Source organism: Actinomadura latina NBRC 106108 (assembly GCF_001552195.1).
Lineage (GTDB): Bacteria > Actinomycetota > Actinomycetes > Streptosporangiales > Streptosporangiaceae > Spirillospora > Spirillospora latina.
Window position 1 is genome coordinate 621,589 of record NZ_BCQS01000005.1, and the last position, 56,288, is coordinate 677,876.

Sequence of the window (56,288 nt, forward strand, 5' to 3'; positions counted from 1 at the left end):
GTAGATCTCCTCGATGCGCTGCGGGTGGATGCGGCCGTCCAGGACCAGCTTCTCCAGCGTCAGCCGCCCGACCTCCCGCCGCACCGGGTCGAAGCAGCTGAGCAGCACCGCCTCGGGCGTGTCGTCGATGATCAGGTTGACGCCCGTCGTCGTCTCGAACGCCCGGATGTTGCGCCCTTCCCGCCCGATGATGCGGCCCTTCATCTCGTCGCTCGGCAGGTGCAGCACCGACACGACCGACTCGGCCGTCTGCTCGCTCGCGACCCGCTGGATCGCCAGCGTCACGATCTTGCGGGCGCGCTTCTCGCCCTCCGCCCGCGCCGCGTTCTCGATCTCCCGCACGATCGGGATGGACTCCCGCTTGGCCTGGTTCTCGAGCGCCCCGACCAGCTCGCCCTTGGCCTCCTCGGCGGTGAGCCCGGCCGCCCGCTCCAGGACCTTGCGCCGCTCCTCGGCGACGCCGGCCAGCTCCTCCTTGCGGGCGTCGAGGGCCTGCCTGGCCTCGGTGAGCCGCCCCTGCCACTCCTCCAGCCGCCGCATCTCGGCGTCCAGCCGCTGCTCCCGCTCGGCGAGCCGCGCCTCCCGGCGCTCCAGATCCTCCCGGACGGTCCGCAGGTCGTCCCGCAGGACGCGGCCCTCCTCCTCGACCTCGGCGCGCGCCGCCGCCGCGAGCCGCTGCGTCTCCCGCTCGGCCTTCTCCAGGACGTCCTGCGCGTCCTGCTTCGCCTTCGACCGGATCTCGTCGGCCTCGCTCTGCGACCGGGCGATCTCCGCCGCGGCTCTGCCGGGCAGGCCGGGACGCCGCAGGATGGCGATGACGAGAGCGACCAGGGTCACCAGCAGCGCTGCACCCAGCAGGACGCTCTCCATGAGGCAGATCCTTCCTCGCCGCGGGCCCGTCCGGACTCCGGGCCCTGCCTAGCGAGGATTTACTCGCGCGCGGATGCACGACATCGCGGGGCCGCGCACGGCGCACCCCGGTGACTCGGCCGCATCCGGTCGACGAACGTGCCCTGTCTGCCTCTCAGCTGCTGGAACGTGCTCGGTCGTATGGCAATCCGCGAGACGCGGAGTAACTCCTCACTGCCGTAACGGTAAGCGGCATGGAGGTAATGAGCAAGCAAACGAGGGGCATTCCGGACTAACCGTACGCCGACGTGAGTCCTTCCTTACCGCCTCTCCTGACCGTCCGCACCCCCTCCCACCTGCCCGGCGACACCCGGGTCAGAGTCAGGAACCCGCACACCACCGAGTCACCCACTCCGCAACCCCGGCGTGTCGTATTCCGATACGACCCAACTTCCGATACGACCCAACGCCTGCCCACGGCGGATAGGAGCGGGCGGGATCGGTGACGGCGGGTGGCCGGTCAGTCGAAGGGGGCGGGGTCGGGGACGGAGTCCAGGTCGGTGCCCTCTTCGGCCAGGGCCTCCTTGACCAGGCGGTAGGAGAGGCCGGGCGGGTAGCCCTTGCGGGCGAGCATGCCCACCAGGCGGCGCATGCGCTTGGCGGGGTCGGCGCCCCGGGTGGACGGGAGCCTGCGCAGGACCAGGGCTCGGGCGGTCTCCTCCTCCTGGACGGGGTCGAGGGTCTCGACGGCCTCGTTGACGGTGGTGTCGGCCACGCCGCGGCGGCGGAGCTCGGCGGCCAGGGCGCGCTTGGCCAGGCCGCGGCCGGTGTGCCGGGACTGGACCCACGCCTGCGCGAACGCCTCGTCGTCGATGAGGCCGACGTCGGTGAACCTGCCGAGGACGCGTTCGGCGACGTCGGCGGGGATGTGCTTGCGGTGCAGGGCGTCCGCGAGCTGGGCTCGGGTGCGGGGCGACGCGGAGAGCAGGCGCAGGCAGATTTCGCGGGCCCTGGCCTCAGGGTCCGCGCCGCCGCCCTGGCCGCGCGGCGCGGTCATGCGCCCTGCCGGCCGCCGGGGGCCGGGGCTCGGCGGGCCGGCCGGTGCGGGGCACCGGTCGCGGACCTCTCGCGGTGGGCGAGCGGGCTCGTGGGAGCGGCGGCGCCGCCGGGGAAGGTCCGTGCACCGATCGCGCGGTGCCGGGTAAGGCGCCGCCGCCCTGCATACGAGATCATCGCTCACTCTTCGTCAAGAGTCACCTATATCAGGGGATTCCCCGTCAGGAATCGCCCGTCTTGGCGGCCTTCGCCCCCCTCTTCGCGGGGGCGGGCTTGGCGGCGGCGACGACCGGAGCCGGGGCCGGGGGCGCGGGGGCCGCGTCCGGGGCGGCGGGCTCGGCCTCCTTGTCGACCTTGGGGCCGATGCCCAGCTTCTCCTTGATCTTCTTCTCGATGCCGTCCGCCATGTCGGGGTTGGCCTTGAGGAAGTTGCGGGCGTTCTCCTTGCCCTGGCCGAGCTGGTCGCCGTCGTAGGTGTACCAGGCGCCGGACTTGCGGACGAAGCCGTGCTCCACGCCGAGGTCGATCAGGCCGCCCTCGCGGCTGATGCCGTGGCCGTAGAGCAGGTCGAAGTCGGCGACGCGGAACGGCGGGGCCATCTTGTTCTTGACGACCTTGACGCGGACGCGGTTGCCGACGGCCTCGGTGCCGTCCTTCAGGGTCTCGATGCGGCGGACGTCGAGCCGGACGGAGGCGTAGAACTTCAGCGCCCGCCCGCCGGTGGTCGTCTCGGGGCTGTTATGGACCATGACCCCGTCCACGAAGTAGTTGTGCGAGCCATCGACCTCGATGTCGAACTTCTTCATCGAGCGGGCCCGGGGCTTGACATGCACATCAACGACCCGGCTGGGCACGAGCCTGGGCTCCGGCTCGACGAACCGCGGCTCGACGGCGCACCGGCCGCGGAAGCGCGGCAGGAGCTTTCGCTCCATCGCCTCCGGCACATACGGTGCGATGAGCTTCTGGAACTGCGCGGAAGCCGCCGTCGTGAACTGGATGACGCTGATCGCCCGCGCTCCCCGGAGGGTGAGCCTCACGTCAAGGCCGTGCGTGTCGCGAAGATACTCGACCATGCGGTCCCGTGAACCGGGGCTGAAAGCCTCGACACAGATCTCGATGCGACCCGTGCCACCGTCAGTACGTTCCTGGACACCCTTCGAGCGGACGGTGAAGCACCCGTCGTCCATGTACCAGACGGCCAGCGCCAGCGGCGTGAGGGCCTTCAGGTAGTCCCAGGTGAAGTGTTTTTTTCCGTCACCGAAGTAGACGACCCGCCGTACCTCGTCCAGTTCGGGGAGCGGCGTGAAGTCGGCAAAGGCCGCGCCCTTCGCATTGGTGGTACGACTGTGCCCGATATTGCCCAGCAGCGAGATCTTCCAGTCGAGATACGCCGCCTGCTCCGAGCCATGCCCCATACGGAACCGGACACCGTTTCGGCCGCGCCGATTCGGGGACAGGTTCCCGTCCCCCATCGTCGACCCGAGTACCACCTGCCACTGCTGGTCGCTGAGCCGGTGTGTCTCAGTGAGCATGACCCGGTCGCCCGGCATCAGCTCACCGGCCTCCCGGTAGCCCCCGGGAGTGCGCACCAGGTGGTTCTCGGTCGCGGCGAACTGAGCCCTGCCGTTGCCCCCCGACTTCGCGACGGTGAACTGCAGGAAGTGGTCGGCGTTCCCATTGTCGAACCAGTTGACGATGCGCCTGGGGAGGACCTTGTCCTGCTCCGGGTCGTAGGACAGGACCTCGACGTCCATTTTCTGGTTGACGATCTTGCCGATCTTCTCCTGTGTCCCGTCCGCGAGCGTCACCCGGGTGCCATAACTCATGCACCCGAACATCACGCCGACCTTCTCGCGGAGCTGGTTGATGAAGATCGCGGTGGTCTTGGTCTGGTTGATCGCGCCGGTGAGCTTGCGCAGGGCCTGCGACATGAGGCGGGCCTGGAGGCCGACGTGGCTGTCGCCCATCTCGCCCTCGATCTCGGCGCGGGGGACGAGCGCGGCGACGGAGTCGATGACGACGATGTCGATCGCGCCGGAGCGGATCAGCATGTCGGTGATCTCCAGGGCCTGCTCGCCGGTGTCGGGCTGGGAGACCAGGAGGGCGTCGATGTCGACGCCGAGCTTGGCGGCGTACTCGGGGTCGAGCGCGTGCTCGGCGTCGACGAACGCGGCGATGCCGCCCTTCTTCTGGACGCTCGCCACCGCGTGCAGCGCGACGGTGGTCTTGCCGGAGCCCTCGGGGCCGTACACCTCGACGACGCGGCCGCGGGGCAGGCCCCCGATGCCGAGCGCGATGTCGAGGGCGATCGCGCCGGTGGGGATGACCTCGACGGGGACGCGCGCCTCCTCGCCCATCCGCATGACCGACCCCTTGCCGAACTGGCGCTCGATCTGGGCGAGTGCGGTTTCGAGAGCCTTCTCCCGGTCGTTCGCTGCCATTGAGATGTCCTTCTCGTCGTGAACTGTCGGCTCTCGGCCGCTGCTTGCGATGTCAAGGGCGACGTTACGGCGGGCCACCGACACTTTCGAACCACCGGCGCGATTGTGGATGACGCCGGGCGCCGCGGACCAGCTTACCGAACATCCGTTCGATCATCGTCCGGTATGGCGATTTGGGCGGGAATCGCCGTGCGCTTCATGGCCCTGACCCCGTACGCTGGCGCCGTCCACGGAGGGCTCCAATCATGACGCTGACCGTCCTCTTCTGTGTCGATCCGCTCCACCCCCGGCGCGTTGACCCCCACTTCTCCCGCGAGGCCGCGGCAGTGCGGGACCACTACGGCGAGGTGGCCCTGATCGACCACGACTCGCTGCGCCGCGGCGACGTGGAGGACGCGATCGGCGCGGTGCCCGCCGGCCTGGGGCCGGTCTGGTACCGCGGCTGGATGCTGTCGGCGGACGAGTACGCCGCGATGGCCGCCGCCCTGAAGCAGCGCGGGACGATGCTGCTGACGCACCCGGACGACTACAGGCGCGCGCACGAGCTGCCGGGCTGGCACGAGACGTTCGCCGGGCTGACCCCGCACAGCGTGTGGCGGCCCCTCGGCACCGGGCAGGATCCGGGCGACCTCAGTGAGCTGGCCGAGCTGGTCCGGCCGCTGCGGAGCGGGCCCGCGGTGGTCAAGGACTACGTGAAGTCGTGCAAGCACGAGTGGGAGGAGGCGTGCTTCGTCCCCGATGTGAAGAACCTCGCGCAACTGCACGACATCGCTTCCAAGATGGTCGCGCTACGGGACGACCATCTGGCGGGCGGTCTCGTCGTCCGCGAGTTCGAGGATTACGACGGCGACGGCGAGGCGCGCGTGTGGTGGGTGGACGGTGAGCCCGCGCTGGTGGGCCCGCACCCTGACAGTCCCGGTGTGGAACCCGATCCGGAGCTGGACGCCGTGGCCCCGGCCGTCCGCGCCCTGGGCTGCCGGTTCATCACGACCGATCTGGCCCGCCGCACGGACGGCGCCTGGCGCGTCGTGGAGGTCGGCGATGGGCAGGTCAGCGATCTGCCGTCGTCCGTGGACGCGATGGACCTCTACGCGCACCTGCCCGTCCCGGACTGAGCTCCTTCTGCACCGGTCACTGCGCCGGTCCCTGCGCCGGTCACCGCGCCGATCGCCTACTGGAGGGTCGAAGGGACGTCGAAGGTCGCGACGACGGCCTGCCAGACCTTCTTCGCCGGTTCCCCTTCGGCGAGAGCCTGCTCGATGGTGCGGCCGCCCAGTTGGGCCAGGACGTAGTCCTTGGCCACGCTCTGGGCATACCTCTCGCCGAACTGCTGGTTCATCCGATCCCAGAAAACTGTGAGCCGCACGTCCTCCACGCTATCCGACGGAGGGTTCCTCCAAGGACTGCGCGACCTCGTCGGGGACGGCGGGTCCGGTCCCCTGGCGGTACTGGCGGTGCAGGCCCGTCAGGTAGCGCTCGGCGGCTTCGATGACGCGGGCCGTCCGGTAGGAGGGGAAGACGTCGAAGGCGTGCTGGGCGCCCTTCATCTCGGCGTAGATGACGGGCGATCCCGAGACCTCCCGGAGCCGTTCGACGAATCGCCGTGCCTCCGCCACGGGGATGAGCGAGTCGCGGCTGCCGTGGATGACGAAGAACGGCGGCGCGTCCTCGCTGATGTGCGTGACGGGGGACGCCTTGGCGTACACCTCGCGGTTATCGGCGAAGGGCTTCTTGACCACCATCTTCTCCATGAGGCGGGTCGCCCCCATGGGGACCGGCCAAGGCCCCGCTTCGACGAGGTTGTAGACGCCGTAGAACGGGACGGCGCCCTGCACGGTGGTGTCGGCGTCCTCGAAGCCCGGCTGGAACTCTGGGTCGTTGGCGGTCAGCGCTACCAAGGCGGTGAGGTGTCCGCCGGCCGAACCACCGGTCACGCAGAGGAAGCCGGGGTCGGCCCCGTACTCCTCGGCATGCTCCTTGTACCAGGCGACGAAGTGCTTCAGGTCGATCAGATGCTCGGGCCAGGTGGCGCGCGGGCTGAGCCGGTAGTTGACGTTGAAGCCGACCCATCCCTGCAGTGCCATGTGGTTGAGCAGCGGCAGTCCCTGCTCGCGCTTGTCCCCGATGACCCACGCACCACCGTGGATCTGCATGAGCCCAGGACGCAGTTCGCCATCGCCATCGGCGGAACGGAAGACGTCCAGTTTCAGGCGCAGCCGGCCTTCCTCCTGGTAGACGATGTTCCTGTCGACCCGCACGCCCTTGCGCGGAATCAGGCAGAGCTGCGGGACGATCAGGTGCGCCAGGGGGTAGCGGGGAGCGCCCTCCGGGTCCAGGTCGAGGGGCGCGCCGCTGTCCCGCAGGGTGACGACCGTACGGCGGGACGCGACGATGGTGGCCGCGATGCCCGCCATGCCGGCGAGCGCGAGGCCGAGGCCCGTCCAGCCCGCCCAGCCGTCCAGCCCGCCGAACGCGGCGGTGAGCGCGGTGGCGGCGGCCCAGGTCACGAGCACGTGCGGCGCCATCTCGATGGTCAGCCAGCCGAGGAAGAAGCTCGGCGCGAGCAGGACGGCGTTGTGCCGGGGAGCGTGCGCGTTGGCGGCGGCCAGCGCGAACAGGATCCCGAGGACGAGCAGCACGTAGGGCATCGAGACTCCCTTGGGGGTGAGCGCCTCCCCGTAGACCATGCCCGTACAAGCGCTTGCTTACAACGTGACGCACGCCACACCGCCGCGTTCTGTCGGACTCGCGAGGCAGTATGGCGCCATGGGCGGTGACGTGCTCGAACGCTTCTCCCCGGCGACCCGCGACTGGTTCGCCCGGGCCTTCGCCGCGCCCACCCCGGCCCAGGCCGGGGCGTGGGAGTCGGTCGCGGGCGGCGACAACACGCTGGTCGTGGCGCCGACGGGGTCCGGCAAGACGCTCGCGGCGTTCCTGTGGTCACTCGACCGGCTGGCCACCGAGCCCGACCCGGCCGAACCGCTGCGGCGCTGCCGCGTCCTGTACGTGTCGCCGCTGAAGGCCCTCGCCGTCGACGTCGAGCGCAACCTGCGCGCTCCGCTGGCCGGCATCCGGCAGGCGGCGCGGCGGCTCGGCCTGCCCGAACCGGGCGTGCGGGTCGGGATGCGGTCCGGCGACACCCCGGCCGACGAGCGCCGCCGGCTCGCCGTCAAACCGCCGGACATCCTGATCACAACGCCGGAGTCGCTGTTCCTGATCCTCACCTCGCGGGCGCGCGAGTCGCTGCGCGGCGTCGAGACCGTCATCGTGGACGAGGTGCACGCGGTGGCGGGCACCAAGCGCGGCGCGCACCTGGCGCTCTCCCTCGAACGCCTCGACGCCCTCCTCGAACGGCCCGCGCAGCGGATCGGGCTGTCGGCGACCGTCCGCCCCACCGACGAGATGGCGGCGTTCCTCGGCGGGGCCAGGCCCGCGACGGTCGTCCAGCCGCGCTCGGAGAAGGTCTTCGACCTCGACATCGTCGTCCCCGTGGAGGACATGGGCGAGGTCGGCCAGTTCGTGGACGACTCCGGTACGGCCGACCCGCGCCAGCGCAGTATCTGGCCCCATGTCGAAGACCGCCTGCTCGACCTCATCCAGGCGCACCGCTCCACGCTCGTCTTCGCGAACTCGCGGCGGCTGGCCGAACGCCTCTGCGGACGGCTGAACGAACTCGCCCACGAACGCGCCACGGGCGAGGCCCTGCCCGAAGACCACTCCCCCGCCGCCACGATGGCCCAGGCGGGCGCCGCCAGGGGCGCGCCCGCGGAGATCGCCAGAGCGCACCACGGCTCGGTCTCCAAGGAGGAGCGGGCCGGTATCGAGAACGCCCTGAAGGAGGGGCGGCTCCCGGCGGTCGTGGCGACGTCCAGCCTGGAACTGGGCATCGACATGGGCGCGGTGGACCTGGTCGTCCAGGTGGAGTCGCCGCCGTCGGTGGCCAACGGCCTCCAGCGGGTCGGACGCGCGGGCCACCAGGTCGGCGCCGTGTCCAAGGGCGTCATCTTCCCCAAGTACCGGGGCGACCTCGTCCAGACGACCGTGGTGGCCGAGCGCATGCGCGGCGGCGAGATCGAGGAGCTGCGCTACCCGCGCAACCCCCTGGACGTCCTCGCGCAGCAGATCGTCGCGATGGTCTCCATGGACGAGTGGACCGTCGACGACCTCGAATCACTCGTCAGGCAGGCGGCGCCCTACGCGACGCTCCCGCGTTCGGCGCTGGAGGCGACCCTCGACATGCTCGCCGGCCGCTACCCCGGCGACGAGTTCGGCGAGCTCCGGCCCCGCCTCGTCTGGGACCGCGTGACCGGCGTCCTGCGCGACCGCCCCGGCGCGCAGCGCCTCGCCGTGACCAGCGGCGGGACGATCCCGGACCGCGGCCTGTTCGGGGTGTTCCTCGTCGGCGAGACTCCGTCCACCCGGGGGACGACCCCCGGAGCCCCCGGGAGGTCCCGCGTGGGCGAGCTGGACGAGGAGATGGTCTACGAGTCACGCGTCGGCGACGTGTTCGTCCTCGGCGCCAGCTCGTGGCGCATCGAGGACATCACGCCCGACCGGGTGCTCGTCTCGCCCGCGCCCGGCCAGCCCGGCAAGCTGCCGTTCTGGCACGGCGACACCCTCGGCCGTCCCGCCGAACTGGGCCGCGCGCTCGGCTCGTTCACCCGCGAGCTGGCCGGCCTGCCCGCGGCGGAGGCGCGGAGCCGCGTCTCCGCCGCCGGGCTGGACGACTGGGCCGCCGCCAACCTCGTGTCGTATCTGAGCGAGCAGCGCGAAGCCACGGGGCACGTCCCCGACGACCGCACGATGGTCGTCGAACGCTTCCGCGACGAGCTCGGCGACTGGCGGATGGTCGTCCACTCCCCGCTGGGCGCGCGCGTGCACGCGCCCTGGGCGCTCGCCATGGCGGGCCGCCTGCGCGAACGGTACGGCTTCGACGCGCAGGCCATGCACGCCGACGACGGCATCGTCATCCGCATCCCCGACATGGACGAGCCGCCCGGCCTCGACCTCGCCGTCTTCGACGCCGACGACATCGAGCGCATCGTCGTGGACGAACTGGGCGGGTCGGCGCTGTTCGCGGCCAGGTTCCGCGAGTGCGCCGCGCGCTCCCTGCTGCTGCCCCGCCGCCGTCCCGACAAGCGCATGCCGCTCTGGCAGCAGCGCCAGCGCGCCGCGCAGCTCCTCGCCGTCGCGAGCAAGTACCCGTCGTTCCCGATCGTGCTGGAGACGATGCGGGAGTGCCTGCAGGACGTGTTCGACGTCCCCGGCCTCGTGCAGCTCATGCGCGACCTGTCGGGACGCAAGGTCCGCATGGTCGAGGTGGAGACGCCCGAGCCGTCGCCCTATGCCCGATCCCTGCTGTTCCACTACGTCGGCGCGTTCATGTACGAGGGCGACTCCCCCCTCGCCGAACGCCGCGCCCAGGCGCTCGCGCTCGACTCCGCGCTGCTCGCCGAACTCCTCGGCCAGGCCGACCTCCGCGAGCTGCTCGACCCCGACGCGGTCGCCGAGACCGAACGCGAACTCCAGCGCCTGGCCGCCGACCGCCGCGCCCGCGACCTGGAAGGCGTCGCCGACCTCCTCCGCACGCTGGGCCCTTTGACCACCGCGGAGGCCGCCGAACGCACGCTGCTCCCGGCGGCCGAGGCCGACACCGTCGACGTCAGGGCCTACGACGTGCGGGCCTACGACGTCCGGCCCGGCGACCCGTCCCCCGAGGTCGTCGGCGAGAGCGACCGGCCGGGCGCCGATGATGGCGCCTCCTCGGCCGGTGAGGGGCCACCGGTACGGGGCGACGCCGAAGGCGGCCATGGCCAGGCGGCGGCCGGTCCGGATGCCGCCGGGCACGCGGAGAGGCCCGCCCGCGCGGCGGTGGCGCAGGTGGCGCGGTGGCTGGTGGAGCTGGAGGGGGCTCGGCGGGCGATCCGGGTGCGGGTCGGGGGCGAGGAGCGGTGGGCCGCGATCGAGGACGCGGGGCGGCTCCGCGACGCGCTCGGTGCGCCGCTGCCCGTGGGCGTCCCGGAGGCGTTCCTGGAACCGGTGGGCGACCCGCTCGGCGACCTGATCTCCCGGTACGCGCGCACGCACGGGCCGTTCCGGGCGGAGCAGGCCGCCGCGCGGTTCGGGCTCGGCGTCGCCGTGGTCGTGGAGACGCTGCGGCGGCTGGCGGGCGCGGGACGCGTCGCCGAGGGCGAGTTCCTGCCCGTCGAGGCGGTGGCGGGCCCGCTCACGACCGAATGGTGCGACACCGGCGTCCTGCGGATGCTGCGGCGCCGCAGCCTGGCCCGGCTGCGGGCCGAGGTGGAGCCCTCGCCGCCGGAGTCGCTCGGCCGGTTCCTGCCGCTCTGGCACGGCATATCCGGCGGGTCGCGGCTGCGCGGCATCGAGGCGCTCGTCCAGGCGATCGAGCAACTGCAGGGCGCGGCCGTGCCCGCGTCGGCGCTGGAGTCGCTGATCCTGCCGTCGCGGGTGCCCGGCTACACCCCGGCCATGCTGGACGAGCTGACGTCCGCGGGCGAGGTCGTGTGGGCGGGCCAGGGCGGCCTGCCGGGCGGCGACGGCTGGGTGGCGCTCTACCTGGCCGACACCGCGCCGCTCCTCCTGCCGGAACCCGCGGAGATCACTCTCACGCCGGTGCACCAGGCCGTCCTGGACGCGCTGGGCGACGGCGGCGCCCACTTCTTCCGCACGCTGTCCGACCGGGTGAACAGGGACGTCACCGCCGATGACGCCGGCCTGGTCACCGCCGTGTGGGACCTCGTGTGGTCCGGGCGCCTCACCAACGACACGATGGCTCCGCTGCGCGCCGCGCTGGGATCCGGCCGTCCGACGCACCGTTCCCGGACGACGCGCCGCGGCCGTCCCGTCCTGCCGTCGCGGACGGGCCCGCCCACGGTCGCCGGGCGCTGGTGGCCGCTCCCCCAGCGGGAGACCACCGCGACACTGCGCTCCCACGCCCTCGCCGAGGCCCTGCTGGAGCGGTACGGCATCGTCATGCGCGGCGCCGTCGCGGCCGAGCGCACACCCGGCGGGTTCTCCGCCGTCTACCCGGTGCTGCGCGCCTTCGAGGAGACGGGCCGGTGCCGCCGGGGCTACTTCGTCGAGGGCCTGGGGGCCGCCCAGTTCGCCCTGCCGGGCGCCGTCGACCGGCTCCGCGCCCTCCGCCCCGCCGCCGCTCCCCCCGACGACATCTCCGCGCTGTGGGAGACACCCCGCAAAGCCGGCGTCCGCGCGCTCGTCCTGGCCGCCGCCGACCCCGCCAACCCGTACGGGGCGGCGCTGCCCTGGCCGGGACGCGACGACGAGGTCGCCAGCGGCCACAAGCCCGGACGCAAGGCCGGCGCACTGGTCGTCCTGGTCGAGGGCCGCCTCGTCCTCTACGTCGAGCGCGGCGGCCGCACCCTCCTCACCTGGGCCGACGACCCGGACGTCCTGCAACCGGCGGTCGACGCGCTGGCGCTGGCGGTCCGCGAGGGCGCACTGGGCAAGCTGACCGTCGAACGCGCCGACGGCGAGGCGATCAACGACTCCCCGCTGGCCGCCGCCCTGGAGTCGGCGGGCTTCCATCCGACCCCCCGCGGCCTCCGCCTCCGCTCCTGATCGCGGGCCGGGGAGCGGCGGCACGAGCACCGCGGGCCCGGACGGCTCGCGGCCGGTGCATCCGGCGCGCGCCGCCGCCGTCCTCCGTGCCGCCGGCCCGTCCCCGCAGGCTCAGCGGCGGCCCTTGAACATGCTGATGAGGCCGCGGAGGGCGCGTTCGTCCAGGGAGCCGAAGGGGTTGTCGTGGACCAGGTAGGTCCATGTCGCGGAGGGGCGCTTCAGTCCGGCGGAGTCCAGGTCGATGCCGTCCTCGGTGGCGGTCAGGGCCTCGAATACCTCCACCGAGCGTTTCCGGGCGTCACCGAGGAGGCGCTTGCCCGCGGGGACGGCCTCGCGGTTGAACTCGACCAGGGGGTCCAGGCCGCGGCCGAGGGAGCGCAGGTGGATGCCCTCCCGCAGGTCGGCGAGGTAGGCGAGGTGCTCGGCCCAGCAGCGGTCCAGCTGGTAGAGGACGACCTGGCGGGCGGCGGAGGACACCGCGTCCGCGCCGGCGGCCTTGGTGAGCTCGGCGTGCTTCTCCGGCGCCGACGACGCCATGGCCTTGTCAGCGGCGTCACCGTGCAGGACGGCGTCGCGTTCGGTGAGCAGTTCGCGGCGCTGCAGCCCGATCAGGTGGTTGTAGCGCCAGGTGTTGCGGTGCAGTTCGAGGTCGACGCCTTCGGCGACGCGCTGGGCGTGGCCGACGATCCAGTGCGTGCCCTTGTCGGTGATGAGCCCGTCGTCGTCCAAGGGGGCCTTGGTCTTCTCGTCGGGGGCGTAGCGGGTGACGAGGTCGTCCTGGAGGCTGGTGAAGAAGACGGAGGCGCCGGGGTCGCCCTGGCGGCCGGCGCGGCCGCGGAGCTGGTCGTCCAGGCGGCTGCTGTGGTAGCGGCCCGTGCCGATGACCAGCAGGCCGCCGGCCTCGGCCACGCGGTCGTGGTCGGAGCCGGGCGTGTCGGCCGGCGCCGTGCCGGGCGCGGCGGCCGGGCTGCCGCCGAGGCGGATGTCGGTGCCGCGGCCCGCCATCTGGGTGGAGACCGTGATGGCGCCGCGGGCCCCGGCCTCGGCGATGATCGCGGCCTCTTCGGCGTCGTTCTTGGCGTTCAGGACGACCCGGTCGAGCCCCGCGCGGGCGAGGCTGCGGGCCAGCCGCTCGGACTCGGCGACGTCGCCGGTGCCGATCAGCACCGGGCGGCCGGTCGCGTGCGCGGCGGCGACCTCCTCGACGATCGCGACCTCCTTGTCCGCCGCGGTCGCGTAGAGGCGGTCCGGCCGGTCGTCGCGGACGCAGGGCCGGTTGGGCGGGACCACCGCGATCTGCAGCGCGTAGAACTCGGTTAGCTGGCCGGATACGGCCATCGCGGTACCGGTCATCCCGCACCGGGCGGGATAGCGCCCGATCAGCTCCTGGACGGTGATCGAGTCGAGGATCTCGCCGCTCGGGGACGCCTCCAGGGCCTCCTTCGCCTCGACCGCGGCCTGCAGGCCGTCGGGCCAGCGCTGCAGCAGCGCGACCCGGCCGCGCGATTCGCTGATGAGCTTCACGGCGCCGTCCCGGACGATGTAGTCCACGTCGCGGTGCAGCAGGACTTCGGCGTGCAGGGCCACGTTCACGGCGGTGAGGGTGCGCAGGTTCCCGGGCGCGTAGAGGTCGAGGCCGAGGACGCGTTCCACCTCGCGCGTCCCGGCGGGCGTGAGCTGGACGTTCCGCGCCTCGTCGTCGGTCGCGTAGTGCAGGCCGGGCCGCAGCCGCCGGACGAGGTCGGCGTACCGGGGGTCGGCGGCGTCGAGGTCGGCGGCGCCGGCGAGGACGAGCGGCACCATGGCCTCGTCCACCAGCACCGAGTCGGCCTCGTCGATCAGCGCGACGGACGGCTCGGGCAGCACGACGTCGGCGGGGCTGGTCACGAGCCGGTCCCGCAGGAGGTCGAACCCGACCTCGCTGACCGGCGCGTACGTCACGTCGGCCCGGTACGCCGCCCGGCGCTCGTCCGGTGTGGACGACTGCCCGACCCAGCCGGTGGTCACGCCGAGCATCGCGTGCAGCGGCCCCATCCACTCGGCGTCGCGGCGCGCCAGGTAGTCGTTGACCGACATGACGTGGACCCGGCGGCCGCGCAGCGCGTAGCCGGCGGCGGCCAGCGCCCCGGACAGGGTCTTGCCCTCGCCGGTGGCCATCTCGGCGACGTGCCCGGACAGCAGCGCGAGCGTCCCGATCAACTGGACGTCGAACGGCCGCTCCCCCAGCGTCCGGCGGGCGGCCTCCCGGCCGAGGGCGCACAGCTCCGCCAGGTCCCCCTCCTCGCGGACCTCTCTCGCACGCAGGGCGGACGCGGCGGCGGTCAACTCGGCGTCGGACAGTTTCCGTACGCCGGCCTCGCGCTTCCCCGCCTGGTCCACGACGGCCCGGAAGGGCGCCAGGTCGACGCTGCCCGGCTTCTGCACGAGCCGCCGCAGCCGGTCACGCAGCGCCATGGCCCCTCGGTTCTTCGCTCACGGTCCCCCCAACGGCGGATACGGGATGGTCGTTCCCCTCAATGATCCCAGGGGGAACCCGGAAGGCGGCCGGGGCGTCCTACGCTGCTGGTCGGACCTCGATCTCATTCCTCGGACGGATCCCCGGCCCCCTCTCGTTTGAGAGCATGAAGGCATCACGGGGTTTGCGGTGGCCAAGGGGAAAGCGCCACCGCGGAACGGGGTTTCGCCATGACACCTACGGCACGGAAGGCCGCCGCGCTCCGGCGCAAGCGCCAGATCATCAGTCAGACCGTCATCGACCGCGCGCTGAACGACCCGCGGCGCCACCGGGAGGCCGCCGTCGCGGCGGCGCCCGCCAAGTAGCCGCGCTGGGAACGCTCCCGCGCGAGAGAAAGTGCCCCCCGCCGCCGGGCGGGGGGCACTTGCGTTTCTAGGACGCCCCGTCCGCGGAGAAGACGTCGTCGCGGGCCTTCTGCAGCGCTGCGTACAGGGCGCCGCGCAGCACCGGGTTGCCCTCCACCTCGGTCACGGCCACGGTCGGCCGGGTGGGGCTGATGCGGCCGACGATCCGCTCGATGCGGGTCGCGAGGGGCCGTCCTCCGGCCCGGCCGAGGCTGCCCGACAGCACGACGAGCCCCGGGTCCAGGACGATGTTGACCGAGGTCACGCCGTAGGAGATGCGGGTGGCGAGCTCGTCCAGGAACGGCCCGCCGCGGCTTTCGTCGGCGGCGGCCGCGCTGACGCAGTCGAACGCGGTCGCCTCGGCGATCCCGTGCTCGTGGGCGAGGGCCCGGACGGCGTCCGCGCCGACCAGCGCGCCGTAGCCGCCGGCGAGGGTCGGGATGTTCCAGGAGGTCGACTCGATGACGCCCTCGTCCTTCGGGCCGCGCCGGGCGGCGCCGAGCGGCAGCGGCGCGCCGGGCACCGGCAGGTAGCCGATCTCCCCGGCGCCGCCCCACCGGCCGCGGTGCAGCCGGCCGCCGAGCATGACCGACAGGCCCATGCCGCGGTCGAACCACATGAGGGCGAAGTCGTCGGCGTGATGGGCGGCGCCGTAGGCGCGTTCGGCGATGGCGGCGAGGTTGACGTCGTTCTCGATGGTCACGGGCCGGCGCAGGTCGGTCCGCAGCGCGGCGAGGACGCCCTCGTGCCAGGACGGCAGGTCGAAGGCGAACTGGACGTCGCCCGAGCGCGGGTCGACGACGCCGGGCGTCCCGATGACGAAGGCGCTCAGCTTCGACACCGCGACCTTGGCGGAGCGGCACGCCTTGACGACGGCGTTGTGCACGGTCTTCACCGGCTCGTCGGCGCCGTTCGGGTCCACGGTGACCTGGGCGGTGAGGTGCCCGGTGATGTCGGCGACGCCGGCGGTGATCCCGTCCGGCCCGACCTCCAGCCCGGCGACGTAGGCGCTGGACGGCACGACGGCGTACAGGGCGGCGTTGGGGCCCCGCCCCCCGGCCTGCTCGCCGACGACCGAGACGAGCCCGCGGTCCTCCAGTCTCGACAACAGCTGAGAGGCGGTTACCTTCGATAGCCCGGTGTGCTCGCCGATCTGCGCGCGGGTCAGCGGGCCCTGCTCGACGAGCAGGTCCAGCGCCGCGCGGTCGTTGAGCTCACGCAGCAGCCTCGGCGTTCCCGGGCGTCTGGCCATGCCGGCCCCCTCGATGTCTCAATCCGCTAACGAGCAGTTTTGTTTAGGAAAGTTTCTTGTTAGTTTACGCCCAAGCGCCGACCGGTCCGGTACCCCGGGCCGGGGGCGCGCGCAGAGCGCGGACAGGCGAGCAGGGCGCCCGTGAGCGATGCGAAAGCGAGAGGGACATGGCCGAGACCTTAAAGGGTCGGGGCCGTATCCCTGGCACGCGGGCCACAAGGCCGCGCGAGGCGATGCCGGAAAGGATCCCCCAGTGAAGTACATCAAGGTTGCGGCCGCGGCGGCCGCGATCGCCCTGGCCGCCACGGCCTGCGGCGGCGACAGCAAGGACGACGAGGCCGGCGCGGGCAAGGACCCGGCGCAGCTCAAGGTCTGGATGATGGGCGACGGGACGCCCGAGCAGACCAAGTTCCTCGACGACGTCGAGACGGAGTACAAGCAGAAGCACCCGAACACCGACGTCCAGATCAAGTACGTGCCGTGGCCGCAGGTCGCCACCACGTTCCAGAAGGCGGCCGCGGGCGGCGAGGGCCCGGACGTCACCGAACTCGGCAACACCGACGTCCAGTCCCACGTCGAGCAGGGCAGCCTCGCCGACATCACCGGCGAGTTCAAGGGCTGGGCGGACGGCAAGACGCTCAACAAGACCGCGCTCGGCAACGACACCGCCGACGGGAAGACCTACGCGGTGCCGTGGTACGGCGGCGTCCGCGGCATCTGGTACCGCACGGACTGGTTCCAGGAGCTCGGCATCCAGGCGCCCAAGAACTGGACCGAGCTGACCGCCGCGGCGAAGAAGGTGCAGGACGGCAAGAAGGTGCCCGGCATCGGCATCCCGAGCGACCAGACCAACGCCCTGCTCAGCTTCATCTGGGGCAACAACGGCGCGGTCGCCGTCGACGACGGCAGCGGCGGCTGGAAGGGCCAGCTCGACCAGCCCGCGGCCGTCGAGGCCGTGAAGTACTACGCCGGCCTCGTCGGCACGGAGAAGGTCGCGCCCGAGAAGTACATCGGCAAGAACGAACTGGAGGGCCCGCAGCGCGACTTCGCGCTCGGCAAGCTCGGCATGTACATCGACGGCAGCTGGGCGCTGAAGGAGATGAAGAAGGTCTCCGAGAAGAACGCCGGCAAGTGGGGCGTCTTCCCGATCCCGAGCAAGGCCGGCGGCAACGCGCCGGTCATGGCGGGCGGCTCCGACCTCGCCGTCTGGAAGGACAGCAAGGCCAAGGCCGCGGCCTTCGACTACATCACGGTCCTGAACAACGCCAAGAACGCCAAGGCGTGGGCCGACTACAGCGGCTTCTCGTCCATGCGGTCGGACGTGAAGTTCTCCGACCCGAAGCTGGAGATCTTCACCCAGATCGCCACCAACACCAAGTTCCCCCCGATCGGCCCCGGCTGGGCCGAGTTCGAGCAGGCCAAGAAGGTGCTGCCGAACACCGTGAAGGCGATCATGCAGGGCAAGAACGCCGATGAGCAGATGAAGAAGGCGAACGAGCAGGCCAACACCCTGCTGAACCCGTAGTCCCAGCTGATCGGAACGTCCATGCTCGACACCGCACCCGCGGTGCGGAGAGCGCCCGGCCGGAGGTCCTCCGGCCGGGCGCGCCCCCGCCGCCGGCCCCGCCTCGGGCCCTACCTGCTGATCGCGCCGACCGTGCTCGTGATCGCCGTCCTGATGTTCTGGCCGATGATCCAGATCGGGATCATGTCGTTCCAGAAGGTCGGCAACCGCCAGCTGCGCGGCGAGCCCGCCGAGCAGGTGGGGACCGGGAACTTCGACAAGATCCTCAATGACCCGTTCTTCTGGCAGACCCTCAGGCACACCGTCCTGTTCGCCGTCGTCGCGGTGAGCCTGACGCTGGTCATCGGGACGCTGGTCGGCCTGCTGCTCCACAAGCTCGGCAAGAAGATGTCGGGCTTCGTCGCCGGCGGCGTGATGGTCGCCTGGGCGACCCCGCCGGTCACCGCGGCGATCATCTTCAGCTGGCTGTTCGGCACCACCGGCGGCCTCGTCAACTGGTTCCTCGACCTGCTGCCCGACGTCCTCGTCGGCGGCGGCTGGCTCGACTACAACTGGTTCGCCACGCCGCTGTCCACCTACACCGTGCTCACCGTGTGCGTGGTGTGGCAGGCGTGCCCGTTCATCGCCGTGTCCGTCCTGGCCGGGCTGAAGAGCGTCCCCGGCGAGCTGTACGAGGCGGCCCGGGTGGACGGCTCCGGCCCGTGGCGGACGTTCTGGAGCATCACCTACCCGATGCTCAAGCCGATCTTCATGGTGCTGCTGGTCATGTCGATCATCTGGGACTTCAAGGTCTTCACGCAGCTGTTCATCATGTCCGGGCTGGCCAACCGCGACGCGTTCAACCTGTCGCTCTACGCCTACTCCGAGGCGTTCGGCTCGCTCAACCCGAAGCTCGGCATGGGCTCGGCGATCGCGCTCGTGCTCACGTTCATCCTGCTCATCGTCACCGCCCTGTACGTGCGGGTCATGGTCCGACAGGGGGAGACGCGATGAAGTCCTCACTGCCGCGCAGGATGGTGCTGAACGGGACGGGCCTGCTCGTCTTCGTCCTCGCCGTCTTCCCTGTCTTCTGGATGGCGTCCACCGCGTTCAAGCCGAACACCGAGATCTTCAGCACGACCCCGAAACCGCTCCCCGCCCATCCGACGCTGGACCACTTCGACCTGGTGCTGAACGGCGGCATCGCCGAGGTCTCCTTCTGGGAGTACTTCGGGAACAGCGCGATCCTCGCCGTCGTCACCGTCCTCGCGTCCGGCCTGCTCGCGCTGATGGCGGCCACCGCCGTCGCGCGGTTCCGGTTCCGCTTCCGCACCACCTTCCTGGTGATGCTCCTGGTGGTGCAGATGGTGCCGCTGGAGGCGCTCGTCATCCCGCTGTTCCTCGATCTGAAGCAGCTCGACCTGCTGAACAGCCTGGCGGGCCTCTCGCTCGTCTACATCGGCTTCGCGGTCCCGTTCGCGATCTGGATGCTGCGCGGGTTCGTCGCCGCGGTGCCCCGCGAGCTGGAGGAGGCCGCCGCCATCGACGGCGCCGGCCCGGTCCGGACGTTCTTCACCGTCATGCTCCCGCTCGTCGCGCCCGGACTCGTCGCGACCAGCATCTTCTCCTTCATCACCGCCTGGAACGAGTTCATCTTCGCCTACACGTTCCTCGAAGACCAGAACAAGTACACCCTGCCGATCATGCTGCAGTTCTTCTTCGGCCGCAGCGGCAACGCCTGGGGGCCCATCATGGCAGCGTCCACGCTGCTCACCATTCCCGTCATCGCCTTCTTCCTGCTCGTCCAGCGCCGCATGGTGTCCGGCCTCACCGCCGGGGCGGTGAAGGGGTGACGACCGACGACATCGCGACCACGGCGGAGATCGCCCGGCTGGCGCGCGGCACGCTGCTCCCGTCGTTTCCCGGGGCGACCGCGCCGCGCTGGCTGCTGGACGAACTGGAGGCCGGCCTCGGCGGCGTCACGCTCTTCGCCCTCACCGGCAACGTGCCGAGCACGGAGTCGCTCGCCGCGCTGACCGCGCAGATGCGCAAGGCCGGCGACCCGTTCATCACGATCGACGAGGAGGGCGGCGACGTCACCCGGCTCGGCGGGCACGCGACCGGCAGCCCCTACCCGGGCAACGCCGCGCTCGGCGCCGTGGACGACCCGGAGCTGACCCGGCGCATCTACCGCTCCCTGGGCGCCGAGCTGGCCGAGGTCGGCGTCAACTTCAACTTCGCGCCGTCGGTGGACGTCAACACCGCCGACGACAACCCCGTCATCGGGACCCGCTCGTTCGGCTCCGACCCCGAGCTCGTCGCCCGGCACGCCGCCGCGTCCGTCACCGGGACGCAGGAGGCGGGCGTCGCGGCCTGCGCGAAGCACTTCCCCGGCCACGGCGCGACGGTGGACGACTCGCACCTGTCGATCCCGCTCGTCAACGCCGACCTGGAGCTGCTGGACCGCCGCGAGCTGGTGCCGTTCCGGGCCGCGATCGCCGCCGGCACCCGCGCGGTGATGACCGGGCACCTGAACCTGCCCGCGATCACCGGGGGCGTGCCCGCCACCCTGTCGCACGCCGCGATCACCGGGCTGCTCCGCGGGCACCTCGGCTACGAGGGCGTGATCGTCACCGACGCGCTCGACATGGAGGGCGCGAGCGGCGCGATCGGCATCCCGGAGGCGTCCGTGCGTGCCCTCATCGCGGGCGCCGACCTGCTGTGCCTCGGCCCGCGCGAGCACGCCGAGACCGTCGAGGCGACCCTCGCCGCGGTCGACGACGCCGTCCGCACCGGGCGGCTGTCCATGAACCGGCTGCTGGACGCGGCGGAGCGCACCGCGCGGCTCAGGGAGTGGCTCACGGGGAACAGCCCCGCGGCCATGGACCGCGCCGCCGGCCTGGAGGCCGCCCGTCGCGCCGTGCGCGTCACGGGAGCGCTCCCAGGGTGGGCCGGGCCGCCCCTGGTCGTCGAGACCGAGTCGAGCGGCAACATCGCGGTCGGCCCGACCCCGTGGGGACTGCACCCGTGGGCGCCCGACGCCGTCCAGGCCGGCGCCGCGGACGAGGCGGAGGCGGCGGAGCAGATCCTGGACCGCGCGAAGGGCCGCGGCCTGATCGTCGTCCTGCGCGACGCGCACCGGCACGCGGGCCAGCGCGCCCTCGCCACGGCCCTGCTGACCGCCCGGCCCGACACGGTCGTCGTGGAGATGGGCCTTCCCGTCTGGCGCCCCGGATCGGCCGTGTACCTGGCCACCTACGGCGCCGCGGCCGCCAACGCCCAGGCCGCCGCCGAACTGCTCGGCCTGACCGGCCGGAGCTGATCCGGCCGACCGGACCCGTGGCGCGCCCGCCGGACACAGAGCCCGGTTCCGGCGGGCGCGTCACGCCGTACTCGCGGCCGATGCCCGACCGGTCCGGTCGGCAAGGGATAATACGTGTATGCGATTGTCCGCCCGGGTCGACTATGCGTTGCGCGCCTCCGCCGAGCTGGCGGTCGCCGGGAGTCACCCGGTGACCGCGGTGCAGCTCGCCGAGGCGCAGCAGATCCCGCCCAAATTCCTGGAGAACATCCTCGGCCAGCTGCGCCGGTCCGGGCTCATCCGGAGCCAGCGGGGGCCCGAGGGCGGCTACTGGCTGGCGCGGCCGCCCGAGCGGATCTCCCTCGCCGACATCATCCGCGCCATCGACGGGCCGCTGCTCGGCGTCCGGGGCGAGCGCCCCGAGCACGTCGGGTACCAGGGGCCGGCGCGGTCCCTGCAGGAGGTGTGGATCGCGCTGCGCGCCAGCGAGCGCTCCATCCTCGAGCAGGTCACGCTCGCGCACATCGCGGCCGGGAAGCTGCCCGACCCCGTCGCCAAGCTGACCGAGGACCCGTCCGCCTGGGAGAGCCCCTCCCTGATCTGAGCCCCGCCTTCGGAGGAGACACGGCCCATGCCGGAAGGGGACGTCGTCTGGCTGACGGCCCGGCGGCTGCGCGAGGCGCTCGCCGGGCGGGTGCTCGCACGCTCGGACTTCCGCGTCCCCCGGTTCGCCACCGCCGACCTGCGCGGACGGACCGTCCTGGACACCGTCCCGCGCGGCAAGCACCTCCTCACCCGGGTCGAGGACGGGCTCACCGTGCACACGCATCTGCTGATGGAGGGGCGCTGGCAGATCCGCCGCTCCGGGGCGGCACCGCGCGACCACCGGGTCCGCCTCGTGCTGGCGAACGCGGAGTGGCAGGCGGTCGGCTACTCCCTCGGTCTCGTCGAGCTGCTGCCCACCGCCGAGGAGCACCGTGCGGTCGGCCACCTCGGGCCCGACCTGCTCGATCCGTCCTGGGGCCCGGAGATGGCCGCGGAGGCCGCCGCGAGGCTGGGCGAGCAGCCCGCGCGGGCCATCGGCGAGGCCCTCCTCGACCAGACGCGGCTCGCCGGGATCGGCAACGTGTACAAGGCCGAGGTCCTGTTCCTGCGGGGCGTCGACCCGTGGGCGCGGGTAGGGGACGTTTCCGACCTGCCGGCGCTCGTGGAGTTGTCTCACCGTCTCCTGGACGCCAACAAGGAGCGGAACGGCCACATCACCACCGGCGAAAGGGGACGCGGGCGGGAGCACTGGGTGTACGGGCGGGGCGGCCGCCCCTGCCGGCGCTGCGGGACGCGGATCGAGCGAGCGGAGCAGACCGGCGAGCGGGTCACGTTCTGGTGCCCGCGCTGCCAGCCCTCTCCGACATAGCCGGCACCGCCGTAGCCGACCCCGCCGTAGCCGACAGCGGGGCACACGAAGAAGCCCCGGCCCCCCGCCGATCGGGATCGGCGGGGGGCCGGGGCCTTCACCAGGGTGGAGTCCGCGCCTCGATCGCCGCGGCGTCCCCTCGGGTCGTCAGGTTTGGGCCTGGAACATCCAGTGCTGCTTCTCAAGCTCGGCAGTGATCGAGATGAGCAGGTCCTGCGTGACCTGGTCCGGCTCGTCGGTCGCGGCGATGCGCTCCCGGAACCGGCCGATGATCTGCGCCAGTATGTCGGTCACCGCGGCGACGACCTTGTCGTCGTCGAGGTAGCCGGCCTCCAGCTGCGGCAGCTCGGTGCGGTCGGCGACCGTGCGGGCACGGCCGTCGGGGTTCACGCCGATCGCCACGGCGCGCTCGGCCACATCGTCCTGCCCGGTGCGGGCGAGGGCGACGACCTCGTCCAGGTGCTCGTGCACGACCTTGAAGTTGCGCCCGGTCAGGTTCCAGTGCGCCTGCTTGGCCAGGAGGGCCAGGTCGATCAGGTCGACCAGGGCGCCCTGCAGGGCCTGTCCCACCACCTTCACGGCATCGTCCGGGAGCGGGCTCTTGACCGTCGCCATTTTCAGGCTCCTTCCGCATCGTTACGGTTATCCGCTACAACACGGAAAAATCCCCGGAAATGCCGCGTTCATGCGTGAGACCGCGCACACCCGCGGCCCCGGTAAGGGCATGAACGCGCCAAGAACGGGTCAGGCCGCGACCATATCGGCGCGGAACTCCCCGGTGATCTCCTCCGGCGTTTCCGGAATGCTCTCGGTGGTAATGCGCTCGTGCTCCGGCGCGCCCGCCATGACGGGCTCGTGCTGCAGCTCGGCGAGGGCCAGCTGATCCGCGACCTCCCTCAGGACGTGCGACAGCGGGACGCCCAGGGCTTTGCAGATCGAGGACAGCAGCTCCGACGAAGCCTCTTTCTGTCCCCGCTCGACCTCGGAGAGATAGCCGAGTGACACCCGTGCCGCCGCGGACACCTCACGGAGGGTGCGTCCCTGGCGCAGCCGCAGCTGCCGCAGTACGTCACCGAGCAGCTGGCGAAGCAGGACCATCGTCTCGCTCCCTCCCTCAGTTCGGACCATCTGCCGGTTCCACCGTACCCGCCTTGACGGTGACCATGGCAGACCGTTGATTTCGTGTTCGCTGGGAACGTAACGCTGTAATCAGTCCCGGTCTTCCCGATCTGCCTGAGCCTCCTCGCTCTCGTCCTCGGCGTCAAGCCCCATCAGGACGCGTCTCAGCAGCTCAAGGGCGTGCACGACGGTCATCCGCCGGATCACCGCGCGGATCTCCGCGCCGGCGCCGGGCACGGGGAGTTTCGGGCTGACCACAGTGCGCGAATTTCCAGGACCGGCCACGCCGATATAGACCGTTCCCACGGGATGCCCGTCCTGCGTGTCGGGGCCGGCGACCCCGGTGACCGCCAGCCCGTAGGTCGCGCCGACCGCGTCCCGGACGCCCGCGGCCATCGCGGCGGCCACGTCCGGGTGGACGGCGCCGTGCTCGGCGAGCAGGTCCGCCGGGACGCCGAGCAGCCGCCGCTTGGCCTCGGTCGCGTACGTCACCATGCCGCCCGCGTAGGTCGCGGACGAGCCGGGCATCGCGGTCAGCTCCGCGCCGATGAGCCCGCCGGTCAGCGACTCCGCCGCCGCGACGGTCTCCCCGCGGGCCGCGAGCAGCCGGTGGACGACCCGGTCCAGCGAGTCGTCCTCGGCCCCGTACACGGCCGGGCCGAGCAGCGACCGGACGCGCCTCTCGACGCCCTCCAGGCGCCCGGCGGCGTCCGGGCCGGCCACGGTGATCCGGATCTTCACCTCGGCCGGGTCGGGCAGGTAGGCGAGCTTCACGCCGTCCATCGCCTCGACCTCGGCGAGCCGCGTCGCGACGACCGACTCCCACATCCGGGCGGTGCGCAGCGTGCGGCGCGCGACCGCGGGCAGCCCGGCGGCGCGGGCCAGTTCCGGCAGCACCACCTCGTCCATGATCGTGCGCATCTCGAACGGGACGCCGGGCAGCGCGTAGACGATCCCGCCGGGCAGCTCGATGCGCAGGCCGGGCGCCGAGCCGGCGGAGTTCACCAGCGCCCGCGCGCCCTTGGGGACGTCCGCCATGCGCAGCGCCATCGGCTGCAGCTCGCGGCCGGCGCGGGCGACCCGCTCGCGCAGCCGCCGCTCCAGGCCCGGATCGCGGACGAGGGGGACGCCCGCCGCCGCGGCGAGCGCGTCCCGGGTGAGGTCGTCGTAGGTGGGCCCGAGCCCGCCGGTGGTGATCACCGCGTCGGCCCGTTCGAGCGCCGTCGTGACGGCCGCGACGATGACGTCCAGCTCGTCCCCGACGACGACGCTGCGGGTGACCTCGACGCCGTGGTCGGCGAGCCGCCGGCCCAGCCACGCCGCGTTGCCGTTGATCGTGTCGCCGAGGAGCAGCTCGTCCCCGACGGTGAGCAGTTCGACTCGCATGGCGTCCGAATCTACCGGCGGGCCCGCGACGGCGTCGGCGCGCCATCGGTTCACCGGGAGAACCGGCCGGATGAGGACGCCGCCGCCGCGCGCCGTTCGAACCGGTCCAACGGCCCCGCCGCATTTCCGTCGCGGCGCGAAGGAGAGGGCCGCGCTTTGTCCGCCGGGACGGGACCGGATCCGTCACGGCGCGCGGGCAATACGGGCACGCGGACGCACATCGTCGCCGCACGGCATTGACCGGAGGTCCAACAAAACCTGGAAGCCCAGGTCACGTTGTGAGTCAAAACTCATTTGATCGATTCGTCCGCACGAACGCGGACAGGGATAATCGAAATTGCGTGGCGCCCGCGAGACGGGGCCGCGGGACCACGACCGGGGTGGGCGTGGCCTCGCTGCCGCCCGCGGGCGCCACGGCCCGGCCTCAGATACGCGCCAGCCGGCGCAGCACGGCGCCGCAGCGGCGGGCGTAGAGACGCTGGAACAGCGGCACCAGCGGGCCCGCCAGCCGCGCCGCCGCCGTCGCCGGGCGGCTGAACGCGGTGACCGTCAGCCACACGTCGTCCTCCTCGTCCCGGTGCACGACGAACGACTCCTCACCCGACGCCGGATGCCCCGGCAGGGTCCCGTACGCCCATCCGGCGTACCGCTCCTCCTCGCGCGTCCACACGATCCGGCAGGGCGCGTCGAGCCGCAGCGGGCCGACGCCGATCCCGACCACGACGGTCACGCCGGGCGCCGCGTGCGGGGCGGAGGCCGCCACCCGGGCGGGGAGCGCCCGGTGCATCCAAAAGTCCATCAACGCGTCGGCCGCGTCCCGGAAGGCCGCCTCGCCGCGCCCGACCGGCATGCGCTCCCGCAGGTAGCGGTACCCGGCGGGCCGCTCCGCGTCGCGCGTCGCGCCCACCTCGGGGTAGGTGAAGTCCTGTCCGGTCATGTCAGGAAGACCCGGAGGCGCGGCGCATCCGCCACGCCTGGACGACGTAGTCGACGCCCGTGACGACGGTGACGACGAGGGCGGCGGCCATCGTGACCCAGCGGACGTAGTCGAGCGGGCCCGGCAGGATGAAGAAGCCGATGGCGATGACCTGGAGCATCGTCTTCAGCTTCCCGCCCTTGCTGGCCGGAATGACGCCGTGCCGGATGACCACGAACCGCATCACCGTGATGCCGACCTCGCGCACCATGATGGCGGCCGTCACCCACCACCACAGCTCTCCCATCACCGACAGGCTGACCAGCGCGGCGCCGGTGAGCGCCTTGTCGGCGATCGGGTCGGCGATCTTGCCGAAGTCGGTGACGAGGCCGCGGGCCCGCGCGATGTCCCCGTCGATCTTGTCGGTGATCGAGGCGGCAGCGAACACCGCGAACGCGGCGAGCCGCCAGCCGGTCCCGTCCAGGAACAGCAGCCACACGAAGACCGGGACCAGCACGATCCGGGCCATCGTCAGCGCGTTGGCGATGTTCCACACGCCGGCCGGGGGCGGGTCCGGGGTGCCCGCGACCGGATCCGGGGGACCCGCGATCATGCCACCTCCGCGATCAGGTCCGCACCGTCGCTGCCGGTGACGCGCGCCTCCACGATCTCGCCCAGCGCCAGTCCGGCGCCGCGGACGAGGACCGTCCCGTCCACCTCCGGCGCCTGGTGCTCGGCGCGCCCCTCGAAGCCGCCCTCCCCCGCGTTGTCCTCCGGCAGGGCCTTATCCTCCAGCAGGACGCGGACCCGCGTGCCGATCCGGTCCTCGGCCCGCTGGGATGTCAGCTCCTGCGCGATACCGGACAGCTCGTCGACGCGGCGCGCGACCTCGGCCGGATCCAGCTTGCCGTCCAGGTTCGCGGCCTCGGTGCCGTCCTCGTCGGAGTAGCCGAACACGCCGACCGCGTCCAGCCTCGCGGCGGACAGGAACTCCGCCAGCTCCTCGAAGTCGTCCTCGGTCTCGCCGGGGAAGCCGACGATGAAGTTGGACCGCACGCCCGCCTCCGGCGCCAGCGCGCGGATCTGGTCGAGCAGCCCGAGGAACCGCTCCCGGTCGCCGAACCGCCGCATCGAGCGCAGCACCGGGCCGGACGCGTGCTGGAACGACATGTCGAAGTAGGGTGCGACGCCGGGCGTGCCGCAGATCGCCTCGATGAGGCCGGGACGCGTCTCGGCGGGCTGCAGGTAGCTGACCCGGACGCGCTCGATCCCGTCCACGGCGGCGAGGCCGGGCAGCAGCCGCTCCAGCGCGCGCAGGTCGCCGAGGTCCTTGCCGTAGGACGTCGAGTTCTCGCTGACGAGGACCAGCTCGCGGACGCCGTGCCCGGCGAGCCAGCGCGCCTCCTCCAGCACCTCCGCCGGCGGGCGCGACACGTACGCACCGCGGAACGCGGGGATCGCGCAGAACGTGCAGCGCCGGTCGCAGCCGGACGCGAGCTTCAGCGGCGCCACCGGGCCGCCGCCGAGCCGCCGCCGCAGCACCCGGGGGCCGGACGCGGGCGCCACCCCGTCCGGCAGGTCGGCCGGGCCGCCGTGCCCGGGGACCGCCACCTGGGACGCCGACCGCTCCACCGGGCTGATCGGCAGCAGGGTCCGGCGGTCGCGCGGCGTGTGCGCCTCCCGCCTGCGGCCCGCCATGACGTCGTCGAGCCGCTCCCCGATGCCGGCGTAGTCGTCGAAGCCGAGCACCGCGTCGGCCTCCGGCAGCGCCTCCGCCAGCTCCTTGCCGTACCGCTCGGCCATGCAGCCGGCCGCCACGACCTTCGCGCCCGAGTCGTGCGCGGCGAGCAGCGTGTCGATGGAGTCCTTCTTGGCGGCCTCGATGAACCCGCAGGTGTTGACGACCACCACGTCGGCGCCGTCCGCGCCGTCGGCCAGGTCCCAGCCCGCGTCCTCGATGCGCGCGGCGAGCTCCTCGGAATCGACCTCGTTGCGGGCGCAGCCGAGCGTGATGAGCGAGACCTTGCGGCGAGTGGACATGCCCCTAAAGGTAATGGGCCTCGGCGCCAAGGCGTACCAGCGGCCCCTAAGCGAATCGTCACAAAGGCGGATGACCCTTGAGCCCCCGGCTCAGGCGGGTTCGGGGTCGTTGCGGTCGAAGCTCAGCCGCTGCACGCCCTTGCCCTTGCCGGGCGAGCCGATGTCCTTGCCGTTGACGGTCAGGTTGACGCTGCCGCCGACGCCGACCACCAGCTTGACCTTCTTCTTGGCGGTGAAGTCCTTCTCCTCGCCCTTGTGCAGGGTGCCGATGAACAGTGTCTCGCCCTTGTCGCCGATGACGTTCAGCCACGTGGTGCGCTTGGCCTCGACCCGCACCTCGACCTTGGTGCGCGGCGCCTCCGCGACCGGCGCGCCGCTCTTGGGCGGCGCGGACGCGGACGGCGACGGGGAGGGCGGCGCGGGCGTGCCCGCGACCTGCTGCGCGGTGCGCTGCTCGCCGCCGCCGCCGTGGCCGACCACCTGGACGACGCCGTAGATGACGACGAGGGCGAGGGCGAGCACCATCGCGGCGCTCCAGTTCGGCGCCTTGCGCTCCCGGAACGCGACGGGCTGCTCCGGCTCGAACGCCGACAGCACCGAGACGGGCTGCGGGGCGCCGCCGTGCGCGGCGTCGAACTCGGCGACGAGCGGCTCCGGGTCGATGCGGATGACCCGGGAGATGCTGCGGATGTGGCCGCGGGCGTAGAAGTTGCCGCCGCACAGCGAGAAGTCGTCGGCCTCCATGCCGCGAATAACGGTTTCCCGGATCCGCGTCTGGAGACTCACCTGTGTCACCGAGAGACCGGCCCGCTCGCGCTCCTCCGCCAAGGTCTCACCGATGCTCACCTCGGGCCTCCTTCGGGGGCGCTCGTGGCCGATCTTCTGCGACACCAGTCTAGGAACGGGAATGCCCGCTGGGCGACAGCCGACACGTTCGAAACAGGGCAAGATTTCGCATCATTCCGTAATGCTCCGGCCTTACCCCGCCCGGCCGCCGCTCAGGCGCCGCTCGGCCGCCGCTCAGGCGCCGCCGCGCAGTTCCGCGAGCACCCCGGGGAGATCGTCCGGTTTGGCCAGCACGTCCCGCGCCTTGGAGCCCTCGCTCGGCCCGACGATGTCGCGGCTCTCCATCAGGTCCATCAGCCGGCCGGCCTTGGCGAAACCGACGCGGAGCTTGCGCTGCAGCATCGACGTCGACCCGAACTGCGTCGAGACGACCAGCTCGATCGCCTGGACGAGCAGGTCCATGTCGTCGCCGATCTCCTCGTCGATCTCCTTCTTCGGCTTGTTCGACTCGGCGACGTCCTCGCGGTAGTTCGCCTCCATCTGCTTCTTGCAGTGGTCGACGACCCCGTGGATCTCCTTCTCCGACACGTAGGCGTTCTGCAGCCGCATCGGCTTGCTCGCGCCCATCGGCAGGAACAGCGCGTCGCCCTGCCCCACGAGCTTCTCCGCGCCCGGCTGGTCGAGGATGACGCGGCTGTCGGACAGCGACGACGTCGCGAACGCCAGCCGGGACGGCACGTTGGCCTTGATGAGCCCGGTCACGACGTCCACCGACGGCCGCTGCGTGGCCAGCACCAGGTGGATGCCGGCGGCGCGGGCGAGCTGGGTGATGCGGACGACCGAGTCCTCCACGTCGCGCGGCGCGACCATCATCAGGTCGGCCAGCTCGTCCACGATGACCAGCATGTACGGGTACGGCGTGTAGACACGCTCGCTGCCGGGCGGCGGCTTGAGCTTGCCCGCCTTCACCGCCTTGTTGAAGTCGTCGATGTGCCGGTACCCGGACGCGGCCAGGTCGTCGTAGCGGCGGTCCATCTCCCCGACGACCCACTCCAGGGCCTCGGCGGCCTTCTTCGGGCTGGTGATGATCGGCGTGATCAGGTGCGGGATGCCCTGGTACATCGTCAGCTCGACCCGCTTGGGGTCGACCAGGATCATCCGCACCTCGTCCGGCGTGGCGCGCATCAGGATCGAGCAGATGAGCCCGTTGATGCACGTCGACTTGCCGGCGCCGGTGGCGCCCGCGATGAGGATGTGCGGCATCTTCGCCAGGTTCGCCACGACCGTGCGCCCCTCGACGTCCTTGCCGAGCCCCACGATCATCGGGTGGTGCTCGTTGGTCGCGGCCGGCGAGCGGAGCACGTCGCCGAGGCTGACGATGTCCTTGTCGGTGTTGGGGATCTCCACCCCGATCGCGGACTTGCCGGGGATCGGGGAGATGATGCGCACGTCGGCGCTCTTCACCGCGTAGGCGATGTTCTTGGTCAGCGCGATGACCTTCTCGACCTTCACCGCCGGGCCCAGCTCGATCTCGTACCGGGTGATCGTCGGACCGCGGGTGAACCCGGTGACCTGCGCGTCGATGTCGAACTGCTCCAGCACGCCGGTGAGCGCGTTGACCACCGTGTCGTTGGCCTTCGTCCGCGGCTTGGACACGCTCCCGGGCCGCAGCGCCGACGGGTCGGGCAGCACGTAGATCTCGCCGGACGACGACAGCGGCAACTGCTCGGACCGGCGCGGCGCGGGGGTCGGGTCGGGCGCCTCGTGCGGCGCCCCGGCCATGGACTCGCCCGCCACGTGCTCGTCCCCCGGCTCGTGCGGGGGCTCGTCGTCGGCGGGCGGCGCGGGCGGCGGGACGCCGGGGCCGAACGGGTCGGGCTCGAACAGCTCGTCGGCGAGGTCGCGCCTCGGCCGGCCGGCCTTCTCGGGCTCCTCCTCCAGCAGCGGCGTGTCGTACGGCCGGGAGTGCTCGCCGACCTCCAGCTCGTCGCCGCCGTCGTCGGGCTTCTTCTTGCGGCGCCGCTTCTTCGGCGCGTCCTCGCCGTCCGCCTCGCCGGCGGACGGGTGCTCCGCGCGGCTCTGCAGCGTCGCCATCGCCCACAGGTCGGTGACCCGCTCGGGGACCTTCGCGATCGGCGTCGCGGTGACGACCAGCAGCCCGAACCCGGACAGGAGCAGCAGCAGCGGGACGGCCACCCACCCGCTGAGCGCCGCGTCGAGCGGGGCGGACACCAGCCAGCCGATGACGCCGCCGGACTCCCGGACGCCGGCCATGTCCTTCGCCGGGGACGGGACGCCGGCGGAGATGTGCAGGATGCCGAGCACGCCGACGCCGAGCGCGGTGATGCCGATGACGATGCGGCCGGTGTCCTCGTGGTGCTCGGGGTGGCGCAGCGTCCGCCACGCCAGCAGCGCCAGCAGCACGGGCAGCGCCATCGCCATGATGCCGAGCCCGCCGCGCACGACCTTCTCCAGCGCGATCGTGACGACGCCGTCCGGCCGGAACCAGGTGACGGAGGCCAGCACGATCGACGAGCCGAGCAGCGCCAGCCCCAGGCCGTCGCGCCGGTGCTCGGGGTCGAGGTTGCGGGCGCCGTGCCCGTAGGCGCGGAAGACGGACCCGACCGCGACGGCCGCGAGCAGGTACAGCCTGAACAGGAGCTTGAAGAACCCGAGGACGGCCTGGGAGATCGGGTCGGGCTTCTGCGGGGGACGCCCCCGCCCCGAGCCGCGGCCCTTGGAGGTGCCGCTCGGTCGCTTCCGGGGGGAGGAACCTGCGGGCTTGCGAGCCCCACTGCCCCCCGCACGCGAAGAGGTTTTCGCACCCCCGGACGCACGTGTGGCCATGGTTATGAGAGTAACCAAGGACCCAGGCGGTTCCAGGGATGGCGAGAGGGCGTGTTGGGGAGTCCGGACGGCCGCGCGGCCGTCCGGACTCCCCCTCGCTCAGTCCTCCACGCCTAGACCTCCACGACCACCGGCACGATCATCGGGCGGCGCCGGTAGTTGTCGCTCACCCACTTGCCGACGGTGCGCCGGATGAGCTGGCTCATCTGGTGCACGTCGTTGACGCCGTCGCCGGCGGCGTCCCGCAGGGTGGCCTCGATCCGCTCGATGACCTCGTCGAAGTCCTCGTTGACGATGCCGGCGCCGCGGGCGTGCACCTCCGGCCCGGCGACGACCTTGCCGGACGTGGAGTCGATGCCGATGACGATGGAGACGAACCCCTCCTCGCCGAGGATGCGCCGGTCCTTCAGCGAGGTCTCGGTGACCTCGCCGACCGACAGCCCGTCCACGTACACGTACCCGGCCGGGACGGCGCCGACGATCTTGGCGCGGCCGTCCACGAGGTCGACGACGACGCCGTCCTCGGCGATGGCGATGCCCTCTTCCGGCACCCCGGTGAGCGCGGCGAGCTTGGCGTGCGCGCGCAGGTGCCGCCACTCCCCGTGGATGGGGACGAAGTTGGCCGGCTTGGTCACGTTCAGCACGTACAGCAGTTCGCCGGCCGAGGCGTGCCCGGACACGTGCACGAGCGCGTTGCCCTTGTGCACGATGCGGGCGCCCCAGCGGGTGAGGCCGTTGATGACGCGGTTGACCGCGTTCTCGTTGCCCGGGATCAGCGAGGACGCCAGCAGCACGGTGTCGCCCTCGGTGATGCGGATCGAGTGGTCGCGGTTCGCCATCCGCGACAGCGCCGACATCGGCTCGCCCTGCGACCCGGTGCACACCAGCACCAGGCGGTCGCCGGGGATGTCGTCCAGCTCCTTCTGCTCGACCATGATGCCGTCGGGCACGTTGAGGTAGCCGAGTTCTCGCGCGACGCCCATGTTGCGCACCATCGACCGGCCGATGAAGCACACCTTGCGGTTGTTGGCGACGGCGGCGTCCAGGACCTGCTGGACGCGGTGGATGTGCGAGGCGAAGCAGGCGACGATGAGCCGCTCCTGCGCGGTGCGGAACACCTCGTCCACGACCGGGCCGATGTTGCGCTCGCTGGTGACGAACCCGGGCACCTCGGCGTTGGTCGAGTCCGACATCAGCAGGTCGACGCCCTCGGCGCCGAGCCGGGCGAACCCGGGCAGGTCGGTGAGCCGGCCGTCCAGCGGCAGCTGGTCCATCTTGAAGTCGCCGGTGTGCAGGACGAGCCCCGCGGGAGTGCGGAGGGCGACGGCGAGCGCGTCCGGGATCGAGTGGTTGACGGCGAGGAACTCGCAGTCGAACGGCCCGAAGGTACGGCGCTCGCCCTCCACGACCACGTCGGTGACCGGCTTGATGCGGTGCTCGGCGAGCTTGGCCTCCAGCAGCGCCAGCGTGAGCCTGGAGCCGACGATGGGAATGTCGCGGCGTTCGCGCAGCAGGTAGGGCACGGCGCCGAGGTGGTCCTCGTGGCCGTGCGTGAGGATGACGGCCTCGACGTCGCCGAGGCGGTCCCTGATGTACTCGAAGTCGGGCAGTATCAGATCGACGCCGGGCTGCTCGGTCTCGGGGAACAGCACGCCGCAGTCGACGATGAGCAGGCGTCCGCCGTACTCGAACACCGTCATGTTGCGGCCGATCTCCCCGAGCCCGCCCAGCGCGACGATGCGCAGGCCGCGTTCGGGCGGCGCGGGCGGGTCCGACAGCTCCGGGTGAGGATGACTCACCGGGCAACCTCCGGGATGACTACCTCCGGCACTTTGACTCCCCCTATCGTGAGGTCTTCTCGCAGGCGCGCCGCGAACTCCGGCGTGGCCTCCACCAGCGGCGCGCGGAGCGGGCCGCCTCCGGGGAGGCCGAGCAGGTTCAGCGCTGCCTTGACGGCGATGGCGCCCTGCGTACGGGTCATGATGGCGGTGACCACGGGCAGCAGCCGCCGGTGGATCTCCAGCGCCCGCCCGTGCTCACCGGCGCGGTATGCGTCGATCATCTCATGGAGTTCGACGCCGACGACATGCCCGACCACGCTGACGAACCCCGCCGCGCCGACCGACAGCCAGGGCAGGTTGAGGTTGTCGTCGCCGGAATACCAGACCAGGTCGGTCTGCGCCATCACGCGGGACGCGCCGAACAGGTCGCCCTTGGCGTCCTTGACGGCGATGATCCGCGGGTGGTCGGCGAGCTGGACGAGCGTGTCGTTCTCGATCGGCACCCCGGTGCGCCCCGGGATGTCGTACAGCATGCAGGGCAGTCCCGTCGCGTCGGCCACCGCGGTGAAGTGGCGGACGAGGCCCTCCTGCGGGGGCTTGTTGTAGTAGGGCGTGACCACGAGCAGCGCGTGCGCGCCGGCGGCCTCGGCCTGCCGCGCGAGTTTCAGGGTGTGCTCGGTGTGGTTCGTCCCGGCACCGGCGACGATCACGGCGCGGTCGCCGACCGCTTCGATGACCGTGCGCAGAAGCGTGCTCTTCTCGTCGTCGCTCGTCGTGGGCGACTCGCCCGTCGTCCCGTTGACGACGAGGCCGTCGTGGCGCCGCTCGTCGACCAGGTGGGTCGCGAGGCGCGCGGCGCCGTCGTAGTCGACGCCGCCGTCGGGCAGGAACGGAGTGACCATGGCGGTCAGCATCCGTCCAAACGGAGCGTCAGTCGATGTGCTGGGTGCCATGCAACGAACGGTACCGTTCCGACCGTTCTCCTTGGACCCGCAGGTCGTACATAAAGGGAGAAGCCGCCGCCACACGCTCGGGGGTACGCGTGGCGACGGCTTCCATCACCACATCGTGGCACGCAAATGCCGCGTTACGGGGTCAGTCCGGCCACTTCCCGGACTCGATCGGATAACGTGACCCAGCGGTCATCTCATGCAGCCGGACGCGCAGCTCCTCGACGTCGGGAGTGCGCACGAGATCGTTGCCGCGGACGGCCCACCAGAGGCCGGACCCGCCCCGTCCGATCCGCCAGCCGGCGAACTCGGCTGACAGCTCGCCGATCCGGTCGGCGTCGCGCCGCGCGGTCTGCTGAACGCCCATCGACCTCGTCCCCACTTCCTTTGCCATGAGATGGTCCGGCCATGACTTCCGCACGGGGCAATACCCCCGAAGGTGAACGGCTACCCAACCCTTTCTACCTGCGCGGACAAGAGAACCGGAACGTGGCCGGGAGGGTTTCTCAACCGGCAGGACTCTCTGTCGCGCCGGGCAGCCAGGTAGAGCGGTAACGGGCCCATTCGTCCGGCCTGGTCGTCCAGTCCGCGTACACGCCGACGCCGTACGGGCGCTTGGGCGGACGCTTCAGATCGTCCACCCCGCGCCGGACACCGCGCAGCGCGACCGGCAGGTCCTCCGCCCACTCCAGGAGGGGACGGTAGGTGGGGACGCCCATGAAGACGGTCGTGCGGTCGCCGATGAGCTCCAGCGTCGCGCGGGTGTGCCGGGCGAAGTGCCATCCGGCGAGGGAGCGGGTCGGCAGCGACACGTCGTAGGTCATGATCGCGACCTGGTCGGCGCGGTCGGCGACGGCGCGCAGGAAGTCCTCGGTCGGGCGCGGCGGGTAGTGGAGGGGGCCGGTGCGCGGGATCAGCGCCTTGTAGACGGGCTGGAGGGCGTCGAAGAGCGTCGGCTGCTCCAGTGCCACCGACAGCACCTTGCCCCGCGCCCTGGTCAGCTCCCGCGTGCGGTCCATGAGCGTCATGAACGCGCTGTCGTCCGGGTAGATCGGCTCGAAGTCGTAGTGGATGCCGTCGAAGCCGAGGTCCAGGAACGCGGCGTCGGTCTTGAGGACCCGCTCCCGGACGGCCGGGTCGTCCAGCTCGATGACGCCCTCGCCCTCGACCATCCGGACCTGCCCCAGGTACGCCTGGGAGCGGACGCCCGGCGCGTACTCGTGCATGGCGTCGATGAGCTGCCGCGCGTACCGGTACTTCGCGGCGGGGACCGTCCCGTCCGCCTCGAAGGGGCCTGCGTGGAAGAACACGTCGGTGATGCGGTTCTGCCTCAGCAGGTCGCCGAACGCGCGGTACTCGGCGTCGCTGTGCGGCTCCCCCACCCACTGGTGCCGGGCCCACAGCGCGTTGGCCTCGGTGCCGCGCGCCTGCGGCTCGGGCTGCCACCAGACCCACGCCCCCGCGAAGACGAGGGCGACGAGGCCGAGCAGGTACGCCGCCGTCCATCCGGCCCAGCTCAGCAGCCTGCGCACAGCACCCGCAACCCGCCTTTTGTGCTCCATCACGCAATGATCTCGGATCAGCGGGGCGCCGCGGACGCCGCGCGCCAGGAATCCCCCATGAGTTGATCATGGTTGGGACGTGATCGCGCGCCGCGCGCGGCAACCGTTGACATCCGGGGAACCCTGTGATGACGAGGCGGTTCAGCGATGTCGCCCGTCGTCCCCGACGGGAGCCGCCCCGGTCCTTACCGTCCGTCCGGATGGAGGTCGAAACGGCATGCGAGTACCACCGGAGCACGCGCCACCCGAGCACGCGCCGCCCGAACACGGCGAGCCGCGTCCCATGATCAGCACGAGGGCGCTCGTGATCATCGTCGTCGCGGTCGGCGCCGCGGCCCTCACCGCCGCCGCCCCGCAGTTCGCGATCCCCATAGGAGTCGGCGTCGGCGTCGTGACGCTGCTGGCCCAGATCGTCAAGGACTGATCCGCACCCGGGTCCGCTGGGTGAGGCCACGCGGACCAGCACGGCGCGGCCCGTCCAGTCGGGACGGGTCGTGGCGAGCAGCCAGCCGGTCACCGGCACGGTGACCGGCATGGCCAGGACGAGCGCCCAGGAGATGACGCACCAGCCCGCCACCGTCCTGCGGTCATGAGCCGGCGCTGATCAGGTCGTGCAGAGGCAGAACTCGTTGCCCTCGGGGTCGTGCCAGACCTGGAAGGGCCGCTCCGGGTTGCCCATCGGCGCGCCCGCGGGCACGCCGCCCAGGCTCGCCGCCCGCTCCCCGGCCGCGCGGACGTCGGCCACGGCCAGGTCGAGGTGCAGCCGGTTCTTGATCGACTTGCTCTCGGGGACGAGCTGGAACGCGAGCACCGGGCCTCCGCCGGCGAGCGGTTCCAGGTCCAGCCAGTCGTCCTCGCGCACGCTCGTCTTCATGCCGAGCAGGCCGCCCCAGAAGTCGGCCATGACGTCCAGGTCGGTGCAGTCGAAGACGAGCGTGGTCACCTTCGGGGTGACGTCGGTCATCGGATTCCTCCAGCGGTTCGCGGGACCTGGGCGGAACGGGCGGCGGCCCGCCTGCAGGCGGCGGCCGGGCGGGCCGGACGGCGGCGGCGGACGCTGATCCGCTCGGGTACGCCGCCGAGCAGCCACCGGCGGACGCGGGCCGCGCGCTCGGCATCGCGGGTGCGGGCCTTCAGCCTCGCCTCCACGACGTCGGCGTGGAGCCGCGCGTACTCGCGCTCCGCCCATGCGTGCCGCATGGCGAGCTCCGCCAGGTAGGGCAGCGCATTCATCTCGTCCTCCCGTTCATTGACACCATCTAAACCGTAACGCTGGTGTCGCCACGATGCAACCAGTCAAACCTTAATGACGGTGTTGCCGCTTGGTAGAGTTCGTGTGGACATGCAGGAGGGGCTATGGCCGACGCTCACGCCGATGGGGACCCCGCGCTGCTGCTGAGGGACTTCGTCAACACGCTCGACGTCGAGTCCGCGACGGACGGGATCGCCACGCCCGGCGGGCTCGCCGCGTGGCTGGCCGAACGCGGGCTCGTTCCGGCGGCCGCGGCGGCAGACGACGCCGACGTGCGCGTGGCCGTCGCGCTCCGCGAGGGCCTCCGCGAGGCCATGCTCGCCCACCACGTGCTCGCCCACCACGGGCCGCAGGAGGCCGACTTCCCGGACGACCTGGAGGACGCGCTGGCCGCCCTCCCGGTGCGGATCACGCTCACCGGCCCGCGCCCCGAGCTCGTCCCGCTGGACCCGCCCGGCACGGCCGCCGCCGGCCTCGCCCGCCTCGCCGCCGCGATCATGGACTCCGTCGCCGCCGGGACGTGGCCCCGGCTGAAGGCCTGCCAGGAGGACACCTGCCGCTGGGCGTTCCTCGACACGTCCAAGAACCGGTCCCGCGCCTGGTGCTCGATGCGCGTCTGCGGCAACCGCACCAAGACCCGCGCCTACCGCGCCCGCCGCAGGTCCCCGTCCGACCGGTCCGAGTCGCATCGCTAGTGTGGGCGGCGGACTTCCAGCGCGAGGACGGGGGCAGGCATGGCCGATGCAGGGGTGCGGCCCGCGCGGCGGGCGGACGCGGCCGCCGTCGCCGACATCCAGGTGCGGGCCTGGCGGCACGGGTACCGCGAGCTGCTGCCGGAGGGCGTCCTCGACCGGGTGACCGGCCCCGACGCGGTGGAGGCGTGGCGGGAGCGGTGGGCGGAGGCCGCGGCCACGCCGCCGAGCCCGCGGCACCGGCTGCTGGTCGCGGTGGCATCCGACCTGGTCGTGGGCTTCGCGGCGCACGCCCCGGCCGAGGACGGGGATCTCGACGACGCCGCCGCGGAGCTGATCACGCTGCTGGTCGATCCGCTGCACGCCCGCGCCGGGCACGGGAGCCGGCTGCTCGCCGCGACCGTCGACCTGCTCCGCGAGGACGGCTCCACCACCCTCGTCAGCTGGGTCTTCGAGGACGACGAGGTCACCCGGACGTTCCTCGGCTCGGCGGGCTGGGGCCCCGACGGTACGGCCCGGACGCTCGACATGGGCGAGCCCGTCCGGCAGATCCGCCTGCACACCGACATCAGCGTCTGAGCGGCTAGGCAGGGGTCGGTGAGGTGCACCCCCGCCGCGGCAATATCTTTGAAGTCGTGCCCGAGCCCACCTCCCTGACACCGCCGCGCGCCGCCGCGGCGGCGCCCGCCGTCCGGCACCGCTGGCTCGCCATGGCCGTCATCAGCCTCGGCGTGTCGCTGATCATCGTGGACGCCACGATCGTCGGCGTGCTGCTCCCCCGGATCGTCGCGGACCTGGGCCTCACGACCGCCGGCGCCGAGTGGGTGACCTCGGTGTACGCGCTGGTGTTCGCGGCGCTGCTCATCCCGTTCGGGCGGGCCGGCGACCTGTTCGGACGCCGCCGGATGTTCGTGCTCGGCACGGTGCTCTTCGCGGCGGCGAGCGTCGCCGCCGCGCTGGCCGGGAACGGCTCGGCGCTGATCGGCGCGCGCGCCCTGCAGGGCGTCGGCGCCTCGATGGTCCTGCCGGCCACGCTGTCCACGCTGAACGCGGTCTTCACCGGGCGGGACCGGGCGGTGGCCTTCGGCGTCTGGGGCTCGATGATCAGCGGCATGGCCGCGCTCGGGCCGCTCGCGGGCGGGGCGATCGCCACCGGCGGCGGCTGGCGCTGGGCGTTCGGGATCAACCTGCCGCTCGGCGCCGCGCTCGTCGCCGGGGCGCTGTGGCTGCTGCCCGAGACGCGGCGGCCGGGCGCCGGGAGCGCGCGGCGCGAGATCGACTGGACGGGCGGGCTGCTGTCCGCGCTCGGGCTCGGCGCCCTCGTGTACGGGATCATCGAGGGGCAGACGTACGGCTGGTGGATCCCGACGCGCCGGTTCACGGTCGCCGGATACGACTGGCCGGAGTCGGCACTGTCCCCGGTCCCCATCGTCCTCGCGCTCGGGGCGCTGCTGATCGCGGCGCTGGTCGTGGTGGAGCGGTCCCGGGCCGCGGCCGGACGCCCGGTGATGCTCGACCTGGAGCTGTTCCGCATCCCGAACTTCCGGTACGGCAACCTGGCCTCGGCCCTGATCAACGTCGGCGAGCTGGGGCTGCTGTTCGTCCTGCCGCTGTTCCTGCTGGGCGTGCACGGCACCGACCCGCTGCAGATCAGCCTGGCGATCCTGCCGCTCGCCGGCGGCGCGTTCCTGACCGGCGGGTACGCGGGCAGGCTCGCGAACAGGCGCGGCGCGCACCGGGTCGTGCGGATCGGCATGGTGCTGGAGGTGGCCGCGGTCGTCGCGCTGGGCCTCACGGTGTCCGCCGCGACCGGCGGGCTCGCCCTCGCGCCGTGGATGCTGCTGTACGGGCTCGGCCTCGGCCTGACGTCGGCGCAGCTGACGAACGTGTCGCTGGCGGACGTCCCGCCGGCGCAGTCCGGGCAGGCGTCCGGGACGCAGTCGACGGCCCGGCAGGTCGGCGCGGCGCTCGGCATCGCCGCGATCGGGACGGTGTTCGCGACGAGCCTCGGGCACGCGATGACCGACCGGCTGTCGGCCTCCGCGCTGCCGCCCGAACAGCGCACCGCGATGGCGCACGACCTGCGGGAGAGCGCCGGGACGTACGGCCGCGAGCTGCACGAGACCCCCGGGCTGGAGACGGAGGCGCGCGCCGCCGACGAGAGCCTCGCCGTCGCGACCAGGCACGCGGCGCTCACCACCGCGGCGATCCTCGCGCTCGGGCTCGGCGTCTCCCTGCGGCTGCGCCCGAGCGGTGATCTCCATCCGGAAGAATCGAAGAGGTAGTCCCCCTGTCGTCCCACGAGAACAAGCGGTGACTGTGGCCACGCTCTCCCAATGGGTCGCCGGATCCCGGCCCCGCACCCTGCCCGCGTCCCTCGTCCCCGTCGTCGTCGGCACCGGCGTCGCGGCGGGCGAGGGCGAGCCCGTCTGGTGGCGTGCCGTCCTCGCCGGCTTCGTCGCGCTCGTCCTGCAGATCGGGGTGAACTACTCCAACGACTACAGCGACGGCGTCCGCGGCACCGACGAGGACCGCGTCGGCCCGCTGCGCCTCGTCGGGTCGAAGGCCGCGCCGCCGAAGCAGGTCCTCGGCGCCGCGCTCGGCTGCTTCCTCGCCGCCGCCGTCGCCGGGCTGGTGCTCGCCGCCGTGACGACCTGGTGGCTGCTGCTCGTCGGCGCGTTCGCGATCCTCGCGGCCTGGTTCTACACGGGCGGGAAGACCCCATACGGGTACCGGGCGCTCGGCGAGGTGTCGGTGTTCGTCTTCTTCGGCCTCGTCGCCGTCGTCGGGACGGTGTACGTCCTGGTCGAGGCGCTGCCGTGGGAGGCGTGGGCGGCGGCGGTGCCGATCGGGCTGCTGGCCTGCGCGCTGCTCGTCGCGAACAACCTGCGCGACATCCCCACCGACCGGGAGTCGGGCAAGCGGACCCTCGCCGTGCTGCTCGGCGGACCCTGGACCCGGATCCTGTACGCGGCCTGCACCGCACTGCCGTTCATGTTCGTCCTGGCGCTGGCGGCACCGCACCCCTGGGTGCTGCTCGCGCTGCTCGCGGCGCCGCTGTCGCTGCCGCCGACGCAGAAGGTGCTGCAGGGCGCGACCGGCCCCGCCCTGATCCCGGTGCTGGGCGAGACCGGCCGGCTGCAGATCGCCTACGGCGCGCTGCTGGCGATCGGCCTCGCGCTCTGACGCTCGGCGAGCAGGACGGCGCCGGTGAAGGCCATGATGAGCCCGGCGAGCAGCCCGCAGAGGGCCGTGAGGCCGGCCGCGGCGGTCGAGTCGGACGCCAGGAAGCCCGGCTGGGCGAGCGTCACGAGCAGCCCGTAGAGCGACCAGGCGAACGTGGCGGCCGCGCCGGCCCAGGCGGCGGCCAGCGGCACCACGAACCGCTCCGGACGGCCGCCCCGCCGGACGATCACCAGGAGGGCGGCGGCGCCGGCGAGGGCCAGCGCGCCCCACATGCCGTCGGCGAGCTGCTGGGCGATGTTCCGGTGGTCGAGTTCGGCCGCGCGAAGGCCGGCCGTCCCGCCGAAGGCCCAGAAGAGGTGCACGGCCGCGAACACCGCCGCGAACACACTCGCCGTGCGGGCCAGGAGCACCTGTAGGGGGTGGGTCGCTCCCCTCGGGACGTCCCTGGTGCGGACGGCGAACACGTCCGCCCACCTGTCCCGCGCGTACAGGACGAACGCCGTGAGCAACCCCAGCCCCTGCACGGTGAAGCCCCCGTAGACGACGCCGTACACCCAGCCTTGGAGCGCCTGGTCGTCGCCGGTCAGCGGCTCCGCGGAGAAGAGCGCCTGCAGCAGCGCGCCCAGCGGGACGGCGAGGACGATCGGCGCGAGCAGCCCGGCCGCCGCCCAGATCGGCGTCAGCACCAGCCAGGCCGGGACCCGCCGGCCCCACCGGAACGTGAACGCGAGCGCGACCAGCACGGCCACCGCGTCCATGCCCATGGTGATCGCGTTGCCGACGTAGAGCGCCGAATCCCGCGCGGCGGCCGTATCGTTCTACCCGATCGTGCTGCCGGACAGCCACGCGACCTTGATGGTGAGGTAGGGGACGCACGCGGCGATCGTCGCGGCGCAGACGGCCAGGCGGAGGCGCCCCGGCCCGCCGTGCGCGGCCGGCGTCCGGGTGAGGGGCTGAACGGAAACGGTCATGGCCCCGACGATGCCCGGACCGGCCATCTCCGCTCTTCCCGCCACCGGGTGAAACCGCCCCCACCCCTCCCCCGCACGGGTGAGTCGACCGGCACTCAGCCGGTGCTCGTCTCCGGGCCCCAGCTGATCTCGGGGAGGCCGGCGTCCACGAGGGCCTTGTTGACGGCGCTGAACGGGCGCGTCCCGAAGAACTTCCTGGCGCTGAGCGGGCTCGGATGCGCCGACTCGATCACGGTGTGCTGCGGGCCGGTGATGAGCCGGGCCTTCTTGCGCGCGTAGGCGCCCCAGAGCACGAAGACGACGCGCTCGCTCTTGTCGTTCAGCGCGCGGATCGCGGCGTCGGTGAAGTCCTCCCAGCCCTTGCCGGCGTGCGAGCCCGCCTCGCCGCCGCGGACGGTCAGCACCGCGTTCAGCAGCAGGACGCCCTGGTCGGCCCAGCGGGTCAGGTCGCCGGACGCCGCCGCCGGGACGTCGAGATCGGCGGCCAGCTCCTTGTAGATGTTGCGCAGCGACGGCGGCAGCCGCACGCCGTCACGGACGCTGAAGCTGAGCCCGTGCGCCTGGCCGGGGCCGTGGTAGGGGTCCTGGCCGAGGATCAGCACGCGGGCACGGTCGAACGGGCAGTGCCGGAACGCGTTGAACAGGTCGTCCCGCGGCGGGTACACCGTCTGCGCGTCGTACTCCCCCGCGACGAACGCGCCCAGCGCGGCGGTGGCGATCGGGTCCAGCAGCGGGTCGAGCCGCTCCCGCCAGTCGCCGGGCAGCAGTTCCATCAGGTCGAGGGACATCGTCGAGCCTCCGAGGACGTGATCTCCAGTTGCCGGAAACACTAGTGCCGGGCACTGACACGCCATGCCGCAATCACGAGCGCGAAAGGGGCCCGACCATAGGATGAGGCCATATGCCCGACTCCCCCCGGCGGCGGCGCCTCCGCGCGGCCGCGCTGCTCGCCGTGCTCGTCCCGCCGTGCCTCGGCGCGGGCTGCGGCGGCCAACCCGGGCCGGTGACGCTGACCGTCCTCGCCACCTCGTCCCTGACCGAGGTGTTCGCCGAGATCGGGACGGCGTACCACCAGGAGCATCCGGGCGTGCGGCCGCGCTTCGTGTTCGGCGGATCCACCGAGGTGGTCGACCGGCTGTCGGACCACGCCCCCGGCGACGTCCTCGTGACCGCGGACCTGGCGAGCATGGAGGAGGCCGCCGACGACCTGGCCGGACGTCCCCGGACCGTCACCCACGACACGCTCACCGTCGCGGTCGGCCCCGGCAACCCGCGGCGCATCCGCAGCCTGCGCGACCTGCAGCGGCCGGGCCTGCGCGTGGTGGTCGGCGCGAACTCGGTCCCGGTGGGCCGCTACACCCGCCGGCTCCTGGCGAAGGCGGGGCTGGCCGTCCAGTGGAGCTCGGAGGAGATCAGCGCCCGCGCCGTCCTGGACCGCGTCCGCGCCGGTGAGGCCGACGCCGGCGTCGTCTACATCACCGACCTGCGCTCGGCGGGCATCGCCGCGAGCAGCGTCCCCATCCCCGCGGACCTGAACGTCACCGCCGCCTTCCCCGCCGCCGTCGTCAAGGACTCGGACCAGCGGAAGGAGGCGAGCGCGTTCGTGGCCTGGCTACTGACCCCCGCCGCCCAGAAGCTATTCCACAAGTACGGCTTCCCGAACCCGGCCTCGCCCCGCTGACCCGCTTCCCGGACGGGGTCACCGATTCCGGATACGCTGACTACACACGGTCTCTATAGTGATGGGAGCCGAGCGTGATGGAGGAATCACCCAAAGTGAGCATTATTGCCACTGTTCACCACCACCGCGAGCTCCCCGACACCCCCTACAACCTCTGGATGCGGGACGAGCTCGCCGACATCATCGATCTCCCCCACGACGGCACCCGAGTCGAGATCATCGGTGGGGAGATCGTTGTGTCACCAGGGCCTGATTACGCCCATAATGTCATTGTCCGCACCATCAGTGAGGGTTTCCTCGCCACCAAGCTGAGTGAGCCCGCGTTTCCTTGGCGGTGCGTCCAGACGCAGGACCTGAACCTCAGCGAGATCCATGATGGCTACATTCCCGACCTCTGCGTTCTCAACGAGGAGGACGACCGGCGAGCCACGGCGGCACAGCTGATCAAAGTCCTGCCCGAGCACCTCGAACTGGCCTTGGAGGTCACATCGCCGAGCACCGCTCCTGAGGATCGCCGGCCGGGCAACCGGCGCGTCAACCCCAGTAAGTGGAACGGCTACGCGCGGGTCGGCATCCCGTTCTACCTGCTGGTCGATCGCGATCCCAAGGAAGCGACGACCACGCTCTTCAGTCGGCCTGACACCAGGTCGGGCGACTATCTGGACGCGGTGAGCTGGGCATTCGGCGAGCCCGTCAAGCTGCCGGAGCCGTTCGGCCTGGAGATCCCCACCGGCGAATGGGAGCCCTGGCAGCGCGGCCGGGGATGAGTCGGTCGGCGGAGGCGGGGCAGGCGCGGCGAACTCCGGGCACCCGCCCCTGACCGCACCCCCGCATCCCGCCGCCGTCCGGAGGGAAGGGGGAGGGCATGGAGATCCTGGACCGGCCCGCCCTCCCGAAGGGGCTGCGCCGCACGCTGGTGCGCCTGCCCATCCACCTGTACCGGATGCGTGAACCGACGCCTCGACGTCACCGCCCACCCGCTGGACCCCGCCGAGGGCGGCGAGATCATGGCCCGTTACGCCCCCCGCCACCCGAAGGCCGCGGCACGGCTCGTCCGGCTGATGGGCTTCACCGTCGACGGCACCGCCGACGACTACCGCCGCGTAGGCCGCGAGCTCCCCTTCGTCCGCCTCACACCGTGAACCGCCCGGCCGGCCGCCCCTCGCCGAGGGCGCGGTGGAACAGGACCTTGTCCTTGGAAGGGCCGTCGTGGGAGGGAGCCTGGACGGTGGTGAAGCCCATGGCCTCGTGGAAGGCGATAGAGCCGGTGTTCTGCGGGGACGTCAGGGCGCGGACGGCGGTGCGGCCGCCGGCTCGGGCCAGGGTGAAGAAGGTCTTGTAGAGGCGGCGGGCCAGGCCGGTGCCGCGGTGTGCCGGAGCGACGCCGGCGAAGTGGATGTAGGCGGTTGCGGGGAAGGACGGCGATAGGAAGCCGATGAGGAAGCCCGCGAGGTCGTCGCCGGTCTCGGCGATGAGGCTGGTGCGGTGGAAGTGGTCGAGGAAGAGGCGGGGCAGGGCGCCGTGGACCTCGCGGCCCCACCAGTCGTCCACGACGGCGATGATGCGCTCGTAGTCCGCGGGGGCGGCGGGACGGATGTTCATCACAACGTGGCGGGGAGGGCGTCGACGGTGAGCGTCTCCATACCCTTCAGGGCGCCGAGGACCGTGGGGTGCGGGGTCGCGTAGACCGTCGGGTGGATCGGATCTCCGGGGTAGGCCAGGGCGTCCTCGGAGGCGGAGAAGCGCACGTCCGCGCCGCGGGGGTCGAGGCGGACCCAGCGGTCGTCGACGAGGGCGGCGGCCAGGCCGTGGACGAAGCCGGGCCGCTGCTGGTAGCACAGGCCCGCCTGGATGCCGCCGGCGCGCAGGAGCGCGACGTAGGCGTGGGACTTGGCGTAGCAGAGGCCGGTGCGCTGGTCGAGGACGTCGGAGGCGCGCCAGGGGACGCGGGGGTCGCCGGTGTCCATGGAGTGCGGGACCTGGTCGCGGACGTGGTCGAACGCGGCGCGCGCGTAGGCGATGTCGTCGCCGGTCCGCAGCTCCGAGGCGATCGCCTGGACGAGCGGATGCTCGATGTCGATCGCCTCGGACGCGGCGAGATAGTCCCAGGGGTCGGCGGCGAAGCGCATCACAGGCCGAGGAGCGTCTCGATGCCGATCGTGAGGCGGTCCATCTCGGGGACCTTGCGGACGCCGAGGAGGACGCCCGGCATGAACGACTCGCGGTTCATCGAGTCGTGCCGGATGGTGAACAGCTCGCCGTGGCCGCCGAGGACGACCTCCTGGTGGGCGACGGCGCCCGACATGCGGACGGCGTGCACCCGGACGCCGTCGACGTCCGCGCCGCGGGCGCCGGCGACCTCGGAGGTCGTGGCGTCCGGGGACGTGGGCACGCCCGCCTCGGCGCGGGCGGCGGCGACGAGCTCGGCGGTGCGGTAGGCGGTGCCGGACGGGGCGTCGGCCTTGTGCGGGTGGTGCGTCTCCACGATCTCGACGGACTCGAAGAACGGGGCCGCCTTCTGCGCGAAGTGCATCATCAGCACCGCGCCGATCCCGAAGTTCGGGGCGATGAGGACGTTCCCGGACGAGTCGTCGGTCAGCCAGGACCGGACCGTGTCGAGGCGGGACGGGTCGAACCCGGTGGTGCCGACGACGGCGTGCAGGCCGCGCTCGACGCACCATTTGAGGTTGTCCATGACGACGCCGGGGTGGGTGAAGTCGACGACGACCTCGGCGGCGGTGAGCGGGTCGAGCGCGTCCCCCTGGTCGACGGCCGCGACCAGCTCCATGTCCCCGGCGCCCTGCACGGCCCGGCACACCTCGGCCCCCATGCGGCCCTGCGCGCCCAGCACCCCGACCTTGATCACGTGTTCCTCCCGGTTGGCGTCCCGCCAGAGCCTACCGTCAGAAGCGCTTCCCCAGCTCGCGCGCCTCGGCGTGCGCGGCGCGGCGTCCCGCGTCGGCGTCGGCCACGGCGAGGTCGGGGCGGAACTCCACGCCGCCGATGTCGGTGATCCCGGTCCAGCGCAGCCAGCCGTCCAGGAAGGGGGCCTGGTGGTCGCGGCCGAACGCGGGCGGGCGGCCCTCCCCGTAGACGGCGCTCGTGTAGACGACGGCGGCCTTCTTGCCCTGCAGCAGGCCGGTGTAGCCCTTGTCCGGGTCGAAGCGGAACACCCAGCCGGGCTGCGAGACCACGTCGATGAACTGCTTGAGGACGTACGGGACGCTGGAGTTCCACATCGGCACGCTGAACAGGTACCGGTCGTAGGAGTCGAAGCGCTCGAAGACGGCGCGGGCGGCGCGCCACGCGGCGGCCTGTTCGCCCGTCGGGTCCTGCCCCGCGAACACGGCCATCTTGGCGCCGGCGCCGGCCGGGCCGAACGCGGGCAGGGTGCCGTCCCACAGGTCGAAGTGGTCGGCGACGTCGCCGTGGACCTCGCGGTAGGCGTCCAGGAACGTCCCGGCGATCGCCAGGGATTCCGACGCACCGCCCCGGGGGGACGCGGAGATGTGCAGCAGACGGGCCATGAGGGGTCCTCTCAACGAAAGGCATACGGACCACAGTCCGATTACCCTTCGGAGATTAGCGGACTCCGGTCCGCTTAACAAGCCGGCCGCCGATCGCCGACCGCGAGAAGACGGGTCGGCGTGGAGCGGGGCCCCGAGGAGGAGGGAAAGGCGGTGAGGAGCTCAGGAGGAGAAGTCGCGGTCTCCGACCGGGCCGATGACGGTGAGGGCCTGCGGGCCCGACAGCACCTCGCGGGCGATGCCGCGGACGTCGTCGAGGGTGACGGACTCGATGCGCGCAAGGACCTCGTCCACCGGCAGCAGCGACTCGTAGACCAGCTCGCTCTTGCCGATGCGGCTCATGCGGGAGCCGGTGTCCTCCAGGCCGAGGACCATGGCGCCGCGCAGCTGGCCCTTGCCGCGTTCCAGCTCCTCATCGGTGAGGCACTCCGCGGCGGCCTTGCCCAGCTCGTCCCGGCAGATCGACAGGACCTCCTCGGCCTTCGCCGGCTGGCAGCCCGCGTAGACGCCGAAGATGCCGGAGTCGGCGTACTGGGCGGTGTAGCTGTAGACCGAGTAGGCCAGGCCGCGCTTCTCCCGGATCTCCTGGAAGAGGCGGGACGACATGCCGCCGCCGAGCGCCGCGTTCAGCACGCCGAGCGCGAACCGGCGGTCGTCGGTGCGGGAGACGCCGGCGCCGCCGAGGATGATGTGCGCCTGCTCGGTGTCCTTGTCGATCACCACGCTGCGCGGGTCGAGGGACGCGGGCGCACCGTCCAGCCGGGGCGCGGCGGGCGCGGCGTCGCCGGCCAGGTGCCCCTCGAACGCGCGGGACACCAGCCGGACGACCTCGTCGTGGTCGATGTTGCCCGCCACCGACACCACCAGCTTGGACGGGACGTAGTGGTCCCGGTAGTAGCCGTGGATCCGGTCGCGGGACAGCGCGTTGATCGAGTCCTCGGTGCCGAGGATAGGACGTCCGAGCGGGGTGTCGCCGTACAGCGCGGTGGAGAACTCGTCGTGGATGAGGTCGCCCGGGTCGTCGTCGCGCATGTGGATCTCTTCGAGGATCACGCCGCGCTCGGCCTCGACGTCCTCGGGGCGGTTGACCGACTCGGCGACCATGTCGGAGACGACGTCCACGGCGAGGGGCAGGTCGGCGTCCAGGACCCGCGCGTAGTAGCAGGTGTACTCCTTGGCGGTGAACGCGTTGAGGTCGCCGCCGACCGCGTCGATCGCCGCGGAGATCTCCAGCGCCGACCGCCGCCGCGTGCCTTTGAACAGCACGTGCTCCAGGTAGTGGCTGGCACCGGCGTCCGCGGGCGCCTCGTCGCGGGAGCCGACCGCCGACCAGATCCCGAACGCGGCGGACCGCACGGTCGGCATCGTCTCGGTGATGATCCGCAGCCCGCCGGGCAGGACGGTGCGGCGCACTGCGCCGGCACCGTCGGTGTGGATCGTGGTGGTGGTGCCGGGCTCCTGCGCCCGCGCCGGCAGGGTCACGTGTCGCTCACATTCCGTCGGTGGAAAGCGGCCGACGGCCCGTCCCGCAGCGCACTGCTGCGGGACGGGCCGCCCGGTCACGGCTCGGGTCAGGAGTTGCGCTGGCCGGCGTCGTCGCCGGAGCCGCGGCGGGTGCGGCGGCGGCGCGGAGCGCGGTCGCCGTCGTCGCGGCGCGGACGCCGCTCACCGGAGTCGCCCTCGGCGGGCGCCTCGGCCTCGCCGTCGCCCGCGTCGCCCTTCTCGGCGGCCTCGCGGTCGACCACCTCGACCGGCACCAGCGACAGCTTGCCGCGCTGGTCGATCTCGGTGACCTCGACCTGGATCTTCTCGCCGACGCCCATCACGTCCTCGACGTTCTCGATCCGGGCGCCGCCGTGCAGCTTGCGGATCTGCGAGACGTGCAGCAGGCCGTCCTTGCCGGGCAGCAGCGACACGAACGCGCCGAACGTGGTGGTCTTGACGACGGTGCCGAGGAACCGCTCGCCGACCTCCGGCATGTGCGGGTTGGCGATCGAGTTGATCGCCTGCCGCGCGGCCTCGGCGGACGGGCCGTCGGTGGCGCCGACGTAGATGGTGCCGTCGTCCTCGATGGTGATGTCGGCGCCGGTGTCGTCCTGGATCGAGTTGATCATCTTGCCCTTGGGGCCGATGACCTCGCCGATCTTGTCGACCGGGACCTTGATCGTGATGATCCGCGGCGCGTTCGGGCTCATCTCGGCGGGCGCCTCGATGGCCTCCTGCATCACGTCCAGGATCGCGAGGCGCGCGCCCTTGGCCTGCTTCAGCGCGGCGGCCAGCACCGAGGCGGGGATGCCGTCGAGCTTGGTGTCGAGCTGCAGCGCGGTGATCAGGTCACGGGTTCCGGCGACCTTGAAGTCCATGTCGCCGAACGCGTCCTCGGCGCCGAGGATGTCGGTGAGCGTGACGTACTCGTCGCCCTCGTTGATCAGGCCCATAGCGATGCCCGCCACCATCTGCCGGAGCGGGACGCCCGCGTCCAGCAGCGACATGGTGGACGCGCACACCGAGCCCATCGAGGTGGAGCCGTTGGAGCTGAGCGCCTCCGACACCTGCCGGATCGCGTACGGGAACTCCTCGCGCGTCGGCAGCACCGGGAGCAGGGCGCGCTCGGCGAGCGCGCCGTGCCCGATCTCGCGGCGCTTCGGCGAGCCGACCCGGCCGGTCTCGCCGGTGGAGTACGGCGGGAAGTTGTAGTTGTGCATGTAGCGCTTGGTGCGCTCGGGGTTCAGCGTGTCGATCGTCTGCTCCATGCGGAGCATGTTGAGCGTCGTCACGCCGAGGATCTGGGTCTCGCCCCGCTCGAACAGCGCCGAGCCGTGCACGCGCGGGACGACGTGCGCCTCCGCGGTGAGCTGGCGGATGTCCTTCAGGCCGCGGCCGTCCATGCGCAGCCCGTCGCGGACGACCCGCTCGCGGACCAGCTTCTTGGTGACGGCGCGGTAGGCGGCGGAGATCTCCTTCTCGCGCCCCTCGAACTGCTCGGCCAGCTTCTCGGCCGCGGCCGCCTTGATCTCGTCGAGGCGGGACTCGCGCTCCTGCTTGCCGGCGATGGTCAGCGCCTGCGCGAGGTCGCCGCTGACGGCGTCGGCGACGGCGGCGAGCACGTCGTCCTGGTAGTCCAGGAAGATCGGGTACTCGCGGGTCTCCTTGGCGGCGACGGCGGCGAGGTCGCTCTGCGCCTTGCACAGCACCTTGATGAACGGCTTGGCCGCGTCCAGGCCCTCGGCGACGGTCTCCTCGGTCGGGGCGGTCGCGCCCTCGGCGACGAGCTTGATGGTGTCGCGGGTGGACTCGGCCTCGACCATCATGATCGCGACGTCGCCGTCCTCCAGCACGCGGCCGGCGACGACCATGTCGAAGGTGGCGCGCTCCAGCTCGGGATGGGTGGGGAAGCCCACCCACTGGCCCTCGATCAGCGCGACGCGGACGCCGCCGATCGGGCCGGAGAACGGCAGGCCGGCCAGCTGCGTGGACATCGAGGCGGCGTTGATCGCCACGACGTCGTACAGGTGGTCGGGGTGCAGCGCCATGATCGTCTCGACGACCTGGATCTCGTTGCGCAGGCCCTTGGTGAAGGACGGGCGCAGCGGCCGGTCGATCAGCCGGCAGGTGAGGATCGCGTCCTCGGACGGCCGGCCCTCGCGGCGGAAGAACGAGCCGGGGATGCGCCCGGCCGCGTACATCCGCTCCTCGACGTCCACGGTCAGCGGGAAGAAGTCCAGGTTGTCCTTGGGCTTCTTGGACGCTGTGGTCGCCGACACCACCATCGTCTCGTCATCGAGATAGGCGACGGCGGAGCCGCCGGCCTGCCGGGCCAGCCGGCCCGTCTCGAAGCGGATGGTGCGGGTGCCGAACGCGCCGTTGTCGATCACGGCTTCGGTGCTCTGCGCTCCGTCGATGCGCACGGCTTCTGTCACGGGAAACCTCCTCGGGTTCCATGTCGGTCCTCGCGGCCGTTTCCCGTGGCTTGTCACGCTGCCGGTCTTCGATCGAAGCACCCGGATCGAGACCGCCGCCGATGCGGCGGAACGGATCCGGAAGCCACTACCGAGGACCGGCCCGCACCAGCGGTGTCCGCGAGGCTTTGTCTGCAGTTGTGCGGCCGGGCGGACGGCACTTCCGGTGGGCCCGCCGGCCGGAAAAGGAAGGGAGCGGCCCGGGCGGGCCGCTCCCTCACCGTGCTAGCGGCGCAGGCCGAGTCGCTCGATCAGCTGCCGGTAGCGGTTGATGTCCTTGTTGCTCAGGTACTTCAGGAGGCGGCGACGACGGCCGACCAGCAGCAGGAGGCCGCGGCGGCTGTGGTGGTCGTGCTTGTGCTCCTTGAGGTGCTCGGTCAGATCGTTGATGCGGCGCGTCAGCAGCGCGACCTGGACTTCCGGCGATCCGGTGTCACCCTCAGTGGTCGCGTACTCGGCGATGATCTGGTTCTTCGTGGCGGTGTCGAGCGACACGTGGCTCCTTCGATGTGATCGTCACCCGCAGATCCGGGCCCGGAGGGCGCACGGGTCCGCATGGTGCGTTTTCAAGAGAGTGGCGGGCCGCATGAGGGTGCAGCCAGCCGCACCGGGGCCCTTCCCGGCGACTATTCACCGTACCACGCCGGAAACCCACCCGGTCACGAAGAGAAAACCTCTGTTATCGCAGGGTATACGGAGGTCAAGGGTGGTTTGCGGGGATCAGTCCGAGGTGATCTCCCGGGCGCGGGCGACGTCCCGGTGCATCTCCTCGACGAGGGCCTCGACCGAGTCGAACTTGAGGGTGTCGCGGATGCGGGCGGTGAAGTCCACCGCCATGTGCTCGCCGTACAGATCGAGGTCGTCGCGGTCCAGGGCGTACGCCTCGACGGTCCGCTCCCCCGCGCCCTCGAACGTCGGGTTCGTCCCGATGGAGATCGCCGCGGGCCAGCGGAAGCCCGGATAGCGGTCGGAGTCGCAGACCAGCCAGCCGCCGTAGACGCCGTCGGCGGGGATCGCGGTGTTCGGCGGCATCTCCAGGTTGGCCGTGGGGAAGCCGAGCGCGCGGCCCCGCTGATGGCCGCGCACGACGACGCCCTCCACACGGTGCGGCCGGCCCAGCGCGCGCGCCGCCGCGTCCACCTCGCCCGCGTCGAGCCGCCCCCGGATGTAGGTGGACGAGATCGTGCCGCCGTTGGCCACGAGCGGCATGCCCTCGGCGGTGAAGTCGTACTTCTCGCCGAGCTCGCGCAGGAGGGCGATGTCCCCCTTGGCCTTGTGGCCGAACCGGAAGTCCTCGCCGACGATGACGTGCGCCGCGTGCAGCCGGTCGACCAGCACCTGCCGGACGAACTCGTCCGGCGGAGTCCTGGACAGCTCAAGGGTGAACGGGACGACCACGACGGCGTCCGTGCCGAGGCCCTCCAGCAGCTCGATGCGGTGCCGGGTCGTGGCGAGCAGCGGCGGATGGGTGCCCGGCCGGACGACCTCGTCGGGATGCGGGTCGAACGTGATGACCACCGAGCGCAGGCCGCGGCGGCGGGCCTCCTCCACCGCGGCGCCGACGATCCGCTGATGGCCGCGGTGCACGCCGTCGAACACCCCGATGGTGATCACTGAACGGCCCCAGTCCGCGGGAACCTCGTCGAGGCCATTCCAACGCCGCACCATTCTCTCCCTGCGTAGGACGTGCCTGCCGGTCTACTCCTGCCGTCCCTAAGAGTGCCACGAGCGGACGCCTCCGGTCGCACCCAGGGGTACCCGTCAGGCGGACTGGTAGACGACCAGCGACACTGCGATGTACTGCAGGATGTAGGCGGCGAGCGTGCAGGCGTGGAAGACCTCGTGGAAGCCGAACCAGCGCGGCGACGGGTCGGGGCGGCGCAGCCCGTACACGACGCCGCCGGCGCTGTAGCAGATGCCGCCGGCCGCGACCAGCACGCACGCGGCGACGCCCGCGCCGTCCAGGAACTGCGGCAGGAAGAACACCGCGACCCAGCCCAGCAGGATGTAGAGGGTCACGTAGAGAGCGCGCGGGGCGCCGATCCAGGTGGTGCGGAAGACGACGCCGGCGACGGCGCCCGTCCAGACGGTGATGAGGACGGCGAGGCGCAGGCCGCCGTCCAGCGCCAGCACCGCGAACGGCGTGTACGTCCCGGCGATGATCAGATAGATGTTGGCATGGTCGAACCGGCGCAGCACCTCGATCAGCCGGCTCGATCGCTGCCGGTGGTACGTCCCTGAGATCCCGAACAGCATCCCCGATGTCGCCACGTACACCGCCGACGCGAGCCGCGCCTCCACGCTCGGGCCGAGCGCGACCAGCACGAGCCCGGCGACCAGCACCGCGGGGAACGCGCCGAGGTGCAGCCAGCCGCGCAGCCGCGGGCGCGTGGGGGACGCCACCGGGGTTTGGTCCTTCACAGTGGTCACGGACACCTCCTCACCAACTAACTTACGCTCCCGTAGGTTACGCGCGCGTAGGTTGCCGCGCAGCACTTTCGTCCGGTGATGCTCACCACGGACGGGCCTACCCGGCTAGGAGACGAAAACCGCCAGCGGCCTGGCGAGCCCGCCCTGCTCCTCGACGAGGGCCAGCAGCGTCCCGTCCGGCGCGAAGACGCCGACCGGGCCCGGCCCGAGCCCGGCGGCCGGGAGCCGCCCGCCGTGCGCGACCTTGCGGGCGTCCTCGTCCGACACGTCCCGGCGCGGGAACACCGCGGCGACCGCCTCGCCCATGGGCAGGATCTCCAGCTTCCCGGCGAGCTCGTCGAGCGTCCGCGCCATCGCCAGATCGTAGGGGCCGACGCGGGTGCGGCGCAGCGCGGTGAGGTGGCCGCCGCAGCCGAGGGACGCGCCGAGGTCGCGGGCCAGCGCCCGGATGTAGGTGCCGGACGAGCAGGAGACCGACGCGTCCACGTCGATCAGCTCGCCGTCCCGGCGGACGTCCAGGACCGCGAACTCCCGCACGGTGACCGGACGGGCGGCGAGCGCGACCTCCTCGCCCTTGCGGGCCATCTTGTAGGCCCGCTCGCCGTTCACCTTGATCGCACTGACCTGCGGCGGGACCTGCTGGATCGTCCCGGTCAGCTCGGCGATGCCCGCGCGCAGCGCCGCGCCGGTCACGGACGCGGCGGACGCGGTCGCGGTGATCTCGCCCTCCGCGTCGTCGGTGTTGGTCGCCTGCCCGAGGCGGATCGTCGCGTCGTACCCCTTCTCCGTCAGCGCCAGATGGCCGAGGAGGCGGGTGGCCTTGCCGACGCCGAGGACGAGCACGCCCGTCGCCATCGGGTCGAGCGTGCCCGCGTGCCCGACCCGCCGGGTCTTCGCCAGCCGCCGCATCTTCCCGACCACGTCATGCGACGTCCAGCCGGCGGGCTTGTCCACGATGACGAGTCCCGAGTTGTCCACGCGCGCTCCGAAAATCAGTCGTCGGTGTCGCCGGGCCCGCGCAGCGCCCCGCGCAGCCGGTCGATGATGCAGGCCGGCTCGCCGCCCATGGTGAACGCGGCGGCGGTGCGGTGCCCGCCCCCGCCGAGGTCGACGCAGGCGCGGCCCACGTCGACCGAGCCCTTGGAGCGGGTGGACACGTACCACTCGCCCCGGTCGTTCTCCTTGCACACGACCGCGACCTCGGCCTCGTCGGTGCGGCGCAGCTGGTCGATGACCCCTTCGAGCTGGTCGTAGTGGACGTCGCGGGCGTCCCGGTCGGACCGGGCGATCGTCGTCCACACCAGGCCGAGGCCGCCGGCGGCGTCGCGCTCCAGCCGGGCCCGCGCCAGCGCGCCCGCGAGGACCTGCAGGTAGCCGAACGGGGCCCGGTCCCACAGCTCGCGGCTGACCGCGTCCGGCCGGACACCCGCCGCCAGCAGCCGTCCCGCCAGGTCGTGGACCTCGGGGGTCGTGCACGGGTACTTGAACGAGCCGGTGTCGCTGGCGAGCCCCGCGTACAGGCCCTGCGCCATGTCACGGTCCAGCGGGACGCCGAGCCTGCGGATCAGCTCCTCGACCAGGACCGCGGTGGCGGCGGCGTCCGGGTCGACGAGGCGCACGCCGCCGAACCCGGTGTTGGACGCGTGGTGGTCGACGACGATCAGCGCGCCGGCCCGGTCGGCGTGCCCGGCGAGCTCGCCGAGCCGCGCCCGCCCCGCCGCGTCCAGCGAGATCATCAGTTCCGGGGCCGCCGGCACCCGCGCGGGCTCCACCAGCACTTCCTGGCCCGGCAGGAACCGCAGGATCGCCGGCACCGTGAACGGCTCCCCGAAGGACGCCGCGCAGCGCTTGCCGAGCGCGCGGAGCGCCCGGGCCAGCGCCAGCATGGAACCGAGCGCGTCGCCGTCCGGGGCCACGTGGCAGGCGAGGCAGATCTCCTCGGCCGCGCGGATCAGCTCCACCGCGCGGTCCCATTCGAGATCGGCGGACGCGCCGGCGGGCACGGCGGGACCGCCGCGCACGCCACCGCCACCGCCGCCGCGCGGGACCAGGTCATGGCCGCTCACGGCGCGACCGTCCACGTCGTGGAGGTGGAACTCCTCCGGCCCGCTCACGATGACGGGCGTCCGGAGCGGCCGTCCTCACCGTCCCCCGCCGCCTCGTGCCCGTCGATGTCGTCGTGCCCGTCGAGGTCGTCGAGGTCGTCGTCCTCGTCGCCGAGGTCCTCGTCATCGGGGGCGGCCTCGCGGTACGGGTTCGCCTCACCGGCCGGGGACGCGCCCTGCGCGGCGCGCGCGACCTCGGCGTCCCTGGCGCGGGCCTTGGCCAGCAGGTCGTCGATGTGCGCGGCGTTCTCCATCAGGGAGTCCATGACGAAGGTGATGCTGGGCGTGTGCCGCACCCCCGTCTTCTTGCCGACCTCCGACCGGATGACGCCCTTGGCGCTCTCCAGCGCGGCGGCCGTCTCGGCGCGCTCGCCGTCCGACCCGTACACCGTGTAGTACACGGTGGCGTCGCGCAGGTCGTTGGTGATGCGGGTGTCGGTCACGGTCACGAAGCCGAGCCGCGGATCCTTGATCCGCCTCTCCAGCATCTCGGCCACGATCTGCTGGATGCGGTCGGCGAGCTTGCGCGCCCGGGCTGCGTCCACCATGATCGCACTCCCTTTCTATGGTCTGCCGACCCCTCCATGGTCCACCGGCGCCGTGCCTCCCATGGCCTCATCGCCGGAGAAACGTCCCCATGGACCGGTCAGTCCTCATCGTTGAAGATCCGCCGGCGGACGGACAGCAGTTCGATCTCCGGCCGTCCGGCCACCAGGCGTTCGCACTGGTCGAGCACCTGGGTGCAGTTCCCGGTGGTCGCCGAGACCACCGCCACCCCGATCTCCGCCCTGCGGTGCAGGTCGTTGCCGCCTGTCTCGGCGAC

Annotated in this window: 54 protein-coding genes and 1 pseudogene (2 of these 55 only partly in view); 17 read left to right on the plus strand and 38 right to left on the minus strand. The window is 72.2% G+C overall.

Translation table 11 applies throughout. The annotated features are described in order from the left end of the window. The 4 genes and pseudogenes from rny to recA all read right to left on the minus strand — a co-directional run. A protein-coding gene (rny, locus tag AL2_RS09185) for a ribonuclease Y (protein ID WP_067631891.1) crosses the window boundary here: on the minus strand, positions 1-870 show its 5' portion. The gene continues 702 nt to the left of window position 1, outside the view; 870 of the gene's 1,572 nt are visible here — the first part of the coding sequence; it begins with the start codon at positions 868-870; its stop codon lies beyond the left edge, outside the window. Between the two features lie 499 nt (positions 871-1,369). Continuing rightward, positions 1,370-1,906 (minus strand): regulatory protein RecX, encoded by a 537-nt coding sequence (locus AL2_RS09190; RefSeq protein WP_083946232.1) that lies wholly within the window; start codon positions 1,904-1,906, stop codon positions 1,370-1,372. Positions 1,907-2,126: 220 nt separating this feature from the next. Next, a complete protein-coding gene (locus tag AL2_RS40255; RefSeq protein WP_439951361.1) occupies positions 2,127-3,743 on the minus strand; it encodes an intein-containing recombinase RecA in 1,617 nt (538 codons plus the stop codon). Beyond that, positions 3,735-4,346: pseudogene (recA, locus tag AL2_RS40055) on the minus strand (recombinase RecA); the annotation flags it as partial. The pseudogene recA and the gene AL2_RS40255, both read right to left, overlap by 9 nt. A 245-nt stretch (positions 4,347-4,591) precedes the next feature. Here recA and AL2_RS09200 point away from each other — a divergent pair. Further along, positions 4,592-5,461, plus strand: coding sequence for an ATP-grasp domain-containing protein (locus AL2_RS09200; RefSeq protein ID WP_067631895.1), 870 nt, complete (start codon positions 4,592-4,594; stop codon positions 5,459-5,461). Between the two features lie 56 nt (positions 5,462-5,517). Here the strand turns inward: AL2_RS09200 and AL2_RS09205 are convergent, their stop codons facing one another. Further along, complete coding sequence (locus AL2_RS09205) at positions 5,518-5,712, minus strand: DUF3046 domain-containing protein (protein WP_067632542.1); 195 nt, start codon at positions 5,710-5,712, stop codon at positions 5,518-5,520. Between the two features lie 10 nt (positions 5,713-5,722). Further along, positions 5,723-7,033, minus strand: a complete 1,311-nt coding sequence (locus AL2_RS09210; protein ID WP_245666467.1) for an alpha/beta hydrolase — start codon at positions 7,031-7,033, stop codon at positions 5,723-5,725. Positions 7,034-7,112: 79 nt separating this feature from the next. Between AL2_RS09210 and AL2_RS36170 the strand changes: the two genes are divergently transcribed. After that, positions 7,113-11,945, plus strand: a complete 4,833-nt coding sequence (locus AL2_RS36170; protein ID WP_083946234.1) for an Lhr family helicase — start codon at positions 7,113-7,115, stop codon at positions 11,943-11,945. Positions 11,946-12,056: 111 nt separating this feature from the next. Here AL2_RS36170 and secA2 read toward each other — a convergent pair whose 3' ends face one another. After that, a complete protein-coding gene (secA2, locus tag AL2_RS09225) occupies positions 12,057-14,399 on the minus strand; it encodes an accessory Sec system translocase SecA2 (RefSeq protein WP_067631897.1) in 2,343 nt (780 codons plus the stop codon). Positions 14,400-14,630: 231 nt separating this feature from the next. Here secA2 and AL2_RS39735 point away from each other — a divergent pair, with 231 nt between their 5' ends. After that, the gene (locus tag AL2_RS39735) at positions 14,631-14,765 is read left to right on the plus strand and encodes a hypothetical protein (protein WP_281181575.1); all 135 of its coding nucleotides are present in this window, start codon (positions 14,631-14,633) and stop codon (positions 14,763-14,765) included. Positions 14,766-14,832: 67 nt separating this feature from the next. Here AL2_RS39735 and AL2_RS09230 read toward each other — a convergent pair whose 3' ends face one another. After that, entirely contained in the window at positions 14,833-16,056 is a 1,224-nt protein-coding gene (locus AL2_RS09230; RefSeq protein WP_067631899.1) for an ROK family transcriptional regulator, read from the minus strand. A 253-nt stretch (positions 16,057-16,309) separates the two neighbouring features. Between AL2_RS09230 and AL2_RS09235 the strand changes: the two genes are divergently transcribed. The 6 genes from AL2_RS09235 (at position 16,310) to AL2_RS09260 (ending at position 22,275) form a co-directional block, all read left to right on the plus strand. After that, a complete protein-coding gene (locus AL2_RS09235; RefSeq protein WP_067631902.1) occupies positions 16,310-17,581 on the plus strand; it encodes an extracellular solute-binding protein in 1,272 nt (423 codons plus the stop codon). A gap of 21 nt (positions 17,582-17,602) precedes the next feature. Next, positions 17,603-18,574 carry a carbohydrate ABC transporter permease gene (locus AL2_RS09240; protein WP_067631903.1) on the plus strand — a complete coding sequence of 324 codons (972 nt, stop codon included), beginning with the start codon at positions 17,603-17,605 and terminating at the stop codon, positions 18,572-18,574. Next, positions 18,571-19,413, plus strand: coding sequence for a carbohydrate ABC transporter permease (locus AL2_RS09245; RefSeq protein WP_168444627.1), 843 nt, complete (start codon positions 18,571-18,573; stop codon positions 19,411-19,413). The genes AL2_RS09240 and AL2_RS09245 overlap by 4 nt, the downstream gene beginning before the upstream one ends. Next, on the plus strand, positions 19,410-20,882 hold the full coding sequence (locus AL2_RS09250; RefSeq protein WP_245666469.1) for a glycoside hydrolase family 3 protein: 1,473 nt from the start codon (positions 19,410-19,412) through the stop codon (positions 20,880-20,882). Before AL2_RS09245 ends, AL2_RS09250 begins: the two co-directional genes overlap by 4 nt. A 118-nt stretch (positions 20,883-21,000) precedes the next feature. Then, positions 21,001-21,465 (plus strand): RrF2 family transcriptional regulator, encoded by a 465-nt coding sequence (locus AL2_RS09255; RefSeq protein ID WP_067631905.1) that lies wholly within the window; start codon positions 21,001-21,003, stop codon positions 21,463-21,465. A gap of 27 nt (positions 21,466-21,492) precedes the next feature. Further along, the gene (locus AL2_RS09260; RefSeq protein ID WP_067631907.1) at positions 21,493-22,275 is read left to right on the plus strand and encodes a DNA-formamidopyrimidine glycosylase family protein; all 783 of its coding nucleotides are present in this window, start codon (positions 21,493-21,495) and stop codon (positions 22,273-22,275) included. Between the two features lie 147 nt (positions 22,276-22,422). On the opposite strand, the gene AL2_RS09265 is transcribed toward AL2_RS09260, so the two are convergent. The 12 genes from AL2_RS09265 to AL2_RS09320 all read right to left on the minus strand — a co-directional run bounded on the left by AL2_RS09265 (position 22,423) and on the right by AL2_RS09320 (position 35,662). Beyond that, a complete protein-coding gene (locus tag AL2_RS09265; protein WP_067631909.1) occupies positions 22,423-22,890 on the minus strand; it encodes a Dps family protein in 468 nt (155 codons plus the stop codon). 129 nt (positions 22,891-23,019) lie between these two features. Next, positions 23,020-23,373 (minus strand): helix-turn-helix domain-containing protein, encoded by a 354-nt coding sequence (locus AL2_RS09270; protein WP_067632549.1) that lies wholly within the window; start codon positions 23,371-23,373, stop codon positions 23,020-23,022. A 111-nt stretch (positions 23,374-23,484) separates the two neighbouring features. Continuing rightward, positions 23,485-24,780 carry a CinA family nicotinamide mononucleotide deamidase-related protein gene (locus AL2_RS09275; RefSeq protein ID WP_067631911.1) on the minus strand — a complete coding sequence of 432 codons (1,296 nt, stop codon included), beginning with the start codon at positions 24,778-24,780 and terminating at the stop codon, positions 23,485-23,487. Between the two features lie 424 nt (positions 24,781-25,204). Continuing rightward, positions 25,205-25,717: a DUF1990 domain-containing protein gene (locus tag AL2_RS09280; protein ID WP_067631913.1), complete on the minus strand. Its 513-nt coding sequence runs from the start codon at positions 25,715-25,717 to the stop codon at positions 25,205-25,207. Between the two features lies 1 nt (position 25,718). Then, positions 25,719-26,309, minus strand: a complete 591-nt coding sequence (locus AL2_RS09285) for a CDP-alcohol phosphatidyltransferase family protein (RefSeq protein WP_067631915.1) — start codon at positions 26,307-26,309, stop codon at positions 25,719-25,721. Further along, positions 26,306-27,736, minus strand: coding sequence for a 30S ribosomal protein S12 methylthiotransferase RimO (gene rimO, locus AL2_RS09290; RefSeq protein WP_067631917.1), 1,431 nt, complete (start codon positions 27,734-27,736; stop codon positions 26,306-26,308). The genes AL2_RS09285 and rimO overlap by 4 nt, the downstream gene beginning before the upstream one ends. Before the next feature lie 90 nt (positions 27,737-27,826). Beyond that, a complete protein-coding gene (locus tag AL2_RS09295) occupies positions 27,827-28,582 on the minus strand; it encodes a helix-turn-helix domain-containing protein (RefSeq protein ID WP_083946236.1) in 756 nt (251 codons plus the stop codon). A gap of 174 nt (positions 28,583-28,756) precedes the next feature. After that, the gene (locus AL2_RS09300) at positions 28,757-31,369 is read right to left on the minus strand and encodes a DNA translocase FtsK (RefSeq protein WP_067631919.1); all 2,613 of its coding nucleotides are present in this window, start codon (positions 31,367-31,369) and stop codon (positions 28,757-28,759) included. Between the two features lie 113 nt (positions 31,370-31,482). Continuing rightward, entirely contained in the window at positions 31,483-33,168 is a 1,686-nt protein-coding gene (locus AL2_RS09305) for a ribonuclease J (protein ID WP_067631921.1), read from the minus strand. Then, positions 33,165-34,103, minus strand: coding sequence for a 4-hydroxy-tetrahydrodipicolinate synthase (gene dapA / locus AL2_RS09310; RefSeq protein ID WP_083946238.1), 939 nt, complete (start codon positions 34,101-34,103; stop codon positions 33,165-33,167). Before dapA ends, AL2_RS09305 begins: the two co-directional genes overlap by 4 nt. A gap of 142 nt (positions 34,104-34,245) precedes the next feature. Continuing rightward, positions 34,246-34,467 (minus strand): hypothetical protein, encoded by a 222-nt coding sequence (locus AL2_RS09315; protein ID WP_067631925.1) that lies wholly within the window; start codon positions 34,465-34,467, stop codon positions 34,246-34,248. 139 nt (positions 34,468-34,606) lie between these two features. After that, complete coding sequence (locus AL2_RS09320) at positions 34,607-35,662, minus strand: glycoside hydrolase family 18 protein (protein ID WP_245666471.1); 1,056 nt, start codon at positions 35,660-35,662, stop codon at positions 34,607-34,609. A 217-nt stretch (positions 35,663-35,879) separates the two neighbouring features. On the opposite strand from AL2_RS09320, the gene AL2_RS37325 reads away from it, so the two are divergent. Beyond that, on the plus strand, positions 35,880-36,086 hold the full coding sequence (locus AL2_RS37325; RefSeq protein WP_157438066.1) for a hypothetical protein: 207 nt from the start codon (positions 35,880-35,882) through the stop codon (positions 36,084-36,086). A 180-nt stretch (positions 36,087-36,266) separates the two neighbouring features. On the opposite strand, the gene AL2_RS09325 is transcribed toward AL2_RS37325, so the two are convergent. Next, complete coding sequence (locus AL2_RS09325) at positions 36,267-36,626, minus strand: VOC family protein (protein ID WP_067631926.1); 360 nt, start codon at positions 36,624-36,626, stop codon at positions 36,267-36,269. Next, the gene (locus tag AL2_RS09330; RefSeq protein WP_067631928.1) at positions 36,623-36,895 is read right to left on the minus strand and encodes a hypothetical protein; all 273 of its coding nucleotides are present in this window, start codon (positions 36,893-36,895) and stop codon (positions 36,623-36,625) included. Before AL2_RS09330 ends, AL2_RS09325 begins: the two co-directional genes overlap by 4 nt. A gap of 123 nt (positions 36,896-37,018) precedes the next feature. Here AL2_RS09330 and AL2_RS09335 point away from each other — a divergent pair, with 123 nt between their 5' ends. From AL2_RS09335 to AL2_RS09350, 4 genes are read left to right on the plus strand one after another with little or no spacing between them, the layout of a single operon-like run. After that, positions 37,019-37,609, plus strand: coding sequence for a CGNR zinc finger domain-containing protein (locus AL2_RS09335; RefSeq protein WP_067631930.1), 591 nt, complete (start codon positions 37,019-37,021; stop codon positions 37,607-37,609). 39 nt (positions 37,610-37,648) lie between these two features. Beyond that, positions 37,649-38,185 carry a GNAT family N-acetyltransferase gene (locus tag AL2_RS09340; protein ID WP_067631931.1) on the plus strand — a complete coding sequence of 179 codons (537 nt, stop codon included), beginning with the start codon at positions 37,649-37,651 and terminating at the stop codon, positions 38,183-38,185. 56 nt (positions 38,186-38,241) lie between these two features. Beyond that, positions 38,242-39,891: an MFS transporter gene (locus tag AL2_RS09345; protein ID WP_245666473.1), complete on the plus strand. Its 1,650-nt coding sequence runs from the start codon at positions 38,242-38,244 to the stop codon at positions 39,889-39,891. Between the two features lie 34 nt (positions 39,892-39,925). Beyond that, the gene (locus AL2_RS09350) at positions 39,926-40,792 is read left to right on the plus strand and encodes a 1,4-dihydroxy-2-naphthoate polyprenyltransferase (protein WP_067631933.1); all 867 of its coding nucleotides are present in this window, start codon (positions 39,926-39,928) and stop codon (positions 40,790-40,792) included. On the opposite strand, the gene AL2_RS09355 is transcribed toward AL2_RS09350, so the two are convergent. From AL2_RS09355 to AL2_RS09360, 3 genes are all read right to left on the minus strand, one after another. After that, on the minus strand, positions 40,756-41,550 hold the full coding sequence (locus AL2_RS09355) for a hypothetical protein (RefSeq protein ID WP_157438067.1): 795 nt from the start codon (positions 41,548-41,550) through the stop codon (positions 40,756-40,758). The two genes, AL2_RS09350 and AL2_RS09355, sit on opposite strands and share 37 nt — an antisense overlap. 60 nt (positions 41,551-41,610) lie before the next feature. Continuing rightward, the gene (locus AL2_RS36175) at positions 41,611-41,763 is read right to left on the minus strand and encodes a hypothetical protein (protein ID WP_157438068.1); all 153 of its coding nucleotides are present in this window, start codon (positions 41,761-41,763) and stop codon (positions 41,611-41,613) included. 95 nt (positions 41,764-41,858) lie between these two features. After that, positions 41,859-42,551, minus strand: coding sequence for a uracil-DNA glycosylase (locus tag AL2_RS09360; protein ID WP_067631935.1), 693 nt, complete (start codon positions 42,549-42,551; stop codon positions 41,859-41,861). 113 nt (positions 42,552-42,664) lie between these two features. On the opposite strand from AL2_RS09360, the gene modA reads away from it, so the two are divergent. The 3 genes from modA (at position 42,665) to AL2_RS37330 (ending at position 44,586) form a co-directional block, all read left to right on the plus strand. Then, a complete protein-coding gene (gene modA, locus AL2_RS09365; protein WP_067631937.1) occupies positions 42,665-43,444 on the plus strand; it encodes a molybdate ABC transporter substrate-binding protein in 780 nt (259 codons plus the stop codon). A gap of 77 nt (positions 43,445-43,521) precedes the next feature. Beyond that, the gene (locus AL2_RS09370; protein WP_083946244.1) at positions 43,522-44,211 is read left to right on the plus strand and encodes a Uma2 family endonuclease; all 690 of its coding nucleotides are present in this window, start codon (positions 43,522-43,524) and stop codon (positions 44,209-44,211) included. A gap of 180 nt (positions 44,212-44,391) precedes the next feature. Then, positions 44,392-44,586 carry a hypothetical protein gene (locus AL2_RS37330; protein ID WP_245666475.1) on the plus strand — a complete coding sequence of 65 codons (195 nt, stop codon included), beginning with the start codon at positions 44,392-44,394 and terminating at the stop codon, positions 44,584-44,586. On the opposite strand, the gene AL2_RS09380 is transcribed toward AL2_RS37330, so the two are convergent. From AL2_RS09380 to AL2_RS09440, 13 genes are all read right to left on the minus strand, one after another. Continuing rightward, on the minus strand, positions 44,576-45,046 hold the full coding sequence (locus AL2_RS09380) for a GNAT family N-acetyltransferase (protein WP_067631940.1): 471 nt from the start codon (positions 45,044-45,046) through the stop codon (positions 44,576-44,578). The genes AL2_RS37330 and AL2_RS09380 overlap by 11 nt on opposite strands. Further along, a complete protein-coding gene (locus tag AL2_RS09385) occupies positions 45,046-45,573 on the minus strand; it encodes a transglutaminase-like domain-containing protein (protein ID WP_067631941.1) in 528 nt (175 codons plus the stop codon). Before AL2_RS09385 ends, AL2_RS09380 begins: the two co-directional genes overlap by 1 nt. Further along, positions 45,573-46,310 carry a 4-hydroxy-tetrahydrodipicolinate reductase gene (dapB, locus tag AL2_RS09390; protein ID WP_067631943.1) on the minus strand — a complete coding sequence of 246 codons (738 nt, stop codon included), beginning with the start codon at positions 46,308-46,310 and terminating at the stop codon, positions 45,573-45,575. The genes AL2_RS09385 and dapB overlap by 1 nt, the downstream gene beginning before the upstream one ends. 37 nt (positions 46,311-46,347) lie before the next feature. Beyond that, positions 46,348-46,971, minus strand: a complete 624-nt coding sequence (locus AL2_RS09395) for an FMN-dependent NADH-azoreductase (protein WP_067631945.1) — start codon at positions 46,969-46,971, stop codon at positions 46,348-46,350. 162 nt (positions 46,972-47,133) lie between these two features. Beyond that, positions 47,134-48,453 (minus strand): M16 family metallopeptidase, encoded by a 1,320-nt coding sequence (locus tag AL2_RS09400; protein WP_067631947.1) that lies wholly within the window; start codon positions 48,451-48,453, stop codon positions 47,134-47,136. A gap of 89 nt (positions 48,454-48,542) precedes the next feature. Next, on the minus strand, positions 48,543-50,873 hold the full coding sequence (locus AL2_RS09405) for a polyribonucleotide nucleotidyltransferase (RefSeq protein ID WP_067632568.1): 2,331 nt from the start codon (positions 50,871-50,873) through the stop codon (positions 48,543-48,545). 282 nt (positions 50,874-51,155) lie between these two features. Next, positions 51,156-51,425 carry a 30S ribosomal protein S15 gene (rpsO, locus tag AL2_RS09410; protein ID WP_021599383.1) on the minus strand — a complete coding sequence of 90 codons (270 nt, stop codon included), beginning with the start codon at positions 51,423-51,425 and terminating at the stop codon, positions 51,156-51,158. 225 nt (positions 51,426-51,650) lie between these two features. Continuing rightward, positions 51,651-52,595 carry a bifunctional riboflavin kinase/FAD synthetase gene (locus tag AL2_RS09415; protein WP_067632570.1) on the minus strand — a complete coding sequence of 315 codons (945 nt, stop codon included), beginning with the start codon at positions 52,593-52,595 and terminating at the stop codon, positions 51,651-51,653. Positions 52,596-52,691: 96 nt separating this feature from the next. Beyond that, on the minus strand, positions 52,692-53,360 hold the full coding sequence (gene trhA, locus AL2_RS09420) for a PAQR family membrane homeostasis protein TrhA (RefSeq protein ID WP_218003645.1): 669 nt from the start codon (positions 53,358-53,360) through the stop codon (positions 52,692-52,694). A gap of 105 nt (positions 53,361-53,465) precedes the next feature. After that, the gene (gene truB, locus AL2_RS09425; RefSeq protein ID WP_067631951.1) at positions 53,466-54,338 is read right to left on the minus strand and encodes a tRNA pseudouridine(55) synthase TruB; all 873 of its coding nucleotides are present in this window, start codon (positions 54,336-54,338) and stop codon (positions 53,466-53,468) included. A 14-nt stretch (positions 54,339-54,352) separates the two neighbouring features. Further along, positions 54,353-55,426, minus strand: a complete 1,074-nt coding sequence (locus AL2_RS09430; protein WP_083946352.1) for a DHH family phosphoesterase — start codon at positions 55,424-55,426, stop codon at positions 54,353-54,355. A 44-nt stretch (positions 55,427-55,470) separates the two neighbouring features. Next, entirely contained in the window at positions 55,471-56,013 is a 543-nt protein-coding gene (gene rbfA / locus AL2_RS09435) for a 30S ribosome-binding factor RbfA (protein WP_083946246.1), read from the minus strand. A 98-nt stretch (positions 56,014-56,111) separates the two neighbouring features. Then, positions 56,112-56,288 carry the 3' portion of a DUF503 domain-containing protein gene (locus AL2_RS09440; protein WP_245666477.1) on the minus strand. The gene runs 132 nt beyond the window's last position, so only the last 177 of its 309 coding nucleotides appear in the window; the start codon falls outside the window, past its right edge; the stop codon is at positions 56,112-56,114.

What these genes read in the sequence shown, in the direction of transcription:
- AL2_RS09330 (WP_067631928.1), bottom strand. Translation starts at nt 36,895, where the DNA reads ATGAATGCGCTGCCCTACCTGGCGGAGCTCGCCATGCGGCACGCATGG.
- rbfA (WP_083946246.1), bottom strand. Translation starts at nt 56,013, where the DNA reads ATGGTGGACGCAGCCCGGGCGCGCAAGCTCGCCGACCGCATCCAGCAG.
- AL2_RS39735 (WP_281181575.1), top strand. Translation starts at nt 14,631, where the DNA reads ATGACACCTACGGCACGGAAGGCCGCCGCGCTCCGGCGCAAGCGCCAG.
- AL2_RS09280 (WP_067631913.1), bottom strand. Translation starts at nt 25,717, where the DNA reads ATGACCGGACAGGACTTCACCTACCCCGAGGTGGGCGCGACGCGCGAC.
- AL2_RS09300 (WP_067631919.1), bottom strand. Translation starts at nt 31,369, where the DNA reads ATGGCCACACGTGCGTCCGGGGGTGCGAAAACCTCTTCGCGTGCGGGG.
- AL2_RS09255 (WP_067631905.1), top strand. Translation starts at nt 21,001, where the DNA reads ATGCGATTGTCCGCCCGGGTCGACTATGCGTTGCGCGCCTCCGCCGAG.
- secA2 (WP_067631897.1), bottom strand. Translation starts at nt 14,399, where the DNA reads ATGGCGCTGCGTGACCGGCTGCGGCGGCTCGTGCAGAAGCCGGGCAGC.
- dapA (WP_083946238.1), bottom strand. Translation starts at nt 34,103, where the DNA reads ATGGCACCCAGCACATCGACTGACGCTCCGTTTGGACGGATGCTGACC.
- rimO (WP_067631917.1), bottom strand. Translation starts at nt 27,736, where the DNA reads ATGTCCACTCGCCGCAAGGTCTCGCTCATCACGCTCGGCTGCGCCCGC.
- AL2_RS09210 (WP_245666467.1), bottom strand. Translation starts at nt 7,033, where the DNA reads ATGGTCTACGGGGAGGCGCTCACCCCCAAGGGAGTCTCGATGCCCTAC.
- AL2_RS09335 (WP_067631930.1), top strand. Translation starts at nt 37,019, where the DNA reads ATGGCCGACGCTCACGCCGATGGGGACCCCGCGCTGCTGCTGAGGGAC.
- AL2_RS09275 (WP_067631911.1), bottom strand. Translation starts at nt 24,780, where the DNA reads ATGCGAGTCGAACTGCTCACCGTCGGGGACGAGCTGCTCCTCGGCGAC.
- AL2_RS09240 (WP_067631903.1), top strand. Translation starts at nt 17,603, where the DNA reads ATGCTCGACACCGCACCCGCGGTGCGGAGAGCGCCCGGCCGGAGGTCC.
- AL2_RS37325 (WP_157438066.1), top strand. Translation starts at nt 35,880, where the DNA reads ATGCGAGTACCACCGGAGCACGCGCCACCCGAGCACGCGCCGCCCGAA.
- AL2_RS09265 (WP_067631909.1), bottom strand. Translation starts at nt 22,890, where the DNA reads ATGGCGACGGTCAAGAGCCCGCTCCCGGACGATGCCGTGAAGGTGGTG.
- AL2_RS09325 (WP_067631926.1), bottom strand. Translation starts at nt 36,626, where the DNA reads ATGACCGACGTCACCCCGAAGGTGACCACGCTCGTCTTCGACTGCACC.
- AL2_RS09270 (WP_067632549.1), bottom strand. Translation starts at nt 23,373, where the DNA reads ATGGTCCTGCTTCGCCAGCTGCTCGGTGACGTACTGCGGCAGCTGCGG.
- AL2_RS09320 (WP_245666471.1), bottom strand. Translation starts at nt 35,662, where the DNA reads ATGGAGCACAAAAGGCGGGTTGCGGGTGCTGTGCGCAGGCTGCTGAGC.
- AL2_RS09360 (WP_067631935.1), bottom strand. Translation starts at nt 42,551, where the DNA reads ATGTCCCTCGACCTGATGGAACTGCTGCCCGGCGACTGGCGGGAGCGG.
- AL2_RS09285 (WP_067631915.1), bottom strand. Translation starts at nt 26,309, where the DNA reads ATGATCGCGGGTCCCCCGGATCCGGTCGCGGGCACCCCGGACCCGCCC.
- AL2_RS09340 (WP_067631931.1), top strand. Translation starts at nt 37,649, where the DNA reads ATGGCCGATGCAGGGGTGCGGCCCGCGCGGCGGGCGGACGCGGCCGCC.
- AL2_RS09245 (WP_168444627.1), top strand. Translation starts at nt 18,571, where the DNA reads ATGAAGTCCTCACTGCCGCGCAGGATGGTGCTGAACGGGACGGGCCTG.
- AL2_RS09315 (WP_067631925.1), bottom strand. Translation starts at nt 34,467, where the DNA reads ATGGGCGTTCAGCAGACCGCGCGGCGCGACGCCGACCGGATCGGCGAG.
- AL2_RS09380 (WP_067631940.1), bottom strand. Translation starts at nt 45,046, where the DNA reads ATGAACATCCGTCCCGCCGCCCCCGCGGACTACGAGCGCATCATCGCC.
- AL2_RS09200 (WP_067631895.1), top strand. Translation starts at nt 4,592, where the DNA reads ATGACGCTGACCGTCCTCTTCTGTGTCGATCCGCTCCACCCCCGGCGC.
- AL2_RS09370 (WP_083946244.1), top strand. Translation starts at nt 43,522, where the DNA reads ATGGAGGAATCACCCAAAGTGAGCATTATTGCCACTGTTCACCACCAC.
- AL2_RS36170 (WP_083946234.1), top strand. Translation starts at nt 7,113, where the DNA reads ATGGGCGGTGACGTGCTCGAACGCTTCTCCCCGGCGACCCGCGACTGG.
- AL2_RS09385 (WP_067631941.1), bottom strand. Translation starts at nt 45,573, where the DNA reads ATGCGCTTCGCCGCCGACCCCTGGGACTATCTCGCCGCGTCCGAGGCG.
- AL2_RS09260 (WP_067631907.1), top strand. Translation starts at nt 21,493, where the DNA reads ATGCCGGAAGGGGACGTCGTCTGGCTGACGGCCCGGCGGCTGCGCGAG.
- AL2_RS09230 (WP_067631899.1), bottom strand. Translation starts at nt 16,056, where the DNA reads ATGGCCAGACGCCCGGGAACGCCGAGGCTGCTGCGTGAGCTCAACGAC.
- AL2_RS09190 (WP_083946232.1), bottom strand. Translation starts at nt 1,906, where the DNA reads ATGACCGCGCCGCGCGGCCAGGGCGGCGGCGCGGACCCTGAGGCCAGG.
- AL2_RS40255 (WP_439951361.1), bottom strand. Translation starts at nt 3,743, where the DNA reads ATGTTCGGGTGCATGAGTTATGGCACCCGGGTGACGCTCGCGGACGGG.
- modA (WP_067631937.1), top strand. Translation starts at nt 42,665, where the DNA reads ATGCCCGACTCCCCCCGGCGGCGGCGCCTCCGCGCGGCCGCGCTGCTC.
- AL2_RS36175 (WP_157438068.1), bottom strand. Translation starts at nt 41,763, where the DNA reads ATGACCGTTTCCGTTCAGCCCCTCACCCGGACGCCGGCCGCGCACGGC.
- AL2_RS09395 (WP_067631945.1), bottom strand. Translation starts at nt 46,971, where the DNA reads ATGGCCCGTCTGCTGCACATCTCCGCGTCCCCCCGGGGCGGTGCGTCG.
- AL2_RS09355 (WP_157438067.1), bottom strand. Translation starts at nt 41,550, where the DNA reads ATGGACGCGGTGGCCGTGCTGGTCGCGCTCGCGTTCACGTTCCGGTGG.